At 56.8% G+C, this 56,979-nt stretch carries 52 protein-coding genes and 5 pseudogenes; 32 read left to right on the forward strand and 25 right to left on the reverse strand.

Annotation, left to right across the window (positions count from 1 at the left end; all coding sequences use genetic code 11):
* On the forward strand, positions 1 to 700 hold a 700-nt coding region (locus ASF69_RS21550), incomplete at its 5' end, for a HEPN domain-containing protein (protein ID WP_244475553.1).
* Positions 701 to 1,297: 597 nt separating this feature from the next.
* On the opposite strand, the gene repC is transcribed toward ASF69_RS21550, so the two are convergent.
* The 3 genes from repC to repA all read right to left on the reverse strand — a co-directional run bounded on the left by repC (position 1,298) and on the right by repA (position 4,967).
* Positions 1,298 to 2,512, reverse strand: a complete 1,215-nt coding sequence (gene repC, locus ASF69_RS21560) for a plasmid replication protein RepC (RefSeq protein WP_062590531.1) — start codon at positions 2,510 to 2,512, stop codon at positions 1,298 to 1,300.
* 200 nt (positions 2,513 to 2,712) lie between these two features.
* Complete coding sequence (gene repB, locus ASF69_RS21565; RefSeq protein ID WP_062590533.1) at positions 2,713 to 3,747, reverse strand: plasmid partitioning protein RepB; 1,035 nt, start codon at positions 3,745 to 3,747, stop codon at positions 2,713 to 2,715.
* Positions 3,744 to 4,967: a plasmid partitioning protein RepA gene (gene repA / locus ASF69_RS21570; RefSeq protein WP_062590841.1), complete on the reverse strand. Its 1,224-nt coding sequence runs from the start codon at positions 4,965 to 4,967 to the stop codon at positions 3,744 to 3,746. The genes repB and repA overlap by 4 nt, the downstream gene beginning before the upstream one ends.
* Positions 4,968 to 5,601: 634 nt before the next feature.
* Here repA and trbB point away from each other — a divergent pair.
* From trbB to trbI, 11 genes are read left to right on the forward strand one after another with little or no spacing between them, the layout of a single operon-like run.
* The gene (trbB, locus tag ASF69_RS21575; RefSeq protein ID WP_062590534.1) at positions 5,602 to 6,567 is read left to right on the forward strand and encodes a P-type conjugative transfer ATPase TrbB; all 966 of its coding nucleotides are present in this window, start codon (positions 5,602 to 5,604) and stop codon (positions 6,565 to 6,567) included.
* Positions 6,557 to 6,934, forward strand: a complete 378-nt coding sequence (locus ASF69_RS21580; RefSeq protein ID WP_062590537.1) for a TrbC/VirB2 family protein — start codon at positions 6,557 to 6,559, stop codon at positions 6,932 to 6,934. The genes trbB and ASF69_RS21580 overlap by 11 nt, the downstream gene beginning before the upstream one ends.
* Entirely contained in the window at positions 6,931 to 7,215 is a 285-nt protein-coding gene (locus ASF69_RS21585) for a conjugal transfer protein TrbD (RefSeq protein ID WP_062590539.1), read from the forward strand. Before ASF69_RS21580 ends, ASF69_RS21585 begins: the two co-directional genes overlap by 4 nt.
* Before the next feature lie 10 nt (positions 7,216 to 7,225).
* A complete protein-coding gene (locus ASF69_RS21590) occupies positions 7,226 to 9,682 on the forward strand; it encodes a conjugal transfer protein TrbE (RefSeq protein ID WP_062590540.1) in 2,457 nt (818 codons plus the stop codon).
* Positions 9,683 to 9,698: 16 nt separating this feature from the next.
* Positions 9,699 to 10,457, forward strand: a complete 759-nt coding sequence (gene trbJ / locus ASF69_RS21595; protein WP_244475554.1) for a P-type conjugative transfer protein TrbJ — start codon at positions 9,699 to 9,701, stop codon at positions 10,455 to 10,457.
* Positions 10,458 to 10,489: 32 nt separating this feature from the next.
* On the forward strand, positions 10,490 to 10,657 hold the full coding sequence (trbK, locus tag ASF69_RS21600; RefSeq protein WP_244475571.1) for an entry exclusion protein TrbK: 168 nt from the start codon (positions 10,490 to 10,492) through the stop codon (positions 10,655 to 10,657).
* Entirely contained in the window at positions 10,651 to 11,829 is a 1,179-nt protein-coding gene (gene trbL, locus ASF69_RS21605) for a P-type conjugative transfer protein TrbL (protein WP_062590546.1), read from the forward strand. Before trbK ends, trbL begins: the two co-directional genes overlap by 7 nt.
* Before the next feature lie 21 nt (positions 11,830 to 11,850).
* Entirely contained in the window at positions 11,851 to 12,513 is a 663-nt protein-coding gene (locus ASF69_RS21610) for a conjugal transfer protein TrbF (protein WP_062590548.1), read from the forward strand.
* A gap of 16 nt (positions 12,514 to 12,529) precedes the next feature.
* Entirely contained in the window at positions 12,530 to 13,342 is an 813-nt protein-coding gene (gene trbG, locus ASF69_RS21615) for a P-type conjugative transfer protein TrbG (RefSeq protein ID WP_062590550.1), read from the forward strand.
* A 3-nt stretch (positions 13,343 to 13,345) separates the two neighbouring features.
* Entirely contained in the window at positions 13,346 to 13,783 is a 438-nt protein-coding gene (gene trbH, locus ASF69_RS21620; RefSeq protein ID WP_062590553.1) for a conjugal transfer protein TrbH, read from the forward strand.
* A 14-nt stretch (positions 13,784 to 13,797) separates the two neighbouring features.
* The gene (gene trbI / locus ASF69_RS21625) at positions 13,798 to 15,096 is read left to right on the forward strand and encodes an IncP-type conjugal transfer protein TrbI (protein ID WP_062590555.1); all 1,299 of its coding nucleotides are present in this window, start codon (positions 13,798 to 13,800) and stop codon (positions 15,094 to 15,096) included.
* 109 nt (positions 15,097 to 15,205) lie between these two features.
* Here the strand turns inward: trbI and ASF69_RS21630 are convergent, their stop codons facing one another.
* The 4 genes from ASF69_RS21630 to traA are packed head-to-tail and all read right to left on the reverse strand — an operon-like array spanning position 15,206 to position 20,850.
* A complete protein-coding gene (locus ASF69_RS21630; protein WP_062590557.1) occupies positions 15,206 to 15,796 on the reverse strand; it encodes a TraH family protein in 591 nt (196 codons plus the stop codon).
* Between the two features lie 14 nt (positions 15,797 to 15,810).
* Positions 15,811 to 16,977: a conjugal transfer protein TraB gene (locus ASF69_RS21635; RefSeq protein ID WP_062590558.1), complete on the reverse strand. Its 1,167-nt coding sequence runs from the start codon at positions 16,975 to 16,977 to the stop codon at positions 15,811 to 15,813.
* Positions 16,967 to 17,497, reverse strand: coding sequence for a conjugative transfer signal peptidase TraF (traF, locus tag ASF69_RS21640; RefSeq protein WP_082469823.1), 531 nt, complete (start codon positions 17,495 to 17,497; stop codon positions 16,967 to 16,969). The genes ASF69_RS21635 and traF overlap by 11 nt, the downstream gene beginning before the upstream one ends.
* A 32-nt stretch (positions 17,498 to 17,529) precedes the next feature.
* A complete protein-coding gene (gene traA, locus ASF69_RS21645; RefSeq protein WP_062590562.1) occupies positions 17,530 to 20,850 on the reverse strand; it encodes a Ti-type conjugative transfer relaxase TraA in 3,321 nt (1,106 codons plus the stop codon).
* Positions 20,851 to 21,104: 254 nt separating this feature from the next.
* On the opposite strand from traA, the gene traC reads away from it, so the two are divergent.
* The 4 genes from traC to ASF69_RS21665 all read left to right on the forward strand — a co-directional run bounded on the left by traC (position 21,105) and on the right by ASF69_RS21665 (position 24,216).
* Positions 21,105 to 21,401 (forward strand): conjugal transfer protein TraC, encoded by a 297-nt coding sequence (traC, locus tag ASF69_RS21650; protein WP_062590564.1) that lies wholly within the window; start codon positions 21,105 to 21,107, stop codon positions 21,399 to 21,401.
* Between the two features lie 4 nt (positions 21,402 to 21,405).
* Positions 21,406 to 21,621: a type IV conjugative transfer system coupling protein TraD gene (locus ASF69_RS21655; RefSeq protein WP_062590565.1), complete on the forward strand. Its 216-nt coding sequence runs from the start codon at positions 21,406 to 21,408 to the stop codon at positions 21,619 to 21,621.
* Positions 21,608 to 23,578: a Ti-type conjugative transfer system protein TraG gene (gene traG / locus ASF69_RS21660; protein WP_082469824.1), complete on the forward strand. Its 1,971-nt coding sequence runs from the start codon at positions 21,608 to 21,610 to the stop codon at positions 23,576 to 23,578. The genes ASF69_RS21655 and traG overlap by 14 nt, the downstream gene beginning before the upstream one ends.
* A gap of 299 nt (positions 23,579 to 23,877) precedes the next feature.
* Positions 23,878 to 24,216: a WGR domain-containing protein gene (locus ASF69_RS21665; RefSeq protein ID WP_244475555.1), complete on the forward strand. Its 339-nt coding sequence runs from the start codon at positions 23,878 to 23,880 to the stop codon at positions 24,214 to 24,216.
* An 800-nt stretch (positions 24,217 to 25,016) separates the two neighbouring features.
* Here the strand turns inward: ASF69_RS21665 and ASF69_RS21670 are convergent.
* From ASF69_RS21670 to ASF69_RS21680, 3 genes are all read right to left on the reverse strand, one after another.
* A complete protein-coding gene (locus ASF69_RS21670; protein ID WP_062590567.1) occupies positions 25,017 to 25,325 on the reverse strand; it encodes a DUF736 domain-containing protein in 309 nt (102 codons plus the stop codon).
* 718 nt (positions 25,326 to 26,043) lie between these two features.
* Positions 26,044 to 26,361 (reverse strand): hypothetical protein, encoded by a 318-nt coding sequence (locus ASF69_RS21675; protein ID WP_062590569.1) that lies wholly within the window; start codon positions 26,359 to 26,361, stop codon positions 26,044 to 26,046.
* Between the two features lie 589 nt (positions 26,362 to 26,950).
* Complete coding sequence (locus ASF69_RS21680) at positions 26,951 to 27,886, reverse strand: alpha/beta hydrolase (protein WP_062590571.1); 936 nt, start codon at positions 27,884 to 27,886, stop codon at positions 26,951 to 26,953.
* A gap of 124 nt (positions 27,887 to 28,010) precedes the next feature.
* Here ASF69_RS21680 and ASF69_RS21685 point away from each other — a divergent pair, with 124 nt between their 5' ends.
* A complete protein-coding gene (locus ASF69_RS21685; RefSeq protein ID WP_062590573.1) occupies positions 28,011 to 28,934 on the forward strand; it encodes a LysR family transcriptional regulator in 924 nt (307 codons plus the stop codon).
* A gap of 153 nt (positions 28,935 to 29,087) precedes the next feature.
* Here the strand turns inward: ASF69_RS21685 and add are convergent, their stop codons facing one another.
* Together add and ASF69_RS21695 are read right to left on the reverse strand one after the other, a co-directional pair.
* Positions 29,088 to 30,104: an adenosine deaminase gene (add, locus tag ASF69_RS21690; RefSeq protein ID WP_062590575.1), complete on the reverse strand. Its 1,017-nt coding sequence runs from the start codon at positions 30,102 to 30,104 to the stop codon at positions 29,088 to 29,090.
* 227 nt (positions 30,105 to 30,331) lie between these two features.
* Positions 30,332 to 30,769 (reverse strand): nuclear transport factor 2 family protein, encoded by a 438-nt coding sequence (locus ASF69_RS21695; RefSeq protein ID WP_062590576.1) that lies wholly within the window; start codon positions 30,767 to 30,769, stop codon positions 30,332 to 30,334.
* Between the two features lie 119 nt (positions 30,770 to 30,888).
* On the opposite strand from ASF69_RS21695, the gene ASF69_RS21700 reads away from it, so the two are divergent.
* From ASF69_RS21700 to ASF69_RS21710, 3 genes are all read left to right on the forward strand, one after another.
* Positions 30,889 to 31,245 carry a helix-turn-helix domain-containing protein gene (locus ASF69_RS21700; protein ID WP_062590578.1) on the forward strand — a complete coding sequence of 119 codons (357 nt, stop codon included), beginning with the start codon at positions 30,889 to 30,891 and terminating at the stop codon, positions 31,243 to 31,245.
* Between the two features lie 265 nt (positions 31,246 to 31,510).
* Complete coding sequence (locus ASF69_RS21705) at positions 31,511 to 32,038, forward strand: MarR family transcriptional regulator (protein ID WP_244475556.1); 528 nt, start codon at positions 31,511 to 31,513, stop codon at positions 32,036 to 32,038.
* Positions 32,016 to 33,707 (forward strand): FAD-dependent monooxygenase, encoded by a 1,692-nt coding sequence (locus ASF69_RS21710; RefSeq protein WP_062590581.1) that lies wholly within the window; start codon positions 32,016 to 32,018, stop codon positions 33,705 to 33,707. The genes ASF69_RS21705 and ASF69_RS21710 overlap by 23 nt, the downstream gene beginning before the upstream one ends.
* Positions 33,708 to 33,895: 188 nt before the next feature.
* On the opposite strand, the pseudogene tssI reads toward ASF69_RS21710, so the two are convergent.
* Both tssI and ASF69_RS23215 read right to left on the reverse strand, forming a co-directional pair.
* Positions 33,896 to 35,022: pseudogene (gene tssI, locus ASF69_RS21715) on the reverse strand (type VI secretion system tip protein TssI/VgrG); the annotation flags it as partial.
* Positions 35,023 to 35,254: 232 nt separating this feature from the next.
* A pseudogene (locus tag ASF69_RS23215) lies at positions 35,255 to 35,438 on the reverse strand (ISNCY family transposase); the annotation flags it as partial.
* A gap of 637 nt (positions 35,439 to 36,075) precedes the next feature.
* Between ASF69_RS23215 and ASF69_RS21725 the strand changes: the two are divergent.
* The 6 genes from ASF69_RS21725 to ASF69_RS21750 are packed head-to-tail and all read left to right on the forward strand — an operon-like array spanning position 36,076 to position 41,769.
* Positions 36,076 to 37,335, forward strand: coding sequence for an ABC transporter substrate-binding protein (locus ASF69_RS21725; RefSeq protein WP_062590583.1), 1,260 nt, complete (start codon positions 36,076 to 36,078; stop codon positions 37,333 to 37,335).
* Positions 37,336 to 37,395: 60 nt separating this feature from the next.
* The gene (locus ASF69_RS21730; protein WP_062590585.1) at positions 37,396 to 38,265 is read left to right on the forward strand and encodes a sugar ABC transporter permease; all 870 of its coding nucleotides are present in this window, start codon (positions 37,396 to 37,398) and stop codon (positions 38,263 to 38,265) included.
* Positions 38,255 to 39,064: a carbohydrate ABC transporter permease gene (locus ASF69_RS21735; RefSeq protein ID WP_062590587.1), complete on the forward strand. Its 810-nt coding sequence runs from the start codon at positions 38,255 to 38,257 to the stop codon at positions 39,062 to 39,064. Before ASF69_RS21730 ends, ASF69_RS21735 begins: the two co-directional genes overlap by 11 nt.
* A 16-nt stretch (positions 39,065 to 39,080) precedes the next feature.
* On the forward strand, positions 39,081 to 39,830 hold the full coding sequence (locus ASF69_RS21740; protein ID WP_062590589.1) for a glycerophosphodiester phosphodiesterase family protein: 750 nt from the start codon (positions 39,081 to 39,083) through the stop codon (positions 39,828 to 39,830).
* On the forward strand, positions 39,827 to 40,873 hold the full coding sequence (locus ASF69_RS21745) for an ABC transporter ATP-binding protein (protein WP_062590591.1): 1,047 nt from the start codon (positions 39,827 to 39,829) through the stop codon (positions 40,871 to 40,873). Before ASF69_RS21740 ends, ASF69_RS21745 begins: the two co-directional genes overlap by 4 nt.
* A gap of 17 nt (positions 40,874 to 40,890) precedes the next feature.
* Positions 40,891 to 41,769, forward strand: a complete 879-nt coding sequence (locus ASF69_RS21750) for a MurR/RpiR family transcriptional regulator (RefSeq protein ID WP_062590845.1) — start codon at positions 40,891 to 40,893, stop codon at positions 41,767 to 41,769.
* A 342-nt stretch (positions 41,770 to 42,111) separates the two neighbouring features.
* On the opposite strand, the gene ASF69_RS21755 is transcribed toward ASF69_RS21750, so the two are convergent.
* On the reverse strand, positions 42,112 to 43,122 hold the full coding sequence (locus ASF69_RS21755; RefSeq protein WP_062590592.1) for an IS30 family transposase: 1,011 nt from the start codon (positions 43,120 to 43,122) through the stop codon (positions 42,112 to 42,114).
* A 305-nt stretch (positions 43,123 to 43,427) separates the two neighbouring features.
* Here ASF69_RS21755 and ASF69_RS21760 point away from each other — a divergent pair, with 305 nt between their 5' ends.
* The gene (locus tag ASF69_RS21760) at positions 43,428 to 44,105 is read left to right on the forward strand and encodes a hypothetical protein (protein ID WP_062590594.1); all 678 of its coding nucleotides are present in this window, start codon (positions 43,428 to 43,430) and stop codon (positions 44,103 to 44,105) included.
* A gap of 77 nt (positions 44,106 to 44,182) precedes the next feature.
* Here the strand turns inward: ASF69_RS21760 and ASF69_RS21765 are convergent.
* From ASF69_RS21765 to ASF69_RS21775, 4 genes and pseudogenes are all read right to left on the reverse strand, one after another.
* Positions 44,183 to 44,829: pseudogene (locus tag ASF69_RS21765) on the reverse strand (tyrosine-type recombinase/integrase).
* A gap of 995 nt (positions 44,830 to 45,824) precedes the next feature.
* The gene (locus ASF69_RS21770) at positions 45,825 to 46,256 is read right to left on the reverse strand and encodes a VOC family protein (protein ID WP_244475557.1); all 432 of its coding nucleotides are present in this window, start codon (positions 46,254 to 46,256) and stop codon (positions 45,825 to 45,827) included.
* Positions 46,257 to 46,307: 51 nt separating this feature from the next.
* Entirely contained in the window at positions 46,308 to 46,493 is a 186-nt protein-coding gene (locus tag ASF69_RS22930) for a DUF2256 domain-containing protein (RefSeq protein WP_082469826.1), read from the reverse strand.
* 52 nt (positions 46,494 to 46,545) lie between these two features.
* Positions 46,546 to 46,920, reverse strand: a complete 375-nt coding sequence (locus ASF69_RS21775) for a VOC family protein (RefSeq protein WP_062590598.1) — start codon at positions 46,918 to 46,920, stop codon at positions 46,546 to 46,548.
* A 195-nt stretch (positions 46,921 to 47,115) separates the two neighbouring features.
* Between ASF69_RS21775 and ASF69_RS21780 the strand changes: the two genes are divergently transcribed.
* The 3 genes and pseudogenes from ASF69_RS21780 to ASF69_RS21790 form a co-directional block, all read left to right on the forward strand.
* Positions 47,116 to 48,564 (forward strand): PAS domain-containing protein, encoded by a 1,449-nt coding sequence (locus ASF69_RS21780; RefSeq protein ID WP_082469827.1) that lies wholly within the window; start codon positions 47,116 to 47,118, stop codon positions 48,562 to 48,564.
* A gap of 173 nt (positions 48,565 to 48,737) precedes the next feature.
* Positions 48,738 to 49,160: a response regulator gene (locus tag ASF69_RS21785; protein WP_062590600.1), complete on the forward strand. Its 423-nt coding sequence runs from the start codon at positions 48,738 to 48,740 to the stop codon at positions 49,158 to 49,160.
* Between the two features lie 108 nt (positions 49,161 to 49,268).
* Positions 49,269 to 49,424: pseudogene (locus tag ASF69_RS21790) on the forward strand (IS3 family transposase); the annotation flags it as partial.
* 255 nt (positions 49,425 to 49,679) lie between these two features.
* Here the strand turns inward: ASF69_RS21790 and ASF69_RS21795 are convergent.
* Complete coding sequence (locus ASF69_RS21795) at positions 49,680 to 50,498, reverse strand: alpha/beta hydrolase (RefSeq protein ID WP_062590602.1); 819 nt, start codon at positions 50,496 to 50,498, stop codon at positions 49,680 to 49,682.
* 916 nt (positions 50,499 to 51,414) lie between these two features.
* Between ASF69_RS21795 and ASF69_RS21805 the strand changes: the two genes are divergently transcribed.
* Positions 51,415 to 51,813 (forward strand): hypothetical protein, encoded by a 399-nt coding sequence (locus ASF69_RS21805; RefSeq protein WP_062590849.1) that lies wholly within the window; start codon positions 51,415 to 51,417, stop codon positions 51,811 to 51,813.
* Between the two features lie 118 nt (positions 51,814 to 51,931).
* On the opposite strand, the gene ASF69_RS21810 is transcribed toward ASF69_RS21805, so the two are convergent.
* Positions 51,932 to 52,663, reverse strand: a complete 732-nt coding sequence (locus ASF69_RS21810; RefSeq protein WP_062590606.1) for an SDR family oxidoreductase — start codon at positions 52,661 to 52,663, stop codon at positions 51,932 to 51,934.
* Between the two features lie 81 nt (positions 52,664 to 52,744).
* Here ASF69_RS21810 and ASF69_RS21815 point away from each other — a divergent pair, with 81 nt between their 5' ends.
* Positions 52,745 to 53,134: a helix-turn-helix domain-containing protein gene (locus tag ASF69_RS21815; protein ID WP_062590608.1), complete on the forward strand. Its 390-nt coding sequence runs from the start codon at positions 52,745 to 52,747 to the stop codon at positions 53,132 to 53,134.
* 296 nt (positions 53,135 to 53,430) lie between these two features.
* Here the strand turns inward: ASF69_RS21815 and ASF69_RS22935 are convergent.
* The 4 genes and pseudogenes from ASF69_RS22935 to ASF69_RS21830 all read right to left on the reverse strand — a co-directional run.
* Positions 53,431 to 53,636: pseudogene (locus ASF69_RS22935) on the reverse strand (cupin domain-containing protein); the annotation flags it as partial.
* Positions 53,637 to 53,854: 218 nt separating this feature from the next.
* Positions 53,855 to 54,550 (reverse strand): autoinducer binding domain-containing protein, encoded by a 696-nt coding sequence (locus tag ASF69_RS21820; RefSeq protein WP_062590610.1) that lies wholly within the window; start codon positions 54,548 to 54,550, stop codon positions 53,855 to 53,857.
* A 61-nt stretch (positions 54,551 to 54,611) separates the two neighbouring features.
* Positions 54,612 to 55,835 (reverse strand): aminotransferase class I/II-fold pyridoxal phosphate-dependent enzyme, encoded by a 1,224-nt coding sequence (locus ASF69_RS21825; RefSeq protein ID WP_062590611.1) that lies wholly within the window; start codon positions 55,833 to 55,835, stop codon positions 54,612 to 54,614.
* Between the two features lie 107 nt (positions 55,836 to 55,942).
* Positions 55,943 to 56,683: a response regulator transcription factor gene (locus ASF69_RS21830; RefSeq protein ID WP_062590851.1), complete on the reverse strand. Its 741-nt coding sequence runs from the start codon at positions 56,681 to 56,683 to the stop codon at positions 55,943 to 55,945.
* Between the last annotated feature and the right edge of the window lie 296 nt (positions 56,684 to 56,979).

The raw sequence follows: 56,979 nt of genomic DNA on the forward strand, positions 1-56,979 counted from the left end.
GAACAATCGCAAGCTCACGGATCACGCCACCTATTGGTACAAGGCAGCCGACCGGATTATTCGGGACAGCTTCATCGAAACGCCGACGCAGTTCATCGTCCACTCACTGCGAGAGGTGAACACGGAGCTCAAGAAAGGCCACTACTTCTTCTCGGATATCCGAAAGGAAGGGATCGTTCTCTACGAGCTTGATGACGAGCCGTTGGCTGAGCCGAAGCTGTTAACGGCAGAGGAACGGTTGAGTGTGGCACGCGAGCATTTTGAACACCGATACGCGGAAGCGGAGGCTACACTCAAGGGCTCCCACTTTTATCGAGACGCCTCAAAAGCGCCGAGTGATGTAATGGCGGGTTGGGCGGCATTCCTTCTTCATCAGACGCTGGAGCAAGCCTATTCAAGCGTTTTGTTGACGCTCACGAACTACGGGCCTGCCTCTCACAACGTGAAATTCCTTCGCTCTCTTGCCGAGGAGCAGGATCTGCGCCTGGTGGAAGCTTTTCCACGCGATCATCACCGGCAGAGAGCCTGGTTCAACACGATCAACGAAGCCTATGTGAAGGCTCGCTATTCCAAACATTTTGAGATTAGCGAAGAGGCGCTTGTCTGGCTGGGTGAGCGGACCGCACATCTCTTGGAACTGGTAGAGGTTGTGTGTGACGAGCATATCCAAAAACTGGAGCAGGATGTTTCGCCCAAATAGGTAACAGTACATGCTGCGGCTCTCGCAACCACCAATTCCTGTCACTTCGCTCAACGGGAAAACACCTCCCACAGTGCCGGGGGGCCCGTCACCTAGCAGACCCACCGAAGCTGATCTCGGTTTTGCTCGAGAGAATGATATGAAGGTCTCGGATCATACCGGCGGCTTGGAGAAACGCGTCTCTGATTTCATCATCGCTGTGCCAACCACGTTCGATTGATAGCGCCATGGTGTGAATGTCGAGAACGCGGTCGCGACCCGGACCCGACGGCATGCCGATTGTTTGGCGTAGGTCGCGGATTGTGGAGACTGCCCGCTCAAGCATCCGCCGCTTTTGATACGCATCTAAAAGGCCAAGCCTGTTAGCGTTAAGCACCAGTTCAGCAATGAATTTGTTCGTCAGTGTGATGGCGTGAGTGTTATTGGGCACGCAACTAGCGTCAATGTTAAACAGCTACCCCGGTGCTTCAGGCAATTGTTTCGAATTGAGCTGTGACGACAGTGCATCAGCCGGTCCCTTCCAGTGGTAACTACACCGGCTGCGATCAACGTGAAGCGCAGCGCCACAGCATCTAAACTACCAACGAGCGATCTTTCTCATCCCGTTGCCTTCTCCGAATGACCTGCCGCACGCAACAGCGCCATGAGCACGGGCCCTAGCGAAAACTCGCCACGCTTTGCCCTATTGGTGAGATCTCGCAAATATCCGCCAGGCGAATTGATGTGGCCGCCGCGCTCGAGGATAGAGGCGATTGTGACCGCCGCATTTTCCGGCCCCATCGCCTCACATGCCTCCTGGTACGCGGACGGGCTGACACCCAACATCGATCGCACCACGACCGCGGCCGTCATGAGTTCGCGCCAGTTACTGATCCTGCCATCGGGACCGTAGTTCGAAATTTCAGGGCAAGCCCGAAGTACAAGACCGATAGGGAACGCCCTGATCGGCACACTCTCGGCCCGCTTCTTCTCGCTCGGCTTCGCTCCCTGCTCTTTTTCAGAGCTAGGTTCAAGTTCATTAAGGGGTTTGGTATTTGAATTCTGTATGTGACGCTCATTATGAGCATCATTGGTGCTCATATTTGCAGAAATATCTTCGAAATTCAGGAGCTTGAGTACGTCCTGGCGCAAAACACTCATCTCAGCGGCGATATTCCTCAGGTCGTGGAGCGTAGGGTTGCGCGGAATCCGTCTCACTAGGTCGAGATAGCGCTCTTCCATCTGAACCCAGTCACCGGGAGAACCTTCGTCAAACGCCGCTGTTATCAGCTTACGGATGTCGCGCCGGCAGATTGTCAGCGCCTCTTTTTCTCGACGAAACGCCAACCGCTCCGCCGCTACCTGTTGAGCGAGCAAAGCGAGTTCTTCTGAGCGTGTCAAAAGCGGTGAAATATCGAAGCCATAGGCGTGCTCTATCGAACCATCTTCGTCCTTGCGCGCGTATCGCTTACCGTTTGCGCTGTCCTTACGAATGATCAGGCCCGTTTCGACAAGGAGAGCCAGATGCCGGCGCAGCGTTGCACCTGCAATGCCATGGGCACGAATGGACAATTGAATGTTCGATGGGAAAACCACAAGTTGGGCGTCCTGGCGCAATTCGTTTTCCGGGTAGAAACTGAGCAACGCGTCAAGGACCGCGAGGCTGCGATCCTGTAGCCCGAGCGTTTCACGCGCTTCCGACGCGTCTCGGAAGACCTTCCATTTGTCGGCTGTTTTACCCTGCTTGATTTTCGTCGTGGCTATTTGCCGCTTGACAAGCGCAAGCGTTACCGGCCGCCGCCCAAAAGGCGTCGATACCTGTCCGTCTTCCATGTCTTCGCCCCATCAAAAAGGCAAAAGAAAAATGCTCACCAAATCGGTGCCGAATACTCTTGACTGGGATTCAGGGAAATGCGATTCTCTCGTTGTCACACATCGAGAAGGGCTTCCATGACGGCAACGTTTCGGGGGCCTTTTTCTTTTGCGCGTTTTCCTTCCTTTGAAGTCAGTTTCTTGGTTGCCTGGCAACCAGATTAATCTTTCGATCGCTCGCGCTCAAAGCGTTCTGCCAGTTCCGGTAGCGTCGCTTCGATAAACGAGAGGAATTCTGCGCCGGCCGCGGTGCTGGCAGAGATACGCATATCTTTTTTGGTACGCACGAACCTACCGAGCTCTTGCCCAGCAGCGCTTGAAATCGTGTTGCCGTTGCTTGTAGCCGGTTGCGAGGAGCGTAGAGCGTTGAAGGCCGCTAGGAACTTCTGGTCAGAAGCCTGGCGCTTAGCCATTGCTTCAGAAAGTGCTGAGCGCAGTTGATCATGCAGCCCGGCTTGCTCAGAAAAGACTTTGGCAAACTCAGCCCACCTTGGTCGTCCAACCTTCGGAGCTCGACCGATGGCTTCGATAATGTCCAGCGGAACCGTGCGATAAACGGCGCGCATTCTCGCAAGTTCAGGATCATCAATGGATAGCGCCGCCTTGATATCGCGCGGCCTGACGTTTGCGTCGTCCATGCGAGAAGCAAACAACGCACGCTCAATCCAGGTCAGATCCTGTCTATCGGCGTTCTCGATGCCCTGAGATATGACCAGCTCGACATCGGAGATTTCGACTTCGATCGCCTTGACCGGAATTCCGAGTTCCTTGGCTGCGCGTAGACGGCGATGGCCATAAATAACCTGATATCGGTCTGGTGACGACGGCGACCGGCGAACCTGAATTGGGACCTTCTGTCCCTCAGATTTGACCGAGTTGCGAAACGTTTCGAAATCTGACGCCTCGTCATCGGGTAGACGATCGGGAAAAGGCGATGGATCGATCATCGAAGGATCGATATTACGAATGGCGCCGCCACCCGATTCCAGTAACGCCTTCAGGCGGTCGCGCTCGGATTTGATGTCATCAATTGCCCTGTGGGCCGCGCCGATAACGCCGGCACCGACGCGAGCGGGCGCCGGTGCGGCTGGCGACTGCTGCGTCTCACTTCCGTTCGTCGAGAGCCGATTTTCCAACTCAGCCGACAATAAACCAAAGTTCGCAACGATAGATTTACGCGACGACTTAGAGGTCATGTGCGCCCCCAGCTATTGTTGATAAGTTTCACGATCGCTTCATTGACGGCATCCACGGCCTCACGAGCGCGTTTATGCGTATCACGGCCGATCTGCCCCATCTCAAGCTCATAAATAGAGCGTTTCGCGAGTCCTGCTGCCTCTACAGCAGTGCTTTCGATCAGAGTCGGGAGAAGCACGTCTGATCCAAAGAGGTGACGCATCATAGCAACGACCTGCGACTGCGGCGCATCATTGGGATCGTGGCGAGTGACTAGGTAGCGAATGAAATCCTGGTCGAGCTCGGCGCCACTCTCATTCAAGACACTGATCAAGTCGCCCATCATCAAAAGGAACTGGCTCATGGATGCCACGTCGAGCATCGCCGGATGAACGGTAATAATCATGCTGGTGGCAGCATAAATCGCGCTCAACGTGAGGAAGCCGAGAGACGGCGGAGTATCCAGAATGACGACATCATAATCCTCATCGACCTCGGCGAGGGCAAGCTTCAGACGCTCGAAGAAGATCGCGCCAGACCCAGATTTTTGCGCCAGAACCCGCGGAGTTTCGTGTTCATATTCCATAACCTCGAGGTTGCCTGGGACCAGGTCGATGCCATCGAAATAGGTTTTGCGAATGATATCGCGGATCGGCCGCCGCTCCGCATCGTCGTAACGTAGCGCGGCGTAGATGGTCTCGTTTGCACCGACGTCAAACTCCGGCTGCGCGCCAAACAGAGACGAGAGGGATGCCTGCGGATCGAGATCGAGTGCAAGCACGCGATATCCTTGCAGAGCAAGATAGTGCGCTAGATGGACACAGGTCGTGGTCTTCGCACTACCGCCTTTGAAGTTTGCGATGGCGATAACCTGGAGATGCTCGCCCGGGCGCCTCCTCGGCGAGAAGCGGAGCGCTTCAGACGGCTTCTGGCCTGCAAAAAACTCCCGAAGCTCATTGATCTGCGAAAGCGAGTAAACGCGGTGGTTGTTTTCAAGGCGGCCCGGCAAAGGCCCGCGACCCTCACTCGACATGAGTTTGAGAGTGGAATCAGGTATGGAGGTGAGCTTGGAAACTTCATTTGTGAGGAATGGACGCAGGCTCTTCTCCGACTTCGGAGGATACATACGCGTGCGGAGTTCCTGCAATTGCTGTGACAAAAGGCTTGCGTGCCGCGCGATCTTGCTGCCGGCATCTTCCTTCTGTCCACCTGTCATCTCTGCTCGTTCCGCTATCGCCATAATTTCCTCTTGGCGGGCAATTGCCGGTTTGCCGACTTCAGCCCGCCAAAGATACATCACGATTCTGCGTTGTCGTCCAGCGTTATAGAGTTAACGAAACCTTAATCCACTAGTATAACGCGAGTGGCTGTAATCGAGTATTGTCGTTCCGATTCAACGACTTAGGTCCACTTAAACCAGAATTTGTAACGCAACCGCTACTAGCACATTTGCTAGTGATTTGCGCTGCAAGCCGCCATTTCACGCCAGTCTGTAGCGCCAGCGTTCGGCGAGAGGCTGGAAAACGATTCGCCCAATATCAAAAGCAGCAATAGGCGCTCCTTACTCGCAGGCGGTCATGATCGTAGGTGCCGTATCCTTGCGCGACGACAGGAAATCGGCACGGCCCAGTCTTGAGCTTACGGCCCGGTCAGGGTCAATACATTCAATTTCCTCAGGAATAGGCGCGCGACCAACAATTCCCAAACGTCGTAGCGACGCTGCTGACTGACACTTTTGCCACTGGATTGATCGACCCACCATATCGCAACCTTCTCCAAACACATGAGAGGAGCTTTGCAAGACATATGACGGACATCGGTTTGAGCAGCAGGCGCGCGAAAGGCACGACCTATTCTTCAAGTGAGCCGCAGCAATGACGCGTGCTTCCTCACTGCCGCGCCTCATCCGGAAATTGGAAGACGCTCTCGGTAGCCAGGTGTGCGACGCATTGAGCGATCCCTGCGTCGTAGAGGTAATGGCAAATCCCGATGGTAGACTCTTCATTGAGCGTCTTGGATCCGGCATATTTCAAGCGGGCAAAATCACCGTAGAGGCCGCGGAAACGGTTATCGGCAGCATTGCGCATCTGCTCGGATCCGAAGTCGATGACGCGCGTCCGATTGTATCGGGCGAACTGCCAATAGGTGGACACCGCTTTGAAGGCCTGCTGCCCCCTGTCGTTTCTGCTCCGACCTTCACGATCCGACGACGCGCGTCCCAGCTCATCAGGCTCGATGCTTATGTAGCAAGCCAAGTGATGACGTCTGCGCAGGCAAGAATTATTCGGCACGCCGTGACATCTCGACTGAACATACTTGTGTCGGGGGGGACCGGCTCGGGCAAAACGACACTTGCCAATGCGATCATCGCGGAAGTCGTGGACCAAGCACCAGACGACCGCTTGGTCATCCTTGAAGATACCGCGGAGATCCAATGCGCTGCGGACAATGCTGTCAGCCTGCACACCAGTGACGCGGTCGACATGTCACGTCTCCTGAAGAGCACAATGCGCCTGCGCCCAGATCGGATCATCGTTGGCGAGGTCCGTGATGGCGCAGCGCTGACCATGCTGAAGGCCTGGAATACAGGGCATCCGGGAGGTGTCGCAACGATACACTCAAACAGCGCACGCTCCGCGCTTCAGCGCCTTGAGCAGCTGACTGCCGAGGCCAGTCACCAGCCGATGCAGGCCGTTATCGGAGACGCGGTCGATTTGGTCATATCGATTGAGCGAGCCGCCAAAGTAAGGCGCGTGAGCGAAATTCTCCACATAACCCGATTTGCCGATGGCCAGTATCAGACGGAACCCTATGCAGAGGAGAGCTTAGATGCCGCATAAGAGATCACTCCTGACGCTTGCCGCCATGGCCTTGTCTATTGCCTCCGCTACTTCCCCCGCCTTTGCCAGTTCCGGAGGAAGTCTTCCATGGGAAGGGCCGCTTCAACAGATTCAGGAGTCAATCACTGGTCCGGTCGCCGGCTATATCGCATTGGCAGCCGTCGCGATTGCCGGCGGGATGCTGATCTTCGGGGGCGAGCTCAACGATTTTGCTCGCAGGCTGGTCTATGTCGTCCTGGTCGCCGGCATTCTGCTGGGTGCGACGACGATCGTCGGCCTCTTTGGCGCCACAGGTGCGTCGATCGGCGTACCAAAAGAGCGGGTCACGCAGGTCGTTTCGGACGGAGCGGGGGAGGGGAAGTTGTGAGCCTCCAACGCAATCGCATTCATCGCGCGCTGTCGCGTCCAAACCTGCTGATGGGCGCCGACCGCGAATTGGTGTTGATCACCGGGCTTGCAGCCGTGATTTTGATTTTCGTCGTGCTGACCGTCTACTCGGCGCTCTTCGGTGTGGCCGTCTGGATCGTCATCGTCGGTTTACTCCGCATGATGGCCAAATCCGATCCGTTGATGCGACAGGTCTATGCTCGTCACATTTCCTACAAGCCGCGCTACCGGCCAACGGCTTCACCGTGGCGCAAGTACTAGAGGTGTCCCGATGGCTGCCCTCACACGTTTCCGCGCGACCGGTCCCTCGTTCGCTGATCTCGTTCCTTACGCCGGGTTGATCGACAACGGCGTGCTCCTCTTGAAGGACGGAAGCCTTATGGCGGGATGGTACTTCGCAGGCCCGGACTCCGAAAGCGCAACCGACCACGAGCGCAACGAGCTATCCCGGCAGATCAATGCGATTTTGTCGCGTCTGGGAACAGGCTGGATGATCCAAGTCGAAGCGGTCCGGGTGCCGACGGTTGATTATCCGCCGCCGGCCCAGTGCCATTTTCCAGATCCCGTCACCCGCGCCATCGATGCCGAGCGCCGGACCCATTTCCAGCGCGAGAAGGGGCACTTCGAGAGCAAACATGCGATCATTTTGACCTACCGGCCGCTCGAGTCGAAGAAGACGGCGCTCAGCAAGTACATCTATTCGGACGAAGAGAGCCGGAAGAAATCCTACGCCGATACCGTCCTGTTCGTGTTCCTCAACGCGATCCGGGAAATCGAGCAGTATCTAGCCAACACCCTCTCGATTGCCCGCATGCAGACCCGAGAGGTCTGCGAGAGAGGAGGGGCGCGGGTCGCGCGCTACGACGACCTCCTGCAATTCGTTCGATTTTGCATCACGGGGGAGAGCCATCCGGTTCGCTTGCCCGATGTCCCGATGTATCTCGACTGGCTGGCGACGGCAGAGGTGGAGCACGGCCTGACCCCAAAGGTCGAGAACCGGTTCCTCGCGGTGGTTGCCATCGATGGCCTGCCGGCCGAAAGCTGGCCCGGCATTCTCGACAATCTCGATCTGATGCCACTGACCTATCGATGGTCGTCGCGGTTCATCTTCCTCGATGCGGAGGAGGCGCGCCAGAAGCTCGAGCGCACGCGCAAGAAGTGGCAACAGAAGGTTCGCCCTTTTTTCGACCAGCTTTTCCAGACGCAGAGTAGATCGGTCGATCAGGATGCTATGACTATGGTCGCCGAGACCGAGGACGCCATCGCTCAAGCCTCGTCGCAGCTTGTAGCATATGGCTACTACACACCGGTCGTGATCTTGTTCGATGAAGACCGCGACGCCCTACAGGACAAGGCGGAAGCCATCCGTCGACTGGTCCAGGCGGAGGGGTTCGGCGCACGCATCGAAAGCCTGAACGCCACGGATGCGTTTCTCGGCAGCCTGCCGGGTAACTGGTATGCCAATGTCCGTGAGCCGCTGATCAACACAAGCAATCTGGCGGACCTCGTTCCGCTGAACTCGGTATGGTCAGGCAGTCCCACGGCGCCTTGCCCCTTCTACCCGCCGAACTCACCTCCGCTAATGCAGGTCGCTTCGGGCTCAACGCCGTTTCGCCTCAACCTACATGTCGACGACGTCGGCCACACCCTGATCTTTGGGCCGACGGGCTCGGGTAAATCGACGCTTCTCGCACTGATCGCCGCGCAATTCCGTCGTTACGAGTTCGCGCAAATCTTCGCGTTCGACAAGGGCAACTCGCTCCTTCCCTTGACGCTTGCTGCCGGCGGCGACCACTACGACATCGGCAATGACCAGAACGGGGAGGGGAGAGCACTAGCGTTCTGCCCGCTCTTTGATCTTTCAACGGATGGCGACCGAGCTTGGGCGATCGAGTGGATCGAAATGCTCGTCGCCCTGCAGGGCGTCACCATCACGCCAAACCATCGCAATGCAATCTCACGCCAGATCAGCCTGATGGCGACCGCGCCGGGAAAATCGCTTTCGGACTTCGTCAGCGGTGTGCAGATGCGCGAGATTAAGGATGCGCTGCACCACTACACTGTCGACGGTCTTATGGGTCAGCTTCTAGATGCTGAGGAAGATGGTCTCACGCTTCGCGCCTTCCAATGCTTCGAGATCGAGCAGCTCATGAACATGGGCGAGCGCAATCTCGTACCTGTCCTCACTTATCTCTTCCACCGGATCGAGAAGCGGCTCGATGGCGCTCCGAGCCTGATACTTCTGGATGAGGGTTGGCTGATGCTCGGTCATCCCGTGTTCCGTGACAAGATCCGGGAGTGGCTGAAGGTTCTCCGCAAGGCTAATTGCGCTGTTGTTCTGGCGACGCAATCGATCTCAGACGCCGAACGGTCCGGCATCATCGACGTGCTGAAAGAATCCTGCCCGACCAAGATCTGCTTGCCGAATGGTGCCGCGCGAGAACCGGGCACCCGCGAATTCTATGAGCGGATCGGTTTCAACGAGCGCCAGATCGAGATCGTCTCGGGTGCTATCCCGAAGAGCGAATATTACGTCGCCACGCCAGACGGACGGCGGCTCTTCGATATGTCGCTTGGGCCGGTGGCACTAAGCTTTGTCGGCGCATCTGGAAAGGAAGACCTGAAGCGGATACGCGCGCTGAAGGCGGAATACGGCCAGGACTGGCCTACCCATTGGCTTGAATCGAGGGGAGTTCACGATGCCACGTCGCACCTCAACGTCCAATAACTGGATCATCGCAACAATGACCGCGGTAATCGCGCTATACCCAGTTGCGTCCGCCCCAGCGGGATCTGCAACGGGCGCTGCTACCGAATGGACGCAGCTTGCCAACAATGCTCAGCTCATCGACCTTCTCAAAAGCTCCGGTTTGCAGGTCGATAACCAGCTGACCCAGATCACGCAATTGGCAGAGCAGATCCAGAACCAGCTGAAGATCTATGAGAACATGCTTCAGAACACGGCGCAGCTCCCTGATCATATCTGGGGACAGGTCGAAAGCGATCTCAACCGTCTGCGCAGCATTGTCGACCAGGGGCAAAGCATCTCGTTTTCGATGGGCAATGCCGACGATGTCCTTCAACAGCGGTTCAAGAGCTATTCGGACCTGAAAACCAATCTGCCAAATGCCGAATCCTTCTCTAGCACCTACCAATCCTGGTCGGATACGAACCGGGACACGATCGGCAGCACGCTGAAGGCAGCGAGCCTAACAGCGGATCAGTTTGACACGGAAGAAGGCACAATGAGTTCGCTGAGATCCATGTCGGAGTCAGCCGACGGCCAGATGAAGGCGCTCCAGGTGGGACACCAAATCGCAGCCCAGCAGGTTTCGCAGATGCAGAAGCTGCGTGGCCTGATTTCCCAGCAGATGACGATGATGGGGACCTGGCTGCAAACCGAGCAGACGGACAAGGATCTCGCGCAGGCTCGGCGAGAGAAATTCTTCAATGCCGACGTTTTCACAATCCCAAGCGGACAGAAGATGGAGCCACGCTGGTGAGCCGCTCGGTCCTAATTGTTACAGTGCTAGCGATGCTCGCTGCAGCGGCTTCCGCCACGACCTTCTATTTCGTCCAGGCAAACACCCTAGCGTCATCAAAGATGAGCGAGGAGCAACGAGACACGCGCGAGAAATTCTTCGGGATAGCCAAGAAACTGCTTCCGATCGAAAGAGGTCAGGAGATGCGTCCAAGATGGTAAAGCGAAATCTCGAGAAGGCTGTCTTACTCGGAGGCATTGCCTGTTTGACCCTCTCCACTCCAGCGTTTGCACAGCATGGGCAAGTTCTGACAGAGCTCGAGAACCAGGTTTCAGCTGCCGCTAAGGGATGGGAGATAACCATCATGGATGCCGCAAGGTCACTGTTCTGGATCCTTGCGGGGATCGAGGTCGGTATCGCCGCGGTCTGGCTTGCTATACAGGCCGCATCCCTCGAAAGCTGGTTCGCCGAACTCGTCCGGCGCATCATGTTTATCGGCTTTTTCGCGTTCGTTCTCACCCAGGGACCAACGCTTGCGAGGGACGTAGTCAACAGTCTCTACCAGATCGGTGCGGGCGAAGGATCCGCTTCACCGGCGGAGGTGTTCGATGCCGGTATTCGGGTCGCATCGCAGATGTCCGAACAGGCCAAGTTCGGCGTGTTTGAGGACAATGCGCTTGCGATCGCCGCTGTCCTCGCGATGGGCGTCGTCGTGATTTGCTTCTCGCTCGTTGCCGCGATCTTCGTCGCGGTGATGGTGGAGATGTATGTGGGTCTGCTGGCCGGCATGATCATGCTCGGCTTGGGTGGTTCGTCCTTTACGAAGGATTTTGCCGTCCGCTATCTGGTCTATGCCTTCGGCGTCGGCATGAAGCTCATGGCACTCGTCATGATCGCGAAAATCGGCTCGGAGGTCCTTCTCGGCCTGGCGCAAGCGCCGAGAGCTGAGTCTGATCAGTTCATTACCACATTGGCGATCGCCGGCGTATCGGTGGTCGTGTTTATCATCTCCATGTACGTGCCAACGATTATCCAGGGCGTCGTTCAAGGTGCTTCTGTCTCTGGCGGCATGGAAGCCATCCGCCATGGTGGGCAGGCCGCATCATTTGCGCTTGGCGCAGCATCTCTGGCAGCGGGCGCAGTCGTAGCTGGCGCCGCAGCGGCTCAATCAGCACGCGCCGCAGGATCCTCTGTCGCGGGCGCCGCGCTGCGAGGCATGGGCGCCGGGTTCGGATCAGCCGGAAAAGCAGCTGGCTCAGCCGCCAAGGAGAAGGCGATCGGTTCGCCCGGCGCTTACGCGGGCTCGATCATGGGGCTCGCCAACGCCAAGCTCGATCAGAGCCGAACCGGACAAAGCGGGCCGAAGACGCCGCCGGAACGAAACGACAAGTAATCAACAGGAAGGCAAAAAGCGATGGCAGCACACCGGCCGCCCGATAGCCCTTACCTTGCCGCGCGGCAGGAATGGACAGAACGATATGGATCCTACGTCCAGTCCGCGCGGGCATGGCGGACTGTCGGCATTCTTGGACTTTTGATGGCCGTGATCGGCTTCACCTATGCCATGTATCTCAGTACGCAGGTCAAGCTCGTGCCCTACATCGTCGAAGTCGACAAGCTCGGCACGTCGATAACGGCCGGCTTCCCGCAGCAGATCGAGTATGCCGATTCCCGCGTCGTGCGCGCGACACTGGGCAATTTCATCACGAGCCTGAAGTCGATCACGCCCGACGCGGTGGTGCAGAAGCAATATATCGACCGGACCTATGCGCTTCTCCGGACATCCGATCCATCGACCCAGAAAATCAATGCCTGGTTTCGCGGCAACTCGCCGTTTGAGAAGGCCAAGACATCGACTGTCGCCGTCGAGGTCAACAACATCGTCGCGCTCTCCAAGCAGACCTACCAGATCGACTGGACCGAATACGAACGCGACCGCAAGGGCAAGGAAACCGGCACGCGCCGGTTTCGCGGCATCGCCACGGTCGCGCTGACCGCACCACAGGACGAGGCGATCATCCGCCTCAACCCGATCGGTCTTTATGTCCAGGACTTTGACTGGACCGCACAGCTTTAAGGGCAGGGGAAATCACATGCACAGAACAGGATTGATCGCGGCCGCCGGCTGCATGGCCGGCCTCGTCTTTGCGGATTGCGCAGTCGCGCAGAGCATGACGTCGAACGAGGTGAAGGGGACTAATATCTCGCGGAAATGGCGGGGGACGCCGGGTCTGGTGACGACCGGGCCAGACGGCAAAGTCATTTTTCTGTTTGGCGAAACCCAGCCCTCCGTGGTGTGCTCGCCACTTCAGGTCTGCGATATCGAGCTGCAGGGCGGCGAGATCGTCCGCGATGTACTTGTCGGTGACACCGTCCGTTGGAAAGTCGAGCCGGCGACGTCGGGTGCAACTGGCGGGCAGGCGATCCATCTGATCGTCAAGCCGTCGGAGGCCGGCCTCATCACGTCTATGGTCGTGACGACGTCCCGGCGGACCTACCATATCCAGCTCAAATCCCATCCCAGCCAATACATGGCCCGGATCGGCTTCGAATACCCGGAAGAGGTGTCGACCAAGCTGGCCGACATCAGCGCCCGGCTTGAGACCGGGGGCATTCCGGGGACCGCCCCCGACAAGCTGAATTTCTCCTACTCGATCAGTGGTGGCGCCTCATGGCGGCCGAAGCGCGTCTATTCCGACGGCGCCAAGACCTACATTCAGTTTCCTCGCTCCATCTCCGGCCAGGACGCGCCGGTGCTGTTCGTTATCAGCGGCGGCCAGAACCGTATCGTCAACTATCGCATGAAGAACGACATGATGATCGTCGACTACGCCGTCGACAAGGCCGTGCTCATCTCAGGGGTCGGTTGGCGCCAGCAGAAGATCACGATCCGGCGGGGAGGCTGACCTATGAGAAAGACGCTCGCCGCTATTATCATCTCCTTCATCCTTCCCGGTTGCCAGACAGCGGATGAAACCCTGACCACAAACTCCACACCGATTGCGGTCACCGGCGCCACCGCAAGCGCAATCGCCGGCGACATGGCAAGCCGCCTTGCCGAACACGTCGGCCCGGCCGGTACCACAACGCTCAAAATGGACAAGGACACCTCTGAATATTCGGCTGCCCTTGAGGCTGCACTGAAGGGATGGGGATACACGGTTATCGCCGATGGAAAAGTCGGCAAGGATCAGAAGCCGATCGAGGTTGCGTGGTCGATCGACAGCTTAGATGGGCAGGTCCTTGCACGGATCAGCACGCCGGCCATCGCCCTCGGTCGGGCCTATACAGCGACTTCTGCGGGTGCGACGCCGGCTAGTCCACTGTCTATCATGCAGCGCAACTGAGGGGAGGGGAGAGCATGGTTCAATCGCTCCAGCTCGGCACGACGTGCAATGCTGACGATCAACAGAGCATGCGGCGGCTAAATAAACTGCCGATCATCATCGCGATTGTCATCATCGTTCTGTTCTTCGGCGTCGTCATCGTCGGCCTGTCGTGGCGCGGTCTCTCCTTCAACCGTGGGAACGAGCTCGACACCACCTCCGCGTCGCCGGCGACAACGTTTGGCGATCAGCTGAAACGAGGCGTGACGGACGGGATCATAGGCGAACCGGAGCAACGAGAAGTATTTCAGCCGACGCACGTCATCGTCGAACGCGAGCCGGTGAGAGATGCTGTCGTGGAGCGGCGAAACGAGATCCTGACGGAACGGCGATCGCAGCTCGAGCCGGAAGCCGACTGGAAGGCGCGGCTGAAGCGCGAGCAGGACGAGCAGGTCATTCGCGAAGCGCAGCGTCAGAGGATGGCAAGCCTCCAGGCTCGGGCAACAGCGCTTGATTCTCCGCTCAAGGTTGACGTTGCCGAGGTCCAGAAGAGCGCTTCCGAAACCAAGACCGACGCCCGCCAACCACTCAACGCCACGACGAACAGTGCATCCGACCTCTATAGCGCCGCGATGGAGTCCGGACTGCTCGGTCAGCACGTTGACCAGAACGGTCAGACTTCGAAGGAAGACTTTTTCAATCAGGACATCAAGGATCTTGGCTACCTGCCGAACCAGATGGTGCCGCAGCTCTCGCCTTACGAGTTAAAGCGTGGATCGGTGATCCCGGCCACGATGATCACCGGCTTGAATTCAGATCTTCCGGGCAGGATTTCGGCGCAAGTCAGCCAGAATGTCTACGACAGTGCCACAGGCTACTGGCTGCTCATCCCGCAGGGAGCGAAGCTATTTGGTCGCTATGACTCCAAGGTATCTTTCGGCCAGGAGCGCGTACTCGTCGTTTGGACCGACCTGATTTTCCCCAACGGGTCGACACTTCAGATCGGCGGCATGTCCGGCACGGATGCCGAGGGGTATGGAGGTTTTAAAGACAAGGTTGATCGTCACTTTTGGCGCACCTTTGGGTCCGCCGCGCTTGTCGCCATCATCGGCACAGGGATCGATATGTCGATGCCGGAGAGCTCGACACTGGCCACACAGGATACGGCCTCTGATGCGGCACGCAGGAATTTTGCCGAAAGTTTCGGAAGAGTGACCGAGCAGACAATTTCAAAGAATCTTAATGTCCAGCCGACCGTCAGGATCCGGCCGGGCTACAAATTCAATGTTCTGGTAGATCAAGATATTGTCTTTCCGAAGGCTTACAGAAACTAGAGGTAGCCTCACTTAAGGAATCGGCTCCGCTGCCGAGCCCCGCAACCGATCGCGTCAATTTTAAAGTCGTGTTCCGTCCATTTTTAATTCATCACGCGTCCATTCTTAATCATGGTCGCATCCTATCCTCGATCCTCTTCAGATCGATCCGAATACTGGCATCCTCCGGCTTCTTAGCCAGTGAATCTTCGCCTTTGCCAGTATTTTCGGTCGTCACCTCCGAACGCTGCACGACCGCCCCACCCGGATCCTCAGCCTGAAACACACTCCCACCCTCGAACTTACCGGTACGCCAAGCGTGGACAGCGTCATCGAACAGCTGTGGGAAAACCTCTTCGCTTGTCGGATTTCTATACCACTTTGCAACGATGCGGAGGATCTTGGCGAACATCCCTGTGCCCATCCGCAGATTGGCGCAGGGATCGACCAAATCCACCTTCAGCTCCGACGCGTCCTTAATCCCTATGCCCGCTGGGATCTGGGTAAGACCAACCCGTACGATAGAGCCAGCAATGTTCTTACGAACGATCTCGATCGCTTCCTCGGGTGTTTTCGGCTTGGGAATGAGGATCAGACGGCCACCGGACTTCACCGTTATGGCAAGCGGATCGTCCGACCCTACCGCCTGGACGAACTGCTCAACGACTGCAGGTTTCAAGAAAGGATCGGTACATCCTTTGATCAACGCAGCATCAAGCATGTGAGCTCCATGTTTCAAAGGTTAAAAGAGATGACAAGAGGGAGATCAAAAAGGCGGGTCCAGGCCTCGCTGCTCGCCCGTTGAATGTCGATGATCGACGTCCCCGCGATCCACCAACCGTTTCCCACTGAAATGATAACGTCGGGGCGGTGAAAGGCCGATTGCAAAACCGGCCAGACGAGGAGTTGTTCGTAGCAGATCAGCGGCGCGACTTTTGCGCTGGCAACCTCAACGACGGGATTGGCGAAGAAATGGGCCCGCGCGCCAGATTCACCATCACCACCAATCCAGGCTCTCCACGGCTGCCACATCGATCCGGGCACCGGCATTCGCTCCCGGTAGAGAATCTCTGTCCTCTCAGCGGATATCGTCACGAGCACGTTGTCGTAGCCGCGACCATCGATGAGTGCCGCTCCAGCGATGACCGTGATATCGGTCCCGGTGAGCGCTTTCTGCCAGAAGCGAGCAGCCGTCGGCGTCCAGAAACCGAGAGCACTTTCCGGCAGCACAACGGTTGTGCCCGTCGGTTGGGCAAGAGCAACGTCGATCAGCTCCTTTTGCCGGTTAAGACCACCTTCGCGTCCTAGAGATGCGCCCATTTTGAGGTCGACACCCGTCCACGACGCAGGTAGATTTGGCGGCGTCCACTGAGCGGCGGACCAGAGCCAGAAGCCTATCATGGCCATGGCTGCAGCCGGCCTGTATCGCGTTGTCATGACGCCCAGGCCGGCTGCCATCACGGCTAGACCCCACCATCCCCAGCCGGGAAACAGAATACCCGCAACGGTGATCGGATGTGCCCATCCTAGAATGCCAAAAGGTGGCACCGCCATCACCAGACACGCCGCGATGTATCGCAAAGATTTCTGCCAGCCCTCGCGATTGGTCCAGAGCAACACATGGACTGCCACATACGCGGAAGATGCGACGAACCAGAGCAGAAGTCCCGGCCAGATATCCTGACCATAGAAGTTCGCCACGCCCCGCGGTAGTCCACGCGATGCAGCGAGGAAATACGCTGCGGAGATCAAGGCCGCCTGAAGTCGCGTCCGTGCAAGGCACCAAAGCACGGGGAAGGCACCTGCGACGGGGAGAAGGAGCGCATGACCACTCCAACCGATCCATCCGGCGCTGGCAGATAATGCGACGAGGACACCCGTTCGGAAGAAATCACAGTGCATAGGTCCAAACCTCATGCGCCAATCCAAGGATGCCATCCATCGGCAGAGGACCGAAGTACCGGCTGTCGAATGAACCCGGGAACTCGGAATGGAGAAAGACCGCGCCGGGCGGTACGACACCACCATCGTAGTGCACCATCTCACGCCTCTGGCCGTCCGTCCGTGCAACGCGCGAGTGACGGAGTGGCCGACCATCGATGCGTACATCTTCATGAATCTCGATCACCTGTCCGGACGTCGCCACAACCGTCTTGATCAGCGGCGCCACGCGGTCGGCGCAGAGGCCGAAGCGTAGATATCCACGCGCCCGCGCCTCGCGCATTGCGTCGGTGTCCGGTGGGCAAATGAAGACCAGATCACCGACCAAGATCGGACGATTGGGCTTGACGATCCGCCACAGACCCAGGGGCTCGCTCGGTGTGAGATTGACCCGAAAACCTGCCCCTCCGAGCAGCACAATGAGGCCAAGCGTTAACAGGCTGACGCTGCTGATCCGATAGAACCAGACGAGCCGCTTCATGCGCCGCAGCACTCTCTGTCGATGACGCATCTTCATTTGAGAGTGAGCCCCTGAGACCTTGTCTGCCGAATTGCTTCAGTTTGTTTGAGTGCCGTCACGTTGCGCTCGTGGGCATAGAGTTGCTGCACCGTCCTCATCGAGTTCCAGGCCTGCTGCACCTCACTCTTCTGGGCGGCGTTCATGCCAGACGTCACGCGCTGGAAGGCCTCACCGGTGGTATCCTTCGCTGCGAGGGACAGGAACGTTCTTTCTCCGAAGCGTTCGGTGACTGCCTTGGCGAAACCTTCGAGTTCGGCCTTCACCATCTTGTCGGCAAGCGCATATTCGAGCCCCGACGGCAGGTCGTTGCGGTCAATGGCGTCACGGACGCGCTCCAGCACGCTTTTCGCATTAGACGAGAGGGCAGGGATCTCCAGCGCGACCTGCCTGCGGACCGCAAGCTCCTTGGCGTGATTTCGCCGTTCGGCATCGCCACGCTGGCGGAGATAATCGCTGATGCTGTCGGCGAGTGGCGCGATATTCTTCAGCGCCCTGTCCCGGTCAATCTTGTCGCCGCGGCTGGCAAGTAGACCCGTCTTGCCCTTAAGAGCGCCAAAGGTTTCAGGCTTGCTGGCAATCCTGGCGATGGTCTTTTCCGCAGCTGCCTGGTCGCGCAACATCGCATCGACGTTGACGGCTTTGAAGGCGCTTTCCGGCTGCGCGTAGACGTAATGGAAGCGCATCGAGACTTCTTCCCATTGCTTCTTGAGCGCTGGGTCTGCGGCGAGCTTATCCTCGACGGTTTGGTCGATCGATTTCGGGAAGGTGGTGATCCCGGCCACCATGGGTTTGGTCTCCTTTGCTAACATTCGAATTGCGCTGGCCGTCGAGGAGGCGAAGCCGAGCTTGGTGCCGATGGCCGTGAGCCGACCGGCGAGAGCGAACAGCTTTTGCTTCTGCCGGATCGTCCATTCGAGACGGTCACGCGCGACGGTTCTGGCAACGTCAACGATGTGAAGGCCGCGCGCCTCGGCAAAGCGCAGTGCCTGCCGGTAGATGCTGCCGCCGGCGTAATCGAGCGTCGTTTCTTTGGAATTCCTGCGCGACAGGATCTCGACCAGACCGCCAGCCTTGGTGAAAGATCGGCGACCATAATAGACGCCGAGATCCTCACGGTGGCGGGTCATCGCCACATAGGTGAGGTGACGATCCAGCGAGAGGGACGCCAGCACCTTAACCCGGTCTACCGTCGCGCCCTGGCTTTTGTGCACCGTAGTGGCATAACCATGATCGACATTGTTGTAGAAGCGCTGTTCAACGATAACCTGGCGCAGGTGCTCACCCTCGCCGATGACGGCCACGAGGCGCCCGGGTGCTGCTTCCACCACCGTGCCCAGCATGCCGTTCTTGACGCCGATCGCCCCTTCGTTTTTCAAAAAGACAATCTGGTCACCGGCTGCAAAGTTGCGGTTACCATCGGCGGTATTGAACACAAATCCCTGCTCAATGATGCCGCGCTCGATTAGCTTGGCGCGCGCCAGTTCATTCAGCATTCGGACGTCACGGCGCAGGTGCGCCAGGATCAACGTGGACTTGGCAGGATCGTATTCGCGGTTCCAGTCCGAGATGAGGTTGGTGACCGCATCGGCCTTCAGCTCTGAGCCAATCATCTTGCCGTTAGACTGATAGGCTGCGAGGGCTTTGCCGACATTGCCACGCGCGAGATCGAGCGATGCGTCGCGCATCCATTGCTCGCGCTGGCGATAGATGGTTTCGAGTTCGGCATAGCCGATGCGATCGGCGATGGCGCGGAAGGCGGCACCCGCTTCGATCGGCTGAAGCTGCTCCGTATCGCCGACGAGCACGAGCTTGGCGCCGCCTCTGGTGACAGCTTCCACGAACAAATCCATTTGCCGCGACGATACCATGCCGGCCTCGTCCAGAACGAAGATAGTCTTTTTGTCGAGCTGCACGCGACCCTGGCTCCAGCGGAGTTGCCAGGAGGACAGCGTGCGCGAGACGATGCCGGCTTCCTTCTCCAGTCCTTCTGTTGCCTTGCCGGCAAGCGCGCCACCGACCACACGATAGCCGGCCGCCTCCCATGCCTCGCGTGCAGCCCTCATCATCGTTGTCTTACCGGCGCCAGCGCGGCCGATCACGGCGGCGATCCGCTCTCCACCGGTAACGTGTTCGATGGCGGCCTTCTGCTCTTCGGACAGCCGTTCGTGACGTCCAAACGTCGCCTCAAGTACGGTCGGCCGGACGCCATGCGACGACTGCTGCGAGAGCCAGATCGCCCGGTTGGCCATCTCGGCTTCGAGACGGAGCAGTTCGCGTGTCGTGTATTTTGCCGGCGCCCGAATCCCGGTCGCAAAGTCCACTCGCTCGCGATTAAGCCGAAGGGTCTCGGGGGACTGCAGGATGCGCGCCATCAAGCTTCGGAAGAGGCCCGCATCATCGATATAGCGATGCAGGACCTTGGCGACGTCGCGTTCGGCGAAGACACTCTTCTCTCGCGTGATAAGATCAAGCACGATCTCCGGACGACGCTGGATCCGACGGGCGTTCTCAGCCCGTCGCTCTTCCTGCAACTCCAGTCGTTCGAGCGCAGCTTTTTCCCCCGCAGGTCCATTCCCACTGACTGCTTTCCTCTCGATCGCCTTCGTGCCGACGCCGAGATGGATGGTCGGCGTCAGATCGATGCCCTGCTTCTCGAAGGAGCGGCCATCGACCCTGATCTCGAGGCCGGCGAGCGTCAGATGCCGGTTCTGGCAGGCGAACCATCCGTCGCGAAAAGTATTGAAGTCCTCAAGCCCACCGGCCCAGAGTTCGTAGACGATCTTGCCGCTATGGTTGCGAAGCGGTTGACCATCTGGTCCGGTAACAGCGACCTTCTTCGAACCAAAACCGTCTTCAGTCAGTGGACGCAGCGTCGTCATCAGATGGATGTGCGGATTGCCCGGCGCATCGTGGAAAACCCAATCGGCCACCATGCCATCGGCCGTTATGTGCCGCGCCACAAAGTCCCTGACGAGCTCTATGTTCTGCTCGGCTGACAGCTCGATCGGCAAGGCGATGGTGATGTCCTTGGCAAGCTGTGCGTCCGACCGCTTTTCGAAGTCCTCAAGCTTGTTCCAGAAGACTTCCGACGCGCTGGCGACAGACCGATCGGCAATCAACGATTGCAGCCATTCCGGAGCGCCTCCAGGAATGACAAACTCCTCATGCAGCAGCCCCTGCTTGCGAGTGTAATCGATGGTGCGGGCTTCCCGCTCGTAGTCCATCCGAGCGCAGTGCCGATAGGCCGCCGACAGCACGGCACTGCGGCCGGAGCCGCGCGCAACGATGCTGACTGAGAAATGCGGGACGGCCATGACCAGAGAAACTCCTTCGATCGAACAAAACCAACGTGTTCGTGAGGAGCGGAAGGCCCCGCCAGAGCCTTGAAGCAGAGCGTCGCATCAGCGACGTATAATTGCGCCCTTCGGATCCGTCCTTGCGAACGGTCGGGATGATGCTCAAAAGCGTAGGCTCCGCCTACTCGCATTTCTGTTAGTAGATCGGCACGCCGATCTGAACGACTCTGGCTGCATGAACCACGTCATGCCGCAACAGGGACAATCCAGAGATGAAGAAGCCATCCTCCAAAATCCGTGAAGAAATTGCCAAGCTCCAGGAGCAGCTTAAATACGCGGAAACGAGAGAGGCCGAGCGTATCGGTCGCATCGCACTGCGGGCAGGCCTTGGCGAGATCGAGATCAACGAGACGGATTTGCAGGTGGCGTTCGAGGAACTGACGAAACGCTTTCGCGGAGGCAAGGCCGGCACAAGCGGACCGAAAGGGGCAGGGGAAAGCAGCACGGGCAATGAGCAGTCCGAAGCGCCCGCGTCTGGCGCGAATTCGGGCATCCCTAGTGAGGCTTGAGAGGATGAGCAGGAACGCAACGTCCGATGCCCGGAAGAAGGAAACGCGTGACAAGATCGAGCTTGGCGGCCTGATCGTCAAAGCCGGCCTTCGCTTCGAGAAGCGCGCGCTTCTGCTCGGCGCTTTGATCGACCTGCAGAAACGGCTGAAGTCCGACGATAACGAGCGATCACGACTGACAGCAATCGGGGCAGAGGCGTTCGGCAATGAAGGCGAATAGGGTCGTTCTCGTTATTCTGCCTGTGGCCGTGATGAGCGCTGCCATGTACGCAATGACCGGCATCGAGACATGGCTGGCCGGGTTAGGAAAGACCGAAGCGGCAAGGCTTACTCTTGAACGAGTAGGGGTCGCCGCACCCTATACGGCGGCGTCGATGCTCGGCCTGATTTTCCTGTTCGGAACGGCGGGATCGGCGAGCATTCGCGCTGTAGGCCTTGGGGCCACTATCGGCAATGCTGTGGTCATTCTAATGGCGTGCTTGCGTGAAGGAATACGCCTGGCAGTGCTTTCACCCCAAGTCCCAGCCGGAAAGTCCGCGCTATCCTATCTCGATCCCTCGACTGTGATCGGCGCGACCGCTGCACTGATTTCAGGCTGCTTTGCAGTTCGGGTGGCGATGGTCGGCAACGCCGCATTTGCACGGCCTAAACCGAAGCGCATTGTTGGTAAACGCGCATTGCACGGCGAGGCCGACTGGATGACACTTGGTGAAGCCGAAAAGCTGTTCCCGACGACAGGCGGCATCGTCGTCGGTGAGCGGTATCGCGTCGACCGTGACAGTGCTGCCGCCATCTCTTTCCGTGCCGATACGACTGAAACCTGGGGTGCAGGTGGCAAGTCGTCGCTGCTTTGTTTCGACGGATCGTTCGGTTCCTCGCATGGCATCGTCTTCGCAGGATCGGGCGGTTATAAAACGACCTCGGTGACGATCCCGACAGCGTTGAAGTGGGGCGGATCGCTCATCGTGCTCGATCCGTCGAACGAGGTCGCACCCATGGTTTCGCAACATCGTGAAGAGGCAGGCCGGCGTGTCAGGATTCTCGATCCGCGCAAACCCTCGACGGGCTTCAACGCCCTCGACTGGGTTGGCCAGTATGGCGGCACCAAAGAGGAGGATATCGCCTCGGTCGCATCATGGATCATGAGCGATAGCGGTCGCGTGAGCGGGGTCCGAGACGATTTCTTTCGTGCCTCTGGCTTGCAGCTCCTGACCGCAATCATCGCCGACGTTTGCCTGTCTGGGCATACGCCGGCGGAACAGCAGACGCTGCGCCAGGTGCGCAGCAATCTATCGGAGCCCGAGCCGAAACTCCGACAGCGCCTTCAGGATATCTACGACAATTCGGAATCGGGCTTCGTGAAAGAGAACGTCGCCGCATTCGTCAGCATGACGCCGGAAACGTTCTCCGGCGTCTACGCCAACACCATCAAGGAAACACACTGGCTTTCTTACCAGAACTATGCGTCGCTTGTCTCGGGCTCGACATTTCGAACCGAGGACATCGCATCCGGCACGACGGATGTGTTCATCAACATCGACTTGAAGACGCTGGAGAGCCATAGCGGATTGGCGCGTGTCGTGATCGGCTCATTCCTGAACGCGATCTATAATCGAGATGGCGCGATGGACGGGCGCACGCTCTTCCTGCTCGATGAGGTTGCCCGCCTCGGCTATATGCGCATTCTGGAGACCGCGCGGGACGCTGGCCGCAAGTATGGCATCACGCTGACGATGATCTACCAGTCGATCGGCCAGTTGCGCGAAACCTACGGCGGCCCCGACGCGTCCAGCAAGTGGTTCGAGAGCGCGAGCTGGATCAGCTTTGCCGCAATCAACGATCCGGAAACAGCAGAGTATATTTCTCGCCGCTGCGGCATGACGACCGTCGAGATCGATCAGGTCAGCCGTAGCTTCCAGTCGCGCGGGTCTTCACGGACCCGGTCAAAGCAGGTTGCCGCTCGGCCGCTCATCCAGCCGTATGAAGTGCTGCGGATGAGAGCTGACGAGCAGATCGTCTTCACGGCGGGAAACCCGCCGCTACGCTGCGGTCGCGCCATCTGGTTCCGGCGAAACGATATGAAAGCTTGCGTTGAGCAAAGTAGATTCTCGTTGCGCGCAGTGCCTCGCCATTCAAAATATGAGCATCGGAGAAATCAGCATAGCGACGACCGCTAGGGCGTGATTTCGGGAATTCTCGTCATGCTTCGGTCGGATATCGGGCAGCCGCAGGAGGCTTAGCATAGCGCCGCGTCAGCGGAAGCCGGGACCGACTGCCCCTGACCGAGGCATTCTGCTTGAGAAAGTTGTTTACTCGTCGGATACCCTTCGGTCAGTCCGTCGAAGACTTCCATCACCGCGTAAGTGATGGCTTGGCAAATAGCGAAGATCGAACGCGGACTTCGTTCGCAACAGCGCTTAGACCCGTACGCCGGAGGCGGACCGCCCAAAAACGACTGCATCGCCAGATCACGAAAATGAATCAATCACCCCCGAGCGATTCAAAACTATCGTTGGACGAAGATTCCAAGAAACACGATCATGGCGACATGATCATCCAGCCCTATAACCTGTATATCGAGCGCACAGACTCCACGCGAAACATGGCTCGCTTCTATGCGATTTCCATCGAGCCAAACCTGTTTGGGGAAGCTTGCCTGATGCGACGTTGGGGTCGTATCGGAACGCGTGGCCAGACGATGAGTCACCATTTTGAGACTGAGCAGGAGGCCGTCGATCTGTTTTTCGAGCTTCTCCGTCAGAAGAAGCGTCGCGGCTACTCATCAGTGGCCTATCAGGCGCCCTCTCGCAGATGACGCAGGGCTTGTGACATTGAAGGGTAAGGATTAAGGCGAGATCAGGAGTGGGTGCTGACAGGCGAACGTCGAAGTCAATCCGAGCCACCTTGTTGGCGTTGGTAGTGGCGTTTTCAGCATTCAACGCGTCAATTAACATCCAGATTACTTGAGCGACAACAGATTCGAGGTAAACCTCCGATTCCAAAATGCGCTGCGGTCTCGCGTATGGCCTGCGTCGTCGACGGAGACACGATTTGGCTAAACCGACAGAAGATTTGCATCGCCAAAAATCGACACGCTGGAGGTAGGCGAGCCAAAGTGCTCGTGGAGCCGGCACTTGGCAACAGCGCCACGGACAGGATGCCCAAGCTGATTAACGAAGGTCCCATAGAGATACAAGCGGGGCCCGACCGTGATGTCGACCGACATAGCCGCAAGCGTCGCGTCCTGATCAGAAAAGGCCGTAGTCTTGGATCTGGATTTCGACTTCGTGGGTCATGTTCTTCTCCTCGACTTCTGTGAACTATGAGCGACCAGTCCGGGAGGGGATGGCAAGGCCACGGATCGCGCCAGCGACCGGCAAAGCAGGGGAGGGGGGAGCCGATTTGTGGCAGTTGCCCTCAAAGTTGGGTGAAGCAAATTGGGGGCACCGCTCATCCTTGAGACCGGTGCCGCCGCTCGGCACAATCATACATTCTGAGCAGCTTCCTGCTCACCGTATGCCACCTCAAAAGCCGGACTCGGCTCAACGCCTGATCAAGATTTGATCTCTCGGTAGCAAAGAAGGCTCCGCCAGTGGCGGAGCCTCATGATCCTGATCAGTCGTGGTTCAGGCGGGACCAGATGAGCTGGAGGCCTTCCTCGCCTTCGACCTCGGCGAGCATCGCGTAGATCGGAGCCGGGAAGCTCGGATCGTCGAGCTTGACCGAGAGGTAGTCGCGGCCTTGCTCTGAGGTCCTCTGCCAAGCGGCGCCTAGCTCGACGCTGCCGGCGTAGACGCGGAACTGCGGGCCCTTGTCGGAGAGGTTCTCGACCCGAGCGATGCGGGCCTTGACGTTGAGGGCGAGAGTGCGGATGGAGCCGCAGAAGCCGTTTTCGGTGGAGGTGAAGGTGCCGATGGTTGCCATTGTCATATTCCTTTTCTGGTGTTCGGGCCGCGCCCATCGCGGCCTCGATGGCTGTCGCAGGGACCGGTGACGATCGGACCGCACCTGATAAGGCCGCAATGAGATGAAGGGCGGCAAGTCGCAGATTTGTTAGTGGGCGAGGAGGAGCCTGTAGGGCTCCGGGGTAAGAAATCTGAGCCTTGTCGTTGCGGGAAAAAGATCGAGGCGCAGCCGGTCTCCGGTCAGACATGCCTCATCGAGCCCGCAGGTGGGTTGCCGGAAACGCTTAGTAAAGGGATATGGCACTGGCACTCACCGCATTTGGGCATCAGAAGAATGGCAGTTTGGCGGATACTCCGCCCGTCCCGTGGTCAACGCCTGCTTAGCTTGAGGAACGGGTCGCCCGGCTTGCCTGCCGCGCCTGGTGCGACATCGTTGCGCTCTCCGATCGCAGCCGGGAAGATCGGTGCGTCAGCAGACCAAGCCGTTCATCATCGAAGGCAACTGATCCTGCGAACCGAAACCCGACGCTCTGAAACGTAGATAATGGGAAAGCTGGCTACTGACATCGCACGAGGTCTCCAAGTGATGACGCAGGCGGCGGTTGAGCTACAGCTTCGGCAGGAGGACCGATCCGCGAAAGGTTCAACTTCCCGCCTTTCTTCGTCGATCCCCACTATCAGGTCGAAGCGACGCTCAAAGAGGGTAGACTAGTGAGGCTCGATTTTCGAAAACGAGACTACGTTCGGCGCCCAAGAAGAGCCAGACCATCCGCGAGCATACGCTTTAGGATTAGCTTTCTGGTTTCCGGTGCAGCGAGACTAGCGTCGGCGATAGCAACAGCAGCACGCTTTGCATCGGCGGCAGCGAATGGCGAGACCGCCAGAGGCTCTTCGGCCACTGCAGCGATCATAACGTGCGTGATCGTTGTTTCATCCGATTTGACCGCGACGCTGACCTCTCCCCCAGAGCGAAGGCGGCCGATGCTCTTTTGAGCGGCCTGCTGCTCATCTTGAGCTTCAATCAGCGATGTCTGCGTCACGAGGAAAAAAGGCATGTGTTCTCACAAAGTGTTTTAGTGTAAATCTCATTCGCAAAGGTGGCGCGGTCAAGGTGCAGCAACGCATTTGCAGTCGCGCCGGAGACAAAAAGGGTGCTCGACCGGAGCGGCAACAAGTCGCTAGCCGACCCGTTCGGGGGCGATTGGCACAGATCCCGACCCGCTTCAGTACGTGATCACAAGAAGCGGGATTGGGCGTCTCCGAACCGCTCACTGTTGGCGCTTAATCACCGACCATGGATCTTGAAGACAATGCGTTCCGCCGCGCGTCGAATAATGGACAGACTGATGAGAAAAATTTAAAAATTTATCGTTTTCCTTCAATGATTTAAAATGTCAAAGCTTATTAGAGATGCGATGCCGCTGGCCCGTTAGAAATGCGACACTGGCTCCGACGATCAGCCCCCACCGGACCGGCTGGGCCGGGTTACAAGGGTAGGGAGGGGGCGAGTGATGGAACTCCCTCTTCGGCTTTAGCTTCCTCAGTTGTGGCGACTGCTTTGCGCCAAAAGGCGACATTCTGGTCACCATTCGTGCGCGTGGTTCGGGCCGGAGCCAAAGCTCCAGCCCTTGCCCTCTTCCAGCTTTAAAATTTTTGCGCAGCGTCTGCGCTCAGTGCTTCTTGCAGAAAGACCGCGGCACCTTTCAGGGCATGCATTCCTTCCGGCAGAATGGCCGCAAACATATGCCATACATGAAACATGCCGGGCCAGACTTCCAGGGACACGCGGACGCGGTTTTCAGCGAGATGCGTGGCCAACCGCATTGCATCACTGAGCATCACCTCGCTCTCACCAATCTGGACCAGGATCGGCGGCAGTCCGCGCACATCCGCAAACACGGGTGACGCATCCGGATTGTTTTTCAAAGCGCCGTTAAGAAAGGCCTTTGCCATCAAGTCAAGTCCGGCAAGACTGACAGTGGGATCGATCCCGTCGCGCGTCGTCATAGACGACCCCGAATGCTCAAGATTTGCCCACGGAGAGATTGCAACGCCAGCCGCCGGAAGCGCAAGTCCGGCATTGCGGGCAGCGACCATAACCGACACGACCATTGCGCCACCGGCTGAATCTCCGGAGAATGCAATCGATTTGGGGTCATGCCCATTGTCGAGCAGCCACTTGTAGGATGCCAGTGTATCATCGATTGCGGCTGGAAAAGGATGTTCCGGCGCTAGCCTGTAATCCGGCATGTAGACCATGGCTTTCAGAAGCTTCGCGTAGTGTCCGGCCAGGCCGTGGTAGGCCGCAGGACTTCCCGCGGTGTAGCCGCCGCCATGGATGTACAGCAAAACTCTGCCTTCTTCTGCATCCTCGGGCGTGACTACCGTGGCTGCGACCCCGCCCATATCGATCGGACTGAACGACACGCCGTCCGGCGTCGGGTGCTGGGCGAGGACTGCGTCATACTTTTCTCTCTCGACGGCCCAGTCCCCCGGCTGCCCCATCAACAGGGGACCGAAAGACGAGGACGCTGCGTTCCAGGCGTCGATGCGCTGCTGGACGGCGTGAGTAATTGGCATTGTGAACCTCATTCGTGGTGGACGTCCGGCATCGACTTGACGCGGGACCAGAATTCACAATAGCTGCACGATTGGGGAATGAATTTCCCGTCTCTGGTGACGGGCAACTGCGGCAGTTAGAGCTATGCGTACAAATCTGGACGAGATATTTGCATTCATCGCCGTCGTCGATGCCGGAAGCTTCAGCGGCGGTGCGCAGGCGATTGGCTTGACGCGGTCGGCCGTCGGCAAGGCCGTCACGCGACTGGAAACCCGCCTCGGCGTCCGTCTTCTCTATCGAACGACACGCAAGCTGAGTGTCACGGACGATGGCCGTGTGTTTTACGAGCATTGCTCGCGAGTCGTCAGCCTGCTGGAAGAAACAGAAGCCAGCGTCGGGCAGAAAAGCGCAATACCCACGGGAGTGTTACGGATGACAATGCCGGAAGCTTTCGGGCGCACGCACGTCCTTCCCTTGCTGTATCGGTACATGAAAGAGTGGCCCCATCTGCAGGTCGACGTAAACTTCAGCGACCGTATTGCCGATCTGGTAGAAGACGGTTTTGATCTGGCCGTTCGGATCGGGACCAGCGGAACGGACACGCGGCTGATTTCTCGGGTCGTCGCCGAGTACAGTAGCATCATATGTGCGTCACCTGCCTATCTCGACAGGCGCGGCCGGGCGGAAACTCCTGAGGACCTGGCATCACACGACTGCCTGTCATTCAAAAGCGGATCACGCAAACAGCCATGGCGGTTGCGAGAGATTGATGGCACTTGGTCAACGGTTGGCGGAGGCGGCCGGCTCCGCCTCGATAGCGGCGAAGCGATACGCGATGCCGCTATTGCCGGGATGGGAGTGGCCTATCTTCCCAGCTTTCTGGTCAACGATGCCGTCGCTGGCAGACGCCTTGAACCCGTGCTGACAGCGTTCGAAACGCAAACGATCCCGATTATCGTGGTCTATCCAAGTAAGCGCTACCTGTCGGCGAAAGTTCGACGCTTTATCGACCTGATGGCGGAGGAATGGGCTTATACGCGGAACGCGTTACGTGATGTCGGAGACTAGCGAAAGTCCCGTTGCGAAGCCCGAAAGTCCGCCTCCGGCCGACAGCCGGCATGGCTCAGAAGCGCCAATCGGGGACGTTGATCCAAGTCTCAATCAAAGACCTCTCATCCTTGCAGCGGTTTACAACACGAATCGACGCCTGCTGAAATGCGTTCATTGGCTCCGCATATTACTCTCAGCCATTGCATCCAGCTCCGCGAGATGGGAGCTCACCGACGATGCGGGAAGGAAGCTCGTCGTGAAACTGTTGCGAGCCAGCTCAAAGACCTCCGAAGGGGTCAATGCGCGCTCCTTCACAAGTGAAGTGTAGTTCTCCGTAATAGAGCCAAACCAAGCAGGGTCATCTGAATGCACGGAAGGTCGCATGCCGTCCAGAAGCATCTGGCGAATGGGATGCTCAGCGAGTGATGCGATCACTCCTAAGTTGACCTCAGCGAGTGGGCAAACCGTTATGGCGGCGTGCGCGCTGCCAAGCCGACGGGCTAGTTCAGGCCTTTCGTAGACTCGATTGCCGTGGTCCACCCGATCAACCTGAAGAAGGTCCATCGCTTCCTCGATGTCGGTTGGTGGGCCTTCAAACCCAGCATGAGCCACGAGCTTAAGCCCCATCGCGCGCGCTTCCCGAAAGAGGCGAGTGAACTTCCGAGGCGGATGGCCTGTTTCGGCCGAGTCGATGCCAAGCGCTACGATTTGGGATCGGTAGGGCACCAAAGAGGACAGCAGCTCTATGGCTTCCTTCTCGCTCCGTTCGCGCATGAAATTTACGATAAGTAAGGTGGAAAGACCGCTACGGGTCGCATGCCTCCGTGCCTTAGCAAGGCCTTCAAGGACGGTCGCAATCGGAACCCCGCGTCTGGTGTGAGCTTGTAGATCGAACATCAGCTCGACATGGCGGACGCCCTGTGCCGCAGCACTGTCGAAATAGGCTGACGCGACCTCGGCGAAGTCTTCAACATGTAGCAGGACCTCCGATACCTTTACGAAGATCTCTAAGAATTCCTCTAGACACGACACAGAGTAAGCCGACAGCGCGGCTTCTAAGCTTTCGAACAGATCAACGCCGTTTCGTTTCCCTATCGCGATGGCCTGTTCAGGTGTGATGCAACCTTCGAGATGGACGTGCAGTTCAGCCTTTGGCATTGAACAAATGAGGTCAGCGAGATTGGTCATGTCTGCGAGTCTAAGCCTCGAATGAAATTGCAGAATTCAGTTCTCTTTTCCCTAGTCTGGAATTCTCAGCCCGCAGGGTGGGCCAACAACCGAGATGGCGCATAAACGCCATCGCAAGAATCAGCGCCAGAGCCCAAAGCAGGGTCGCGTCGACGTTCGCCATCGTCGAAGACCAGTGATCTCCCTCCCGCAGCGCGGTCCTTGAGGGACAACATTGTTGAAACGGATCATCCGGCTTTCGAGCCGCCAACAGGCCCCAGTTGCTCCATCATGATTGAAGCTGCGTTGTAGCAGTGAAATGAGATCACCTTGCCTTCCCTCATATGAAAGACATCACAGCAAGGAACATCGATAACTTTTCCAGTCGCAGGCATGCTGCCCTGGCGCGTCACAAGTGGCCCTTCGTTGGTGCCGCGAATTGCGAGCTCTACAACGATCACATCGTTCAACGCGTATATATCGAAGATCTCTCGATGAATGTCCGGAAACGCGTCTGCCATGCCGCTCGCGACAAGGGCGATATCCCCACCCCGAAATTCAGCTCCTGCCGGCACATTGCGAACATACGCATCCGCAGAAAAGAAGGAGACGAACGTCTCTAGATCTAACGAGTGTCCCTCGGCGGCGGCGTAGAGATCTCTGATTGTTTGGATGTTGTCGCTCATAATCAGACCTTTGCTTTCTGTGTTCGATAGCTGAGACATTGTCGGGCCTCAGATGAGCGGTTACATAAGCTGGCAATTACCCAGACGGTAGAACCTACAAAAAGGTAAGTGTGAGATTTATGGAGAAGACTAATACGCCATGTGGTCTGGACGTTTCGTTGATGTTCATCGGCGGGAAGTGGAAGCCTTTGATCCTCTACCATGTCCAGGGCGGCCCCACACGCTTCTCGGAACTGAAGAGGCGGGTCGGCGGGATCAGTGAGAAGGTGTTGATCCAGCAGTTGCGCGATCTGGTTGGAATGGGCGTCCTCGTGCGCCGAGATCACCAGTGCGTACCGCCCATGGTTGATTATGAACTGACGCCCTTCGGGGACACGCTCGTCAAAGCGTTGGTCCCCTTGTGTGACTGGGGCAACAACAATCGCGCCAAAGTCCAGGATCTGCTGAAGCAGTCGTCGCAAGCGATTGGCGAGTGAGGACATTTGAGCTGGGCGTATCGCCCACGTTTGGGCAACAAAACGGATGTCCATTTTCGGCCGACAGCGGGGTCTTCCAGTTCTCACGTCTCGCTTCCCACTGCCTGACTGTAAAGGCATTCGGTGCGCTTATCGTGAAGCGACTCTGGCAAGAAGCGCCTGCGTTCTTGCTCGAGGCTCGTTCAACGCCAGTTCTGCTGGGAAATGGGTAGCCGTCGCGGAACGAAAGCTCCAGTGACGCATTGACAGTCTATTGTCTTAATGGGTGCAGGTTGTCATGATTGCCGCAGATGCACAGAAGAATGTTCGGGAGCTTGTCCTCGCTGTCTTCGAAACGAATGGCCGATTGGTGAATGCGGGCACTGTACTCGTCCAGCCTCTCGGGCTTACCACCGCATGGTGGCAGGTGCTCGGTGCGCTCGGCTATTCACCGGTGCCACTACCGGTGGCGCACATCGCCCGCAATATGGGGCTCACGCGTCAGGCAGTGCAGCGTGTCGTGGACCTGCTGGTCGGACGCGGCTTGGTGTGCTTTGAGCCCAACCCTCATCACCGACGGGCAAAACTCGTGGTCCTGACCCCTGCGGGCCGGGCAGCGCTCACCTCAGCTGAAGAGGCGGTACTTCCGCTCGATTGCCGGATCCTTGATCGGATTGGCAGCGAGCGTCTCGTTGCCGCCATGGCGGTCCTAAAGGACCTGAACGACGTCCTGGACGAAACACTCCTCGCCGCCACCGCCGACCTATCCAATCCACACCAAGGAGAAAGAGATGACCATGGCACCCAAGTCTGACGGTTTCGACACGCACGTGATTATCATCGGCGCTGGGCCGATCGGTCTGACAACAGCCTGTGCCCTTGCCCATCACGGTATTGGATTTCGTATTTTCGAGCAGCGGCTTCACCCCAAGCCCCACTCGCGTGCCAACAATCTGTGGGCGCGCCCGCAGGAATTGCTGGCAAGCATCGGCATTCGCGATGCACTTGCCAAGAAATCCTATCGCATCACGCAGGTAAACACGCTTCTGAACGGACGCCCAGTGAACCCGGTGATGATCGCCGACGTGCAAAGCCCTTATGGGCCGGTTCTCTACAGCGGTCAGGATGTGATCGAGACAACGTTATCGGAACAGATCGAAACTGCAGGTGGTCGGGTTGAGCGCGGCCGCAAGGTCGTGGCCTTCGAGCAGGACGCAGACGGCGTTCTTGTAGCCATTGCGACCGTCAGCGAAGATAATGACCATCAGGTCGAGGGGCCAGTAGAGCAGGTACGATGCCGCTACCTGATCGGTGCAGATGGCCATGATGGCTTTGTTCGAAAGGAACTGGGGCTCGATTTTGAGCTTCAGAAACTGCCTCATGTCATCAACCGGCAGCTTGATGCCAAGCTTGATTGGCGCCGTTCGACAGACTTCGATCATCTGTGGTTCTTCTACTACCAACGGGGCTTTTGCGGCGTGCTACCAGTCTGGGAGGGATATCATCGTCTATTCTTCCTGTCTGACGACACGGATATTCCCGACCGAGACCCGACCCTGGAGGAGATGCAGGCGATCGCGCGGGAGGTGACGGAAGATGCGTCTCTGACGCTGACTGATCCCATCTGGCTGACCCATAGCCGTTTCCAGCATGGCGCCGCAGATCATTATTCCAAGGGACGGGTGTTCCTCGTCGGCGACGCTGGCCACGAGTCGCTGCCGGCTGGCGGGCAGGGCATGAATTCCGGCCTCCACGACGCAGTCGGCATCGCCTGGCGGCTCGCCATGGCGTTGAACGGCAGCGCTTCGCCGGTCCTGCTGGATTCCTACGGCGCCGAACGCGGTGGCGAGCATCGCCGGCTAGACGGTCAGCAGGTCCGCGGCTTCGAAAACAGTGTATATCGCGGAGCCGTCAAGGACGCGGCCTTTGATCTAGCCGCGCGCTTCCTGCCCGACATAGGCGCGATGATCCAGGGCAGTGCCGATCTTCAACAATTGTCCGTGGCCTATCCGGAGAGCCCGCTTAACGAGGATCATCTGACGGGCCTTGCGGATCTGGTCGGGCAGGGCGCGCCGAAGGCGGGTGACCGGGCACCGGACGCCAAGGTCATCGCATCGGATGGAACCTCAACGACCATGTTCGAGCATCTCTACAATCCCGACGGCCGCAGTTGGGGCTGGACGCTTCTCGCATTCGATGGGCGAGACCCAGATGCTGTCGCGTCACTGCATGCTGCTTGTGCCGAGGTGCGAAACTGGAGCTTCATTCGCCCCAGGCTCGTTCTCGGGGCGGGTTTTGTGAGAGAAGATGACCTCTTCTTTCTATCTGATCTGGATAATGAAGCGCACTCCGCCTACGACCTCAGCTCTCCCGCGCTGGTTCTTGTCCGGCCTGACGGACACATTGCGTATCGCGGGACAGCAGATCGACCGGACAAGCTGCGCATCTATTGTGAGAGGGTGTTCGGCTCAGTGGCGGCATAGGCGCGATGGTATGCATCGCAGGGTTGGTTACCGTCACGGAAGCGACCGACTGCCCACCTCGAAGTTGATTCCGTTGTGCGACCTGATGGTTAGCTGAGTAGTCTCGTCGCATATATGCATCCCGATGCGCCGCATCAGAAAGGCGCATCGGTAGCGGATGTCTGCCAGAGCTCGTCGCATCTCATCGTGCGGTGCGGAGTGAGCGGAACGCGGGCGGGGATGGCCTCGAAGGTGTTGCGGTATTCCGGTTCGTTGCTGTTGGTTTCATAGGAGCGATCCACGATCGTGTGGCTTGCTTTTATGATGACGTGTTCTTCGTATTCGTGTTCGGGATGGGCCACTTCGTAAGGCGTGAAGCGGCGACCGGCTTCGAGAATGCGGGAGGTGGATCCGCCGAAAACGCGGTCATGGTCGGCTTCGATGGATTGCGCACGGAGTTTCTGGGCGCGCTCTGCCTCTTCCACGGTCTTGATACGGGCTGGGTACTCATAAAGCTCGCGCTTGGTCGCATCCGGCATCTGCACCAGTGAAGGTGTCATATTGCTGGGCACCATGCCGGGTGTCTCGAAGTTCCAGTCGGCACCGGCGCGCTGGCCTGGCACATAGGAAAACCGGCGAGCCCAGTCATTGATGTGGTTGCGATCCGAAGAACCCTGTGCCAGCCGCACCCTGCCTTCACCCTGTGCTGAAGGCGAGGGTCCCAGCCAGCCATTGGCGGTATCGGCCACATGCAGCTTGTGAGAACCGTCTTCGTGGCTGAAAAAGTAGAAAAGACCGTCTTCCTCTAAGCGTCTGAGAAGATAGGATAAATCGTTCTCATTATATTGCACACTGTACTCTTGTGCCGGGGAGTTTTGATGACGCCCGACGTATCAGGAGCCGGGATGCCGTGTTCGGAAAACAGCGTTTCGACAACATCCACCGAGGTCTTGTCCATCCAGATACGGCAGTCGGAACGGCGAGAGAGCAGCCACATTTGTGGGCGGATAGTCATGGCGTAGGAGCGCAGGCCTCGGGTGATCGGCGGCCCTTCATGCAGGTCGGTCACCAAACCGTTGAACGGGCGACGAATACCGCCGCCTTCTCCATCGCCTTGGCTCACCTCAATCGAGACGTCGACCAGCCTGCCGATCAGTTCCTCTGGCTTGACCGATTCCTTTTTGGCGCGGACATTCAACTGTATCTCGAAAAGCTGCGAAACGCCTTCATTGATCACCATCCGCTCGGGCAGCAACTGATCTTCGCCGAGCGGCGACTTGACCTTCAAAACACGGCTGGCCTGGATGAAATCGGCGGACGATGGCTGGTCGGTCATGGGGAACCCCGGTGATCGGATAGAGTAAAAAATCAATCAGCTGTCAAAATCTAGACAGAATGCAATCAATCATTGTGGCAAAAGCATGGAAACAGCGGAGAACAGTTTCGATTACCCCGTAAAGTCGTAACTCTAGGTTATGGGAAACCAAAATCGAAATTTCAAGCCGCGGCACTTTGCTAGCCAGTGCAAAAATCTACCGTATATCTGTGCCCCTTTAATGTTCAGGGGCCATGATCTCCAGGCGGCCGTCTGGATAATCGCATACGATGACTTTCTGACCCGCGAGCGCCGTTGTCTGTTCCGTTGGATCGAGAATGAAGATCACCTTGTCATAGTGCAGCGTCAGCGACTGAGCCAGCGTGCGGACTTCCTTGCGGCACATGGCGCCCATGGTCTTGGAGGGTGCGATGAACGGGGCTGTATTCCAGGCCTATCTGCAACAGGTTCTCATTCCAACTTGGCACCGGGCGACATCGTCATCATGGACAATCTGCCCGCACATAAGGCGGAGGGAGTGCGTCACGCAATCAAACTGCGGGGTGTCGTTCGCTCTACCTTCCTACAGCCCTGACTTTAACCTCATCGAGAAGGCGTTCGCCAAGCTCAAAGCTATCTTGCGCGGCAAAGCCGAGCAGACAGTCGAGGGGTTATGGAGCACGGTTTGCCATCGAGCCGCAGGAATGCGCCAACTACTTCAAATCCTGCGGATATGACCCCGAGTAAAATGGACGCACTCTCGCTGCGTTTACCTTCCAATGCGTAAATTGCTCTGCGACGGGAGAACGCTTCAGTGCCACCATCCAAAATCCTGATGACGCGCTCTTGGCAGGCAGCCGCATCAACACTCTCGGTAGCCACGAAGGTTTTGCTGCCGGAAGTGATAAGCGCAGGGACCAACTCTGCATCCACCAAGAACGGGGAGATTGCCCTAACCGCCCCATCAAGCAGCACGTGCGAGGTGTCACAAAAGCTTCGTCTGGACTTCAAGAAAGTGTCTCTTGAAATTGCTACACAGCCGTCATTGCAATTACTTTTGCACAGGAGATACGGATGTTACAGAAATTGCAGCTTACCCTCGCGGCCAGCGTCCTTTCACTCGCCGCTGGCGTTTCCTCGGCCGATGCTGCCACAACCGTGAAATTTTGGCACAGCTTCAACAAATCGAATGGCGAAGCGCTCGACAAGATTATCGCGGGTTTCAAAGCCGCTAACCCAGATATTGATATCGAAGCCGAGTATGTCGGCAGCTACAACGACGTCATCGCCAAGCTTCAGGCCGCCATTCCTGCGCGTCGCGCACCAGATGCGGTTATCCTTGAAGTCACACGCTACGGACTGTTTGCGAACAACAATCTGCTGACCGATCTTACCCCGTATTTTGACGCCGATCCTCTGAAGGCAGATCTCTACGACTACGCTCGGGAAGTCGGGGTGATCAACGGCAAGAATTACGTCGTACCGTTCAACTCATCTACCCCGGTCCTTTATTTCAACAAGGACATCTTCGCCCGCGCTGGCCTCCCGGCCGATACGCCCCTCAAGACGTTCGAAGATATCTCTGCTGCAGCCAAGACCATCAGCGAAAAGCTTGGCTCCCAGGGTATTTCCGGTATCGCAGCTCCGGGACAGTTTGCGCGCTGGGGTCTGGTCATGGCTAATGATAGCGAAATGGTCGATCCGAAGACCGGTGAGATCCTTTTGGATAAACCGAACACGATCGAAGCCTATCAGTGGATGGCATCGCTGGTTAAAGACAGCAAGGTTGCATCTCCCGACGGTGTGACCGAGGAGGACAACGGTCGCGATGCCTTTCTCGCCAAGAAGGTCGGAATCATGATGAACTCGACGGGCAATTACGTCGGCTCGAAAAAGGCGCTAGGAGACAATCTGGTTGTTCGGCCAATGCCATGCAACAAGACGTGTTCCGTTCCGATTGGAGGCGCTGGAATTGGCGTCATGTCCACGTCTGAGAAGAATGTGCAGGACGCGGCGTACAAGTTCATAAGCTACGCAGCATCACCTGAGGCAAACGCAACGTGGTTTGCTGGGACAGGCTACCTTCCGATCAACAAGAAGAGCGCGGACCTTCCGGTCGCCAAGGAAGCTCTGGCAACACAGCCTGGCATCGATGTAGCAATCGAATCTCTGCCCGTCGCGCACGGCCGCGCTCGGACCACCGTAGTCACCTGGATGCGCACCACCGAATACAAAATGTGGGAAGCCATGGCGCTAGGTCAGCGTGATGTCGACGCGACGATGAAGGACTTTGCTGCGCAGACGCGCGCCGAAGAAAAACGCGTCAGCAACTGATCCTCATGTAAAAAAGGGCACCGACGGTGCACCTCAAGCGTCTGTCGGTGCGATCAATACATGCTTCGCAAGCTCACACCTTATCTTTATGTGGCGCCGCTGATGATCTTCATCGCGCTGTTCACCTACATTCCCATCCTCGCGAGCTTCAACCTCAGCTTTCGCGAATGGAATTTCCTGTCGCCTGACATGCCTTTCGTTGGGTTTCGCAATTACGAACAGTTGCTGGCCTCGCGTGATCTGTGGAACTCGCTTTGGGTAACAACTATGTTCGCAGTGTTTTCTGTGCCGCTGCGGCTCGGCCTTGCACTGGTAATTGCGGCCTATCTCGTGCGCGAGTCCATGCATGTGCGTCTACTACGCGGCGCCCTGTTTCTGCCTTCGGTGACGTCCACGGTCTCCATCGCGGTCGTGTTCTCCTGGGTTTTCTCCACGGACTACGGCATGGTCAACGCATTGCTCGGCACTTTCGGTCTAGGCAAGGTCCAGTGGCTACAGAACCCACATCTTGCGCTCTGGGTATTGATCTTCGTCAATACGTGGAAGCAGATCGGCTACGATATCGTCATCTATATCGCGGGCCTGCAGGCCATTCCGCGGGAGCTTTATGACGCAGCAGCCGTCGATGGCGGAAAGCGTTTGCATGTGTTCCACCGGATCACCATGCCGCTCGTCATGCCGACAACCTATTTCCTCTTAGTGATCTCAGTCATCGAGGCTTTCCAGGTTTTCACGATCGTCAATGTGATGACGAAAGGCGGTCCGGCAGGCGCAACCGACATGCTCGTCAACCTGCTTTATGAGATCGGATTCGTGCTTTTCGATATCGGGCGGGGATCGGCGCTGGCGGTTTTGCTGTTCATCCTGCTGGTTGGACTCGCGATACTGAAATCTCGCATCATCGGCCGGAAGGTGCATTATGAAGCCTGAAAACCCACTTCTTGGCACGCTGGCCTTGGTCGCCGGCCTGCTGTTTCTCTCTCCCGTGCTCTATTCCATCTGGATGTCTTTCCAGACGGTGGATGCCTACTACGCAGGCGAGCTCGGGTTCACCCTGGACAATTATGCGCGCGCTGTCGGGCAGTACAACTTTGCCCGTTACCTACTGAACAGTCTGATCGTTTCAGGGATGGTGACGCTGCTTGGCATTACCTTCGCCACCATGGCCGCCTACGCCTTCGCCCGGTATTCGTTCAAGGGCGGTGATTTTCTGTTCGCGGCAACCGTCGCGACGCTGATGATCCCAAGCCATATCAGCCTCATTCCAAACTACCTGACGTTGGCGAAGGTTGGTCTACTGGACAGTTATGCTGGACTCATTCTTCCGGCGATATCCAACGGTTTCGCCGCCTTTTTCTTGAGGCAGTATATACGGGGCATCCCGAAAGCGCTTGACGAAGCTGCGTACATGGACGGAGCGACGTCGCTCCAGGTTCTGTGGCGCATCATCGTGCCGCTATCACGTCCTGCCATCGCATCAATGGCGCTCTATATCTTCATGACGGAATGGAACAACTACATCTGGCCGCTGGTCGCGGTCGGCAAGCAGGACATGTATACGCTTCAAATCGGGCTTGCTCGCCTTTATCGCATCAACCCCGGCGAAGGCCTCATCGACTGGCCTCTCGTCATGGCAGCTTCTACGATAACCATTCTTCCCGTTCTCATAGGCTTCCTTCTGGTGGAGCGCCATCTCGTGCGCGGCATCACCATGGGCGCCGTCAAGTAATCCAGGACATTCACACATGACACGCATTGCATCCCATCGCGGAGGTACGCTGGAATTCGGCGACAGCACGCCTGCAGGTTTCACCGCAACTGCCAGAATGGCGTTGGAAGAAGTTGAGTTTGACGTCCATCCGACTGCGGACGGAGCGATTGTCGTTCATCACGATCCCACGCTTGATGCCACGACTGACACCACGGGTGCGATCATCGACATGACACTCAAAGAGGTGAAGGCCGCGACGATCCGTTACAGCGCTGCTGGCCATCCGATGACGTTAGAGGAACTGTGCGTGATCTATGAGGACAGCGCTGTGGACTTCCGCTGTGAAATCAAACCGAACGCTGATGGCTTTGCCTACGATGGCTTCGTTGAAAGGGTCGTCGCGACACTTGATCGATGCTCGATGCTTCAGCGCACTACTTTCTCGTCCTTTTTGATTCCATCTTTGGACGAACTTCAGCGCGCAAGCACCAGGCCTCGGCTGTGGCTCGTCAGCCCACCTGTTTTGCGACAGTTAGGGTCAGACGCTGTTATTGAGACCGCCATAACGCACGAAATCCCCGAGATTGGCGTCCATATTGACACCGCTGATCGAGAAGTGATGAGCAAGATACAGCACGCCGGACTTCACTTCGGTTGCTGGGCAGCTCATACCCGCATGCAGATAAACAAGGCGTTGGATCTCGAAGTGAAGGTCTTCACGACCGACCGACCGACGCTCGCTATTGCCGTCCGCGCGGACCGCAACGGGGGGCTGTCATCATGAGCAGCATTTCTCTGCGCGAAGTCCGAAAAGCCTATGTCAATGGCCCTCAAGTGCTCCATGGAGTTTCGCTCGACATTCAGCCGGGGGAGTTCGTGGTGATTGTAGGTCCGTCCGGCTGCGGCAAGTCCACGTTACTGCGCCTGATTGCAGGCTTGGATAAATGCGAGGACGGTACGATCGAGATCGGTGGAAAGCGGGCCAACGATCTTCCGCCACAGGATCGGGACATAGCGATGATTTTCCAGAATTATGCTCTTTACCCGCACATGACTGTCCGGGAGAACATCGCTTTCGGTTTGGAACTGCGTGGTATGAAGAAATCTGAACGCAATGGAAGAGCCCAGAGCGTCGCAAAGACGCTCCAGTTGGATGCTTATCTTGACCGAAAGCCTGCAGCCCTGTCGGGAGGCCAGCGTCAGCGTGTCGCCATGGGGCGAGCTATGGCGCGTGATGCCTCTATCTTCTTGATGGATGAGCCGCTTTCCAATCTCGACAATTCCCTTCGCATCTCAATGCGGACGGAGATCAAGGAGCTTCATCGCCAGTTAGGTGCTACGATCGTTTACGTCACCCATGATCAAACCGAGGCGCTATCCCTAGCCGATCGTATCGCCGTCATGAAGGACGGGCATTTGCTCCAATTCGATCGACCTGATGTGATCTACGATCGTCCGGTTAATCGCTTCGTAGCCAGTTTTCTTGGGAGCCCGCCGATGAACTTTGTCGCTGCCGACAAGATTCCGAGCTGGGTGGGAGAGGGGGGATTGACGGTAGGACTGCGGCCAGATCTGCTCACCGTCCATAACGAGAAGCCCCTTCAAGCAGCTCTTCCCGCACGTGTAATACTGTCCGAGATGACTGGATCGGACATGCTCCTTCATTGCGAGACACCTGCAGGTCGCCTAACCGTCATTACCCCGCGAAAAGTGCTAGGAAAGAATGCGGAGCAGCTTTGGATTGGCTTCGATCTTGACCGCGCATTGTTCTTCGATAGCCACAGCGGCAATCGCGTCGATCTACTTGCAAGCGGTCGTGCCGGATGATGAAGGACGGACAATTGATGAACAAGCTGGATACGCCGCTGGCACTCAGCGATCTGATAAATCGTTATTCGACGAAGCTGACCGAAGCCGATACACGCCTTCTTGACGTTCTTTTACAGGATCCGATCCGAGCGGCAATGGACAACGGCAAGGATGTTTCCTCGCGCGCGGGCGTTCACCCGGCTTCTGCTGTGAGGCTGGCACGCCGCTTGGGTTTTAAAGGCTATCCGGAGTTCAGAAGTTTCCTGCAATCCAGTTTGACGGATGGTGGGGGCGATTTTGAAGACCCCGCAGCGCGAATGGCAGCACGACTGGTACGCGCTGAAGATGATGGCCTACTCGCCTCCGTTCTTGACAGTGAGATCGCGGCACTTCAGCAGGCGCGCAACAGCGTGTCGGACGGTGATATCAGATCGTTTTCTACATGTCTTCGAGATAGCAGACGAGTCTTCGTCCTCGGCTGCGGCCATTTCGCGGCTTTGTCGTCACTAATCACACTGCGTCTGAATCGGTCAGGTTACGAGGCAGTCGATCTGGCTGGCAATATGCTGCATCTCGCTGAGATACTATCGACGATGACCGAAAAGGACGCCGTTTGGTTGCTCGCCTTCCGAAGAGCGACAACGCTTCTGCAGGACGTGCGCGACGTCGCCGCTGAGCGAGGGGCGACCACTCTTGCTGTGACAGACGTCGGAGGGACGCGGATCGATCCACCACCGGAACATCATATCCTTGTATCCAGAGGAAGTGCGGGCGAGTCTCAGTCGCTGGTCGTTCCGATGACCATCGCAAACGCAGTTATTCTGGACCTCGCATCCATCGATGATGGGCGGTCGATCAGATCACTTAGTGAGTTCAAGTCTTTCAGAGCGTCAACTCGTTTCATCGGGAGTTGAAGACCAGTAATAGTGAGCAATTTTTATCGTCACGCCGGCTTCGCGCCAAAGGCGGACTTCAGTCGCTTATTGAACCTGAGGTAGTGGCTCCTTGGCTTCCGATTGACCTTGGGCAGGCTCGCCCAGCCTATCCCGTCGTATGAAGGCCCAGTCAATCAACTCTGCCATGGCTGGGTCTTTGCAAGGTGAAATTGCCTATACTATTGCTTGAATCCAGATTTATGGGTGCTCAGTCCAAGAATGTCTGGCGACAGTGCAACATTATCTGGCGACGCTCACTCAGGACACTTTAACTCTGCGGTGTGAGTTCATGATGAATCGCGACTTACGGGGCATCCAAAGCTAACTTGCATGCCGCATCTGCGCGACAACTTTCTTGCGGAAAACTTCTGCAGGCGTTCGATAGCCAAGGCATTTGCGCGGCGTTGCGTTGAGCCGGCTGCAAATTTCTATCAAGTCCGCGTCTGTTACCGTCAGGGGGTCGACTTCTCTCGAAAGCCATTTTCGCACCCGGCGGTTGGTATTCTCGACAGTGCCTTTCTGCCACGGCGATTGTGGATCACAGAACCACGTTTGCGTATCGATGCTCGCCTGAAGATAAGGCCAGTCAGTAAACTCTGTTCCGCGGTCGAACGTGATTGATCGGCGGGCGAGGTGGGGCAGGGCTTGCAGCGCACGAACAAGGCCATCCATAACGGGCCGGGACTGTCTGTCGTTGTTGCGTAGAAAGATTGCAAAGCGGCTGACCCTTTCTACAAGCGATGTCACGTTTGCTTTTCCGAACTTCTTTCGAAACTGGATCAGATCGCACTCCCAATGGCCAAATTGTTTGCGTTCGGCAACGACATCTGGCCGGCGCAAGATGTTGAGTTCTGGGCTAAATCTTTGTCCGTGCTTGCGTCTTGCATGTCGTGGTCGCCGTCGAGCGCGATGCTCTGGCAGATGCCGCCATAGCTTGATCGCGTGCCCATCGGACGAGTATGCAAACTTATAGATCGTTTCGTGACTGACCGAGATAGGATGGCGCTCCAGGCGCATACGACCAGCAATCTGCTGCGGCGACCAACCATGTATGATGCGTTCGATCACCGACTGTCGAACGTGAGTGAACCGTGCCAACTTGCCGAGTTTCGCACGTCGTTCACACGACATGGCATGCGCAGTCACGCAGTAATAGCCGGTCAGATCTGGCACGACCTTGTCGATAAACGTGTTGCGTTTGATCTCACGAAAGATCGATGAGCGATGCCGGCCAAGCTGCTCTGCGATTGCATCAACACTCAGCCCGGCCGTTCGCCAGCGGGCGATCTTACGACGTTCATCAAGATCAATGTGGGAGTAGGAACGTTCCATTGCATCTTCCTTGTGACTGATAACCCATTGGTATCATTCGCAAGTCGCACTTCAAGCTTGAACCCACCCACTTACATAAAAATATCGCGTAAGATATATTATGGAACTTATGATGAGACGAGAGACTGGGATCCAAAGGCGGTGGAAGCGTTGGGAAACAACCTTTCGGTACAAATTTCTCTCACCAAATGCACGATCGGCAACCTAAAATCCGCGAAACCTGCGTCTGCAGCAGGCCTTAAGCGGTCATGGTGTTCGCGCAACAAAGCTTGTTCCGGCGTTAACAAAAAAGGATAACAATTGTCATGAGGGCACGAAAAGCACTGGCACTGGCGCTCTCCGGTGTCATCGCTGCGATGACGTTGGGGCACATTTCAGCATTTGGAGGAGCGATGACAAGAAGCGAGATTATCCAAAAAATCGAGGCATCTGCGCTCGAACTTGAGATAGGTTCGATTTTTGAACTAGAGTTAGGGGAGCCGCCGCAAATCGATGGGGACGAATTTATAATCACCCCCGAAGGATCTCAGCAGTTCGCAATGGATGGTAGTGGCGGATCGTTCAACCTGATGCCGGACGGAAGAATTCTTCTCATCGACTCTGAGGGATCATTTGGGATAGTTGCGTCCAATTTTAACGAGTTCGTCGCAATAGCCACAGGCTTACCAAGCTGGCGGGACGCGTTGAGGTTTGTTGGTGAACCAGATTTACAGCAAACGCGAGCCGCTTGGGCTGCCTACGTTCAACAATGGGGCTTGGACGAGGCATTGAACAAGCCGTGGCCATATGAGACCGGAGGCTATTCTATCGCCACGCCCGGCGCGGCAAGGGAGGCTATTCGAAAGCGGCTGGGTGTAGAAGCTTCCGCTGATCCCTTAGCGGCACTCTACCGCGCAGTGAACGAGCTAAATGATGGGGTGGCAGTTTCCTGGCAGGGCGAACCGCTATATCTCTTTGGGCGTCAACCCTACACTCGCCCCTGATTGCCGCAGATCAGGCTCTCGACCTACGGGAGTCCTTCACAGTGCAATGACCGCAAAGGCGCGAAAGAGACCACCGGCTAGTGGCGATGGCCACGAGCCGATAGGTATAGCTCAATCTGCTCCGCAATTCTAAGGGCGTCGTCGACTTCGACGCCAAGGTAACGGACGGTGCTTTCCAGCTTGGAATGGCCGAGCAGAATCTGGACTGCTCGAAGGTTGCCCGTCTTCTTGTAAATCTGGGCTGCCTTGGTTCTCCTCAGGAAGTGAGTGCCATAGGCCCTGCTTTCGAGCCCGATTGACCCGACCCATCGTTGGACAATCCGCGCATACTGCCTTGTCGACAGATGCTGCGACGTCTTTCGGATGCTCGGAAACAGATAGCTGCTGCCGTTCCTTCGAACAAAGGGAAGCCACGCCACGAGCGCGATCTTGGTCTGCTCGGTGACCTCGAACTGGACGGGCCTCTTCGTCTTCTTTGGATAATGGTCGCTCGATCTCGGATCGAACTACCGGACCATAAGTCCTCAACCTTCAGCTTGACGAGGTCACAAGCGCGAAGCTTGCTGTCGATGGCGAGGTTGAAGAGCGCCAGTTCCCGGATCGCGCCGCTCATCTCTAGTCGAACGCGGATCGACCACACGTTCTTTGGCTGTAGTGGACGCTTCTGCCCCACCAGGATTCCCTTGTTCCATGGATATCGATTACGCAGTACGGCGGTGTCCATGCCAAAGCCTCCCGCGTCGCCTCCGTCAGGCAGTCGGACTATAGCACGCTTGTCGCTGTGTGGCCCAAGACGGAAAAGCCAGGATGTGCAACCTGTCCAGTTCATGCGGCGACTGTCGTCCTCATGATGCGATAAGAGCTGTTAGTGCCAGTAGCAGGGTACCTAAAAGGTGGACTTAGGCGGGGCTGCCACGATAGAGCTGAAGAAAGCGCGCCGGCATTCCTGCAAGTTCCGCACGATGGCGCCCATGGTCGGGTCAGTCCAAAGGTCTTCAAAAATGCTTCGGCTTCCATACCCCGTGCCACCTGAACTATAATTTCACGGTTTTTTTTGGCGGAAGAAAGGGGTGGTCTGCCTCTCCTCCCCTAATAACGTGCGACCAATCCCAAGTGACGTCGATTGTACCTGTTTCCGGGAATTCGGCGGGCTGTCTAATTTCGCCGGTGAGGATCGGATGGGCACCGGTCAGCAATGTCATCATTTGCGCCTGCCAATAGCGATTTGGGACAGCTACAGCAGACCGAAACCATCCCTCGACGTCGTTCCGCCGACAGATACTTAACGCAGAAAAATACCCACGTTGACAATAGGTTGCCGGCATTGGACAAGGATCTAAGCTCGAGTCATTTTACGCCAAGCAGAGCGTACTTGCCGACCTCCGGACAGAATACAAACACCCCTAGCGGGTCGTCATAGCCGATCGCACGACGACTCCGGCGAAGGCACTGCGGTCACCGCGCTCACCGGCAAGATGATCTGCCCCATGATAAGGGATACTCGATGTTGCAGGGCATCCACGACGTGACTGCAGGCAAAGTCGTCCCCACGTTCAGCGGAACTTCCATTCGGGAATCTTTGGGTAAGATGTCCGCTCTTCGCGCAACCCGGCCATGGACTTCGCAGTTTCGAGACAACCTTTGGCGCTTGGCCCATGCACCAAGACCTACAAAGGTTCAGCTTCCTCGGACCTAAAGGCGTTGCACGACGCGGGAATGTTAAACAGACGGCTGCATCAGCTCTATGGTGATGCCATCCGGGCCAGAGATGTACGCGACCAATGTTCCGCGTCGGGGTCCGGCCGGTATCGGCTGCGGCGAACCCTTCACGGCCCACCCCGCCCTTTCGACCCGCGCGATCGCCCTGCGGATATCCGTAACCGTAAAGGCGATGTGCGCGGCGCCGATTGCACCCGCGCTCCGAGGTGTCTCCCCCAGCGTACTGCCTGTCGAATATTCGAGAAGCTCGATAGGGTAGCCATTTGGAGCTGTCACCAGCGCCATTCGGCAGCGCGGATCGTCAACCCCCGTGGCCTCCCGAAGGAACTCGCCACCCATCTCTCCTTGGCGAGCAAGATCGAAACCCATCGCCTCAGTCCAGAACTGGATCGCCTCCTCCAACGAGGCGACCGAGAATCCGGTGTGGTCCACAGCTATTACGCCTGCATCTTCGGCCATTTCTATTCCTCATATATCGAGCAGTTACGTCTGTGCCCGAGCTAACGACGGCTCAATAGCCTTACGATTGTCTTTCGTCTCTCGACATCGTTGGGAGCAGAACTTCACGTTGTCCCAGGTCTTCTCCCACTTCTTTCTCCATGAGAACGGCCTACTACAGACCGGACAGATCTTAGTGGGCAGGTCCGACTTCTCACGACGCTTCGGCATCCGTTACTCCAGACAGTTTTCATCGCGACAAGACCTCCCGTGCATGGCCAACTCAAGCCGACGGCAACGTCCGCGCGGTGAGCTTGTTTCCATCCGGATCACGAAGATAGGCGACAAATGAGCCATTAGGACGCTCTGACGGCGGTGTCTCGATCGACTTCCCTCCGTGGCTTGTCCCCGCGTCGTGCCATGCTTTCACATGGGCAGGGCTTGGAGCGACAAGACCGATCGTTCCACCGTTGGCGACCGTCGCTGGTTTCCCATCAATCGGCGTTGTTACCATAAGGCGGCTTCCGGCATGTATGTAGACAAGCCTCCCTCTGGCATCGATTTCACCTGGCCCGACGCCAAGGGCAGCGAAGGTGGCGTCGTAGAAAGCTTTCGATCGCTCCAGATCGTTGCTGCCAATCATTACGTGCGTAAACATCGTCCATGTCCTGTGCTTGTTGAGGGACGCAAGGCCCGAACTTAACAGCAAAGGAACGGCGCGTCTCGTAGTGGCAGGTCCGAAATCCTTGAAGTCTCAACACGAAATGATGACGGGTGTCGGCTGCCTGGCCTTATGGACTTGCTTCCGGGGTCGATTTAAAAGAGGAAAAAACCTGTGCTCGAAGGCGTCTGTATGGATATAAAGCAAGACCAAGTTTCCGCAGACGAACTCAAACGATCCCTGGCCGCCGCTGGTCCGTTCGTTGCCATGGTCAATACGACGCGGACGCCGATGGTCGTCACCAATCCAAGGCTTACGGACAACCCCATCGTATACGCCAACGCCGCATTCATCGCGATGAGCGGATACGCTGAAAACGAGATTGTTGGCCAGAATTGCCGCTTCCTGCAGGGTGAGGCGACAGACCCGGCATCCGTCGCGCGCCTGAGGACTGCCATCGCCGCAAACGAAGAAATCGAGGTCGATCTTCTCAACTATCGCAAAGACAGAAGCAGCTTCTGGAACAGGTTGCTTGTCTCCCCCGTATTCGAAGACGGAGCTGTCACCTTCTTCGTTGCGTCTCAGCAGGATGTGACACTCGAGCTTGAGGAACTGGCCGCGATTGAGCGGCGCAAAGCCGACCTCGAGAGAGAAGTCGCGGAGCGCACCGCCGAACTTGACGCTAGCGAACAAAGTCTGCGCTTGGCCCTCGAGGCCGGAAGACTTGGCATATGGACCATCGACTTTGTCACGGGAGAACTGACCGCCTCGGCAGAATGCAAATCCATATGTGGTCGAACACCCAACGAACCCCTTACGCTGGATGACCTGCGGGAAACGATCCATCCCGAGGATCGCCTTCTGCAGATCGAGGCGATCGATCAAGCCGTGAAAGACAGATCCCTCCTTGAAGCCGAGTATAGACTGGTCACGCCTGCCGGAGAGCTCAAATGGGTTCAGATCAGGGGCCAGGCGAGTTACGCACAAGACGGCACGCCGTTATCCATCACAGGCATCACACAGGATATCACCTCGAGACGGGAGGCGCAGGGTCACCGCGCCCTTCTGGCTCGGGAGCTCAGCCACCGTCTGAAGAACACGCTCGCGTCACTGCAGGCGATCGTATCGCAGACGATCAGGCGAGCCGGCTCCCTGGACGACGCCGGAGCGACCCTGGCGGCGAGAATACATGCGATGGCCACTGCCAACGATCTTCTCGTCAATGAGGATTTCGGCAGAGCATCGCTTCGGACGCTCGTCAGGCGCACGCTCGCCCCGTTCGGTGTTGAGGACCATTCGCGGTTTTCAATCGTTGGAGCAGAGGTCGAGTTGCCATCCAATCTCACGGCAGCCTATGCGCTCGTCATGCACGAACTGGCGACAAATGCCACCAAGTACGGCGCGCTGTCGAACGAGAGTGGTGTCGTCGAAATTGAATGGTCGATCGACACGAACGCCACAGGCCGTGAGCTAAAGCTGAGTTGGCGAGAACGTGGTGGGCCGCCCGTCGTTGCACCAGCTCGGACAAGCTTCGGGACACAGTTGATCCAACGGCTTCTGGCGAGCGAGGCAGGCGGTGTGGCGACCGTAGCATATGATCCTTCAGGGCTGTCGTTCATAGCGAGGGTACCACTGGACTGATCAAAACAAGTGATCCCTGTCAAAAGCACCGGGAAATCCGCTTCGTAACAAGAGACCGAATTCGACTGTCCCGCGCTCCACAGAATCGGTGTTCAATCAATCGGCTGACGAGAATGGATCGAACTTGATGACGTCGCGTTGTGTCTGCGAACAGGTCAAAAGGATCCCCTCGCATGTCCGACGAAAACACACCCTACGCTCTCGTAGTCGATGATGATGGCCTCATCAGAATGGACGCGGTGGATATCCTTGAGGAAGCTGGCTTCAGGGTGTTGGAAGCGGCGAACGCCGAGGAGGCATTGTTGGTTCTCCAGAAACGCGGCGAGGACATCCAGCTTCTGTTTACGGACGTGCAGATGCCGCCCGGCGAGCTAAACGGCTTCCACCTCGCTCGGCAATGCTACGCATCCTGGCCGCATATAGGGATCATCGTCGCCTCAGGTATGATCGAACCTAGCGAGGGAGAAATGCCTCAAGAGGCAAGATTCGTGAAGAAGCCATTCAGCGCGGATGTCGTTTACGATCATCTTCAGGAATTGCTACCAGACGGAAAGAAGCCCCAGCCTTTGAAGCAGCGGGCGACCTCAACCTGGTAACCCGGCGTAGCATTCTACTGTGTCCCGGATCAGCGCCCCTGAGACAGAACTGGCTTAATTGAGAAGAGAGGATTTTGGCTCATCGTAGCTCATTCACAGGAAGCGAAGATGAAACAAAAATCCGGGCCGCAGACATGGACGGCCGAGAAGACGATCAAGGACATCCGCCGCGCCGCGCTCAAGCATCATTCGGCCGAGGACAAAATCCGTATTGTGCTGGAGGGCCTTCGCGGCGAGGACAGAATTGCCGTGTTGCGACGTCGGTGTCCCATCGGAGCTGGCTTCGTCACGGGCTGACCAGAGCACCCGACTGGCGATGTAGCCCAGGGAGCGTTAGTGTTTTTTGGCTTCAGCCATCTATTTTGATATCTCGCTCCTACAGGAAGTCGGATCGCTAACGTGCGCATTTGCCTCAACGAGCCTTAACTTGCAAGCGAAACAGATTTTCCGCTTCATTCCGTTACGCTGAAGTATGCCCCCTAATCGGTGGACGCACTATATGTGCGCCCACCGATCAAATTAAGCGAGAAATTCGATCAGGTCTTGGTTTAAGCGATTTGGCACAGTGGCAAACAGCCCATGAGGCTCACCATCATACTCAATCAGCTTTGCTCCGGCGATACCCTTTGCTGCGGCACGACCTGTCGGGTCGATTGGCACCGTCTTGTCGCCCGTCCCGTGTATGACGAGCGTGGGAACTGTAAAAGCGGCGAAATCCGGTCGGAAATCCGTCTTGCCAAATGCGTCAACGCAGTCGATTGTGGCCTTCGGGCTTGCCATGACGCCAAGAACGAAGGACCAATTCAGTACGCCCTGGCTGACCGGGCTCGTAACGAAGCCGACCCCGTAGAACGTTTTGGCAAAGGTTTGCAAGAATTCGAAACGGTCCTTGCGAATATCCGATTTCATGCCCTCAAAGACGCTGACATCTACACCATCAGGATTGGTCTCATCCTTAAGCAAATAACCGGCGACTGAGGCGACGAGAACGGTTTTAGATACTTTTGACGCGCCATGGCGTGAAAGATAACGGGCAATCTCGCCACCACCCATGGAGAAACCGACCAAGGCGACGCCCTGAAGTTCAAGGCCATCGATTACGGCTGCAAGGTCATCGGCGAAGGTGTCGTAATCGTAGCCGCTCGCCGGGTGTCCTGACTGACCAAAACCGCGGCGGTCATAGGTAATAACGCGGAAGCCAGACTCCAACAGGGCAACGGTTTGATATTCGAACATGTCTCCAGTCAGCGGCCAGCCGTGGATCAAGAGAACAGGGCGGCCTTGCCCCATATCCTTGACATGCAGTTTTGTACCGTCTTTTGCTTCGATGAATGCCATCTGGTGACTCCCTTGATGATGCCACCGGTAAATCCTGCCAAGGCATATATGGTTCCTTGATAGAGGCAGGTGCTAAATGAGATTGGTGAGGCGGGTTCTGCACTTTGATACTGGATTGTACTGTAGCGCACAGAAGTCATCGTAGGTATCGCCACCCAAAAAAACGAACAGAGCGAGGCAGAACGCTCTAATCATCGCTGTCTTTGGATGGCCCGTCGCCCGTAACGGATATCTTGAGTTCGCTTCTCGTAATGCTCTAGCGGAGAACGGAGTAAAGTGTTTTTGAAGTCGTTTTCCGAACTCGGGCGATATACGATGCATGATCTCAATTGTGGGAGCCATCCGATTCCACCGCGAGTACCCGTCATCAACCAATCCGTACGGTAAAGGCGGGCATCTTCCGGCTTGGTTCTCAAACTCAGTTCAAGCTTGCTAGCCTGCTCCCGCGCCATTTGCACAAGATACCACCTTGCCGCTTCCATCATGCTCAGTCGTGGTAACCGCTGAACTTCCTGACCTCTCTCCGTTATGACTATGTCGAACTTCCCTTTCACCACTTCGACATGCGGGTAGCCAAAATCTCGACTGGAACGTTCTACGCTAACACTGTCACTCAGTTTTGTTCGAGCCCAAAACGAGTCGATGACGGCCTGAAGCTCGTCGATCAAGTCAGTTCCCATTAGCAAGTCTCACGTTCTGCGGAAATCAACCAGAAAACTCGTGAAGAAAGCGACATGGTAGCGTCGCTCTAACTCGAAATCAGGCCCATCGCGTCGTCCACTACGTAGCAAAAGCCCATTGAAGCTTGCTACTTGATCTCTTACACCGCTCTTGCACAAGCCTGATGGTTGCGAAGCCGGTCCCTTAACCCAGGGCGCAGGCACCGGTATGCACGGACGCTGACAAAGGAATGCAGATGTCGATCACTGTACAGAAAACGATACCCGCTGCGCGTATGCAGCAGTTCCAGCAGATGGTTGACCTTTGGCTCGACGAGGGTCCGATCCGGCTCGCGACGAATGCCACGATAACTGCAATGGAAAATGCCGGAATTGCGAAAGCGGAACAGGCAGCGATCATCGAAGACCGGAATATCATCATGAAACACAACATGCGTCTGGGTGTGATCAGTGAAGTGTTCGCACCGGCTGTCGAGAAAGCGGTGAATGCATCTCGGACAGGAAGTGAAGCTCAAGATGAAATCGCTCGCTTAATTGTGACGGCGGTGGGTATCCGCCAAGATGATGACAGTGAGGTGATCACATTCACCTTCACTACTCAAACAGAGGCAGATGCATTCGATAAAGCCGTCTGAAAGCATAGTGCCGATGAGCTTCCAATCATGGCACAAGTGAGCCCGGTCGAAACATGAGTCGAGCAGATCGTGCGGCACCCGACCAATTCAAGATCGGGTGCCGCGTGTCGGTGGCGGCTTAGACCTGCAGCAGGCCCCCGTCCACGCAAAGTTCAGCGCCCGCAATGTAGCTCGCGTCATCGCTCAGCAAGAACAAGGCGGCTGCAGCGACCTCTGAGGGTCGTGCCATACGGCCCATCGGAATCGGAGCGACAATCGCCGCGCGTGTGTCTTCTGCGACAGAAGCCATCATGTCCGTATCTGTCGGGCCGGGTGCAACTACGTTGACGCGAATACCTTTGGGAGCGAGTTCTGCTGTCCAGGTTCTGGCATAGGAGCGAACCGCTGCTTTGGTCGCGCAGTAGGTACCATAACCCGCGTATCCCGCGCTTCCGGCAATGGAGCCAACGAGCACGACCGAGCCGCCTTCTGTCATGGCGCGGAGAGCCGCCTGGAAGCCGAACACCATACCTCGGACATTGACGTCAAAGTGGCGGTCGAAGTGCTCAGGCGTTATTTTGGCGATCTCTGAAGGCTCCGAGAGGCCTGCATTCAAAACAAGCGCATCGACACGACCGTATGCTTTGCGGACGGTTTCGACAGCAGCGACCATGTCTTCTGGAGAGCCGGCGTCTGCGGCAATACCGACAACGCCATTGCCGATCCCTTGGGCAGCTGTTTCAGCATCTTCACCTCTGCGACTGGTGATGAAGACATTCGCGCCTTCTGCAAAAAGTCGCTCTGCAATCGCCAGACCAATACCCTTCGCGCCGCCAACGACCAGTGCCACTTTATTGTTCATTCGAGCCATCGTAAATCCTTTCACTACATGGTCATCAAATGATATACGGTAGATATCTGATATCAATTACGCACTTGGAATAGCCTAGATATGGACGACTATACCGACCTCGAACACCTCTCCCAGCGAGCACTCTGCGACATGCCGCTGGTTCGGCCAGTGCTAGATAAAATTGCTGACAAATGGACGATCATGATCCTCACAGTGATCTGTCCCAAACCTTCACGCTTCAATGAAATCAAGCGTCGTCTTGACGGGATCACACACAAGGCGCTGGCCGACGCTTTGAAACGACTTGAGCGAAACGGTCTGGTGACCAGAACCGTACTTCCAACGCAGCCAATTGGCGTTGAATATGCAATCACGCCCTTGGGGCACTCACTGCGGGAGCCATTCGAAGCGTTGTGCTCGTGGGCAGCAGCCAATGGGGACAAGGTCGAGGCTGCAACTTTGCACTATGACAATATGAGAGATCGTTGATGATTGCTTCGGTGTCAGCACATTTAGGGCAGAAGCGACTTTACAATTATCACTTGGTCTTAGCGATATCATTCGCGTAAGACATGCGCCTGATTTCCTCTTTTTGGAGTCCTGCGCGATCTTTGCACGACCAACAGCGTTGTCTGAAGCCGCAGAACGGATATTCCCTGACCACCGTTGATAAGCACATCACGATAGGCTTGAGAGTCCCGCGACCAATGGTGCTGAGCTAACATCTATTTGCCGAGATATTGATCGTTCGTAACCTTGTCCATCCAGTCTACCGCCCGGCCGTCCTAGAATTTGTCGATGGCTATGTGGGACATGGCAGTCGTGGCCGTTGCGCCGTGCCAATGCTTCTCGCCGTGTGGAAACCAAACAACATCGCCCGGATGAAATCCTTCTATCGCCCACCTTCGCGCTGGACCAATCCAAGCACCGAGGTAACCGGCAAGGTTTGTCCAAGGGGATGAGTGTGCCATGCGGTACGCGCACCTGATTCTTGCCCGCATCGCGGACACCCCGTTAACCAAGCTGGAGCAACTGCTTCCTTGGAATGGGATACCGCCGACCATCAACGCTCAAGCGGCCTGACCTGCGGCCGTCACCGGAAGCTTACTACCGTTAAGGTGCCCGATGCGGTTCCACGATTTCGATCGAGCGCAACCACAGCGCTCTTCGCAACGCTCCCGCAATGGCCATAAACCTGGTTACGATCACTCATATCAATTTCAGCTCCTTTGCCGCCGCCGTCGCTTGAGGGAGTGATACTACTCCTAGTGCTTCCTTCGCGTTTTGGATGACGAACCTAACACCTCCATAAGATAGCCCTTCCAGATCAGCTACGACCGAAATACTTTTTCCTTCAGCGATCCAACGAAGGCATCTGGCCTCTCTCGCATTCAGTCTCGCAGCCGTTGTTCGTGTCCGCACGTGCTCCAGGCGGGCATGAAGCTGCGCTACTGCTGTGGCCGCTAGCACTGGATCTGTATCGGAGACGTCTCGTCGCACTTCGGATGGAGAATACAGCGAGAAAATCACTTGATGGCCAAAGCCGGTAGCGATTGGTACGGTCACTCCGCTCCGGATACCTAACTTTTTCGACACGCTGCGCATTGACTTGACCGGCTCAGTGGAATGTTTCAGTTGGTTCTCTTGTGACCAGGAATAGATCACGCGTCGCCGCCGTGCGTTTATGACTTCCGGGTCCTGGAGTATGCGTCGATTACTCAGAAACGTTTCTTGCCAATCAGGAGGCAAATTCGTCTTGTAGTCGATGGTTTCGCCCTTGAGCCTGAGATAACAGAAGTACGAGAAGCCCCCTTCCGTGGTAAGTTGCACAATCCTTTCGCATATCTGATCTGCGGCGCCTGGCAGCGCTGTCACGTCGAGCAGCTTGGTGAACCACGCATTCATGCTGTGGCTCTCCCGGGACGATTGAGTGATGTTTTCATGACGAGTGCCTTAAAGGGTAACATCAGGACTTAGAGATAGCTTCGCAGAGCCGTCGAACGTCCGCTCCGTCGTGGGACGCGGTAAGGCAAACCCGAACGCCTGCCCGTCCCTTAGCAACTGTCGGAAAGAATATTGCCGAGGTGTAGAACCCATCATCCAGCATCTGCCGTACGACGGACACGGCTCGATCTTCCGACCCCAGATGGATCGTTCGAATAGGGAGCAATGCGCCGCTTTGCTGCGTCTGGATTAGATCGTCGAATATTGCGAGATTGGCTTGCAGGACAGCTTGTCGATGGGCCAACACATCCGTGTGGTGAAGCTGAGCCGAGGCATTCGCAGCGCCAATCGCTGCGACATTGAGCGAGGCGGAAAAAGCATGTGCTACCGAGTATCGCCGGAACAGCTCTTCCTGCCGAGCTGTCGAGAGCATTAGAAGCCCTCCCGAAGCGCCAAAACCTTTGCCCAGAGACGCCGCTATGATTGTCCGTTCGTGCAGTCGTCCTGCCAACTGCGAGCGCGCAAACCCCTCACCCGTCTTGCCCCAAATTGAAACTCCATGGGCATCGTCGATATAGAGGAAAAGGCCATATCGCTCTTGGAGTGTCCTCAGCTCAGCAATCGGAGCGCTACCGCCCATCGAGTAAACGCCGTCGCAGATGTAAGCCACCGCCTCGTTTGCACGACATAAGTCTTCAAGCGCGTTCATATCATTGTGAGGGATTGTTTCCACGCGTGTTTCGAGCGCTAGAGTACCTTTGTGAAAGGCGAGCGTTGCGTGAGCGTGACGGTCGAACACCATGAGCGGTTTCCTCCCCGACGTGAGGTGTCCCGACGCAATGATTGGTAAAGCTCCCATGTTGGCCGCAAGCACAGTGGTGTACGTGACAACGCGCGCTTGAAAAAGACTGGAGAGTCGTTCTTCCAGATCAGCAAGCATAGCAAAATTAAGCCGGGTTCGAGCGCAAGACCAGTGGAGAGTGCCGTACTTCTTCAGGGCGTCGATAGCACCTTCGATAATGGCTGGATGATTGTCCAGGCCAAGATATGAGCATCTTACAAAATCGATCACCCTGCGCACCGACTGGCCATCGTAAATTATGTCCACAGCGCGACCTTCACCGGGGGTGGCATAGAGTGCCATCAGGCCCTGATTGTGAGCTGCTGAGAAATAGCTTTGCGCATGATTGATGAGATCTCGGGTATTGCGTTTGGGGTGATCGGACTTCTTTAGATCGGTCATCATCGGTTGGCTCCTCCGCAAATTTAACATGCTGAGGAGCTTCGACTAAAATCGACGTCGTTCAACGAACGGCATCGGAATTTTAAATGAAACCTTTGCGACGCCAGATTTTATATTTCGGTCGATGGCAGACCCCCTTCGTGCATATCGAGCTCGATAGCGTAGCCGCTGGTTCTGGCTGTCCGGATGACATTTCTACCAATGGCAGTGTGAAGTTGTCTTCTAAGTCGACCGACATGTACATCTACCGTCCGTAACTGCACGTAGACTTCGGGTGGCCAAGCGTTTTCGATCAGATCTTTTCTGCTGAACACTCTGCCTGGGTCGGTCAGCAGGTGCGACAGGATTTTAAATTCGGTTGGACCGAGATGCAGTGACTTACCGTAAACAATTGCCTGTTTTCGGCTGTGGTCAACCTCGATTGGCCCCAGGTGAGATGCTTCACTCATTGCCGATCGATCGCCTTGGTTTCCAAGGGGGTGATTTAGGCTTTTCAGGAAAGCTACGAGATGTGGCGGCCAAAAGGGCCGGATAAGGCACTGATCCGCACCCTCCCTCATCAGCGACATATAGAGTTCAGTGTTTCCATTGGGGATTGCAGCAAGAAGCGGCAGAGTTCTGCTGGCATCCCTGGACTTGACCAACCGACAAATGCTGACTGCATCGTCCACCTCCGCGTCCAAGACGATGCCTGCAACGCAGCAGACCGACAATTTTTCTTCCAGATCTTTTCGATTGCACAGAAGAGCGCTGAAGCCCGCGCCGTTGAGAATATGTTTCAGGATGGCGAAATAGTCCGGATTGTTTGTGTAGACGGCTATCCTCAACCACTCAGTCGTGTTCTCGGCCATGATCTCCTCGCAAGCATTACCCATGCGCATCATTTTTTGATGTCACAAAATATTCGAGAATATCGCTTATTCCATTTACAGAACGATTTTAACTACCAGAAATCATCTGAAAATTTAACTTTGGTTGAAATTCCCACAAATTTGTGACATCAAAATCTGCGTCAGCTTACGCGGTGTGTCACTTATCAAATGTTTGAAGTCACGGTGCGGGGAGCCAAGGGGCGAAAATACAGCAATTGCCTGTATCTCATTTATGAGCCAAAACGCCCGGCTCCATCCTAAATCCTGCGTCTGGG

Origin of the sequence: Rhizobium sp. Leaf311, from assembly GCF_001423445.1 — a bacterium.
Taxonomy (GTDB): Bacteria; Pseudomonadota; Alphaproteobacteria; order Rhizobiales; family Rhizobiaceae; genus Agrobacterium.

Coding starts and splice junctions, on each gene's coding strand:
- repC (WP_062590531.1), bottom strand. CDS start 2,512: ATGGAAGACGGACAGGTATCGACGCCTTTTGGGCGGCGGCCGGTAACG.
- ASF69_RS21580 (WP_062590537.1), top strand. CDS start 6,557: ATGCCGCATAAGAGATCACTCCTGACGCTTGCCGCCATGGCCTTGTCT.
- repA (WP_062590841.1), bottom strand. CDS start 4,967: ATGGCGATAGCGGAACGAGCAGAGATGACAGGTGGACAGAAGGAAGAT.
- ASF69_RS21655 (WP_062590565.1), top strand. CDS start 21,406: ATGAGCAGGAACGCAACGTCCGATGCCCGGAAGAAGGAAACGCGTGAC.
- ASF69_RS21775 (WP_062590598.1), bottom strand. CDS start 46,920: ATGTTTACGCACGTAATGATTGGCAGCAACGATCTGGAGCGATCGAAA.
- ASF69_RS21725 (WP_062590583.1), top strand. CDS start 36,076: ATGTTACAGAAATTGCAGCTTACCCTCGCGGCCAGCGTCCTTTCACTC.
- traF (WP_082469823.1), bottom strand. CDS start 17,497: ATGAAGCGGCTCGTCTGGTTCTATCGGATCAGCAGCGTCAGCCTGTTA.
- ASF69_RS21825 (WP_062590611.1), bottom strand. CDS start 55,835: ATGATGACCGATCTAAAGAAGTCCGATCACCCCAAACGCAATACCCGA.
- trbB (WP_062590534.1), top strand. CDS start 5,602: ATGACGCGTGCTTCCTCACTGCCGCGCCTCATCCGGAAATTGGAAGAC.
- ASF69_RS21785 (WP_062590600.1), top strand. CDS start 48,738: ATGTCCGACGAAAACACACCCTACGCTCTCGTAGTCGATGATGATGGC.
- ASF69_RS21670 (WP_062590567.1), bottom strand. CDS start 25,325: ATGGCAACCATCGGCACCTTCACCTCCACCGAAAACGGCTTCTGCGGC.
- repB (WP_062590533.1), bottom strand. CDS start 3,747: ATGACCTCTAAGTCGTCGCGTAAATCTATCGTTGCGAACTTTGGTTTA.
- ASF69_RS21590 (WP_062590540.1), top strand. CDS start 7,226: ATGGCTGCCCTCACACGTTTCCGCGCGACCGGTCCCTCGTTCGCTGAT.
- ASF69_RS21810 (WP_062590606.1), bottom strand. CDS start 52,663: ATGGCTCGAATGAACAATAAAGTGGCACTGGTCGTTGGCGGCGCGAAG.
- ASF69_RS21685 (WP_062590573.1), top strand. CDS start 28,011: ATGCGTACAAATCTGGACGAGATATTTGCATTCATCGCCGTCGTCGAT.
- trbG (WP_062590550.1), top strand. CDS start 12,530: ATGCACAGAACAGGATTGATCGCGGCCGCCGGCTGCATGGCCGGCCTC.
- ASF69_RS21805 (WP_062590849.1), top strand. CDS start 51,415: ATGTCGATCACTGTACAGAAAACGATACCCGCTGCGCGTATGCAGCAG.
- trbH (WP_062590553.1), top strand. CDS start 13,346: ATGAGAAAGACGCTCGCCGCTATTATCATCTCCTTCATCCTTCCCGGT.
- ASF69_RS21675 (WP_062590569.1), bottom strand. CDS start 26,361: ATGCCTTTTTTCCTCGTGACGCAGACATCGCTGATTGAAGCTCAAGAT.
- ASF69_RS21780 (WP_082469827.1), top strand. CDS start 47,116: ATGGATATAAAGCAAGACCAAGTTTCCGCAGACGAACTCAAACGATCC.
- ASF69_RS21820 (WP_062590610.1), bottom strand. CDS start 54,550: ATGAATGCGTGGTTCACCAAGCTGCTCGACGTGACAGCGCTGCCAGGC.
- ASF69_RS21740 (WP_062590589.1), top strand. CDS start 39,081: ATGACACGCATTGCATCCCATCGCGGAGGTACGCTGGAATTCGGCGAC.
- ASF69_RS21755 (WP_062590592.1), bottom strand. CDS start 43,122: ATGGAACGTTCCTACTCCCACATTGATCTTGATGAACGTCGTAAGATC.
- add (WP_062590575.1), bottom strand. CDS start 30,104: ATGACCAATCTCGCTGACCTCATTTGTTCAATGCCAAAGGCTGAACTG.
- ASF69_RS21760 (WP_062590594.1), top strand. CDS start 43,428: ATGAGGGCACGAAAAGCACTGGCACTGGCGCTCTCCGGTGTCATCGCT.
- ASF69_RS21710 (WP_062590581.1), top strand. CDS start 32,016: ATGACCATGGCACCCAAGTCTGACGGTTTCGACACGCACGTGATTATC.
- ASF69_RS21735 (WP_062590587.1), top strand. CDS start 38,255: ATGAAGCCTGAAAACCCACTTCTTGGCACGCTGGCCTTGGTCGCCGGC.
- ASF69_RS21830 (WP_062590851.1), bottom strand. CDS start 56,683: ATGGCCGAGAACACGACTGAGTGGTTGAGGATAGCCGTCTACACAAAC.
- ASF69_RS21680 (WP_062590571.1), bottom strand. CDS start 27,886: ATGCCAATTACTCACGCCGTCCAGCAGCGCATCGACGCCTGGAACGCA.
- trbJ (WP_244475554.1), top strand. CDS start 9,699: ATGACCGCGGTAATCGCGCTATACCCAGTTGCGTCCGCCCCAGCGGGA.
- trbI (WP_062590555.1), top strand. CDS start 13,798: ATGGTTCAATCGCTCCAGCTCGGCACGACGTGCAATGCTGACGATCAA.
- ASF69_RS21700 (WP_062590578.1), top strand. CDS start 30,889: ATGGAGAAGACTAATACGCCATGTGGTCTGGACGTTTCGTTGATGTTC.
- traA (WP_062590562.1), bottom strand. CDS start 20,850: ATGGCCGTCCCGCATTTCTCAGTCAGCATCGTTGCGCGCGGCTCCGGC.
- ASF69_RS21635 (WP_062590558.1), bottom strand. CDS start 16,977: ATGCACTGTGATTTCTTCCGAACGGGTGTCCTCGTCGCATTATCTGCC.
- trbK (WP_244475571.1), top strand. CDS start 10,490: ATGCTCGCTGCAGCGGCTTCCGCCACGACCTTCTATTTCGTCCAGGCA.
- ASF69_RS21610 (WP_062590548.1), top strand. CDS start 11,851: ATGGCAGCACACCGGCCGCCCGATAGCCCTTACCTTGCCGCGCGGCAG.
- ASF69_RS21795 (WP_062590602.1), bottom strand. CDS start 50,498: ATGGCATTCATCGAAGCAAAAGACGGTACAAAACTGCATGTCAAGGAT.
- traG (WP_082469824.1), top strand. CDS start 21,608: ATGAAGGCGAATAGGGTCGTTCTCGTTATTCTGCCTGTGGCCGTGATG.
- ASF69_RS21630 (WP_062590557.1), bottom strand. CDS start 15,796: ATGCTTGATGCTGCGTTGATCAAAGGATGTACCGATCCTTTCTTGAAA.
- ASF69_RS21730 (WP_062590585.1), top strand. CDS start 37,396: ATGCTTCGCAAGCTCACACCTTATCTTTATGTGGCGCCGCTGATGATC.
- ASF69_RS21750 (WP_062590845.1), top strand. CDS start 40,891: ATGAACAAGCTGGATACGCCGCTGGCACTCAGCGATCTGATAAATCGT.
- ASF69_RS21695 (WP_062590576.1), bottom strand. CDS start 30,769: ATGAGCGACAACATCCAAACAATCAGAGATCTCTACGCCGCCGCCGAG.
- ASF69_RS21815 (WP_062590608.1), top strand. CDS start 52,745: ATGGACGACTATACCGACCTCGAACACCTCTCCCAGCGAGCACTCTGC.
- ASF69_RS21745 (WP_062590591.1), top strand. CDS start 39,827: ATGAGCAGCATTTCTCTGCGCGAAGTCCGAAAAGCCTATGTCAATGGC.
- trbL (WP_062590546.1), top strand. CDS start 10,651: ATGGTAAAGCGAAATCTCGAGAAGGCTGTCTTACTCGGAGGCATTGCC.
- ASF69_RS21665 (WP_244475555.1), top strand. CDS start 23,878: ATGAATCAATCACCCCCGAGCGATTCAAAACTATCGTTGGACGAAGAT.
- traC (WP_062590564.1), top strand. CDS start 21,105: ATGAAGAAGCCATCCTCCAAAATCCGTGAAGAAATTGCCAAGCTCCAG.
- ASF69_RS22930 (WP_082469826.1), bottom strand. CDS start 46,493: ATGCCGAAGCGTCGTGAGAAGTCGGACCTGCCCACTAAGATCTGTCCG.